At 69.5% G+C, this 42,759-nt stretch carries 31 protein-coding genes (1 of these 31 only partly in view); 12 read left to right on the top strand and 19 right to left on the bottom strand.

What is annotated here, in order from left to right; translation table 11 throughout:
• Positions 1-219: 219 nt before the first annotated feature.
• Positions 220-642, top strand: a complete 423-nt coding sequence (locus tag ADL25_RS24145; protein WP_147317824.1) for an SsgA family sporulation/cell division regulator — start codon at positions 220-222, stop codon at positions 640-642.
• A 1,168-nt stretch (positions 643-1,810) separates the two neighbouring features.
• Here ADL25_RS24145 and ADL25_RS24135 read toward each other — a convergent pair.
• On the bottom strand, positions 1,811-2,518 hold the full coding sequence (locus tag ADL25_RS24135) for a TetR/AcrR family transcriptional regulator (protein WP_059129895.1): 708 nt from the start codon (positions 2,516-2,518) through the stop codon (positions 1,811-1,813).
• A 134-nt stretch (positions 2,519-2,652) separates the two neighbouring features.
• Positions 2,653-3,243 (bottom strand): TetR/AcrR family transcriptional regulator, encoded by a 591-nt coding sequence (locus ADL25_RS24130; RefSeq protein ID WP_059129894.1) that lies wholly within the window; start codon positions 3,241-3,243, stop codon positions 2,653-2,655.
• A 170-nt stretch (positions 3,244-3,413) separates the two neighbouring features.
• Between ADL25_RS24130 and ADL25_RS24125 the strand changes: the two genes are divergently transcribed.
• From ADL25_RS24125 to ADL25_RS24110, 4 genes are all read left to right on the top strand, one after another.
• Positions 3,414-4,043 (top strand): isochorismatase family cysteine hydrolase, encoded by a 630-nt coding sequence (locus ADL25_RS24125; protein ID WP_059129893.1) that lies wholly within the window; start codon positions 3,414-3,416, stop codon positions 4,041-4,043.
• The gene (locus ADL25_RS24120) at positions 4,040-5,617 is read left to right on the top strand and encodes an aldehyde dehydrogenase (NADP(+)) (RefSeq protein WP_059129892.1); all 1,578 of its coding nucleotides are present in this window, start codon (positions 4,040-4,042) and stop codon (positions 5,615-5,617) included. Before ADL25_RS24125 ends, ADL25_RS24120 begins: the two co-directional genes overlap by 4 nt.
• A gap of 110 nt (positions 5,618-5,727) precedes the next feature.
• A complete protein-coding gene (locus ADL25_RS24115; RefSeq protein WP_063805732.1) occupies positions 5,728-6,996 on the top strand; it encodes an MFS transporter in 1,269 nt (422 codons plus the stop codon).
• Positions 6,997-7,031: 35 nt separating this feature from the next.
• Entirely contained in the window at positions 7,032-7,517 is a 486-nt protein-coding gene (locus ADL25_RS24110) for a lipocalin-like domain-containing protein (protein WP_059129891.1), read from the top strand.
• A 375-nt stretch (positions 7,518-7,892) separates the two neighbouring features.
• Here the strand turns inward: ADL25_RS24110 and ADL25_RS24105 are convergent, their stop codons facing one another.
• Together ADL25_RS24105 and ADL25_RS24100 are read right to left on the bottom strand one after the other, a co-directional pair.
• Complete coding sequence (locus tag ADL25_RS24105; protein ID WP_059129890.1) at positions 7,893-8,915, bottom strand: PP2C family protein-serine/threonine phosphatase; 1,023 nt, start codon at positions 8,913-8,915, stop codon at positions 7,893-7,895.
• Between the two features lie 168 nt (positions 8,916-9,083).
• The gene (locus ADL25_RS24100; protein ID WP_059129889.1) at positions 9,084-9,554 is read right to left on the bottom strand and encodes a winged helix-turn-helix transcriptional regulator; all 471 of its coding nucleotides are present in this window, start codon (positions 9,552-9,554) and stop codon (positions 9,084-9,086) included.
• Between the two features lie 89 nt (positions 9,555-9,643).
• Here ADL25_RS24100 and ADL25_RS24095 point away from each other — a divergent pair, with 89 nt between their 5' ends.
• Positions 9,644-10,138 carry a PaaI family thioesterase gene (locus ADL25_RS24095; protein WP_059129888.1) on the top strand — a complete coding sequence of 165 codons (495 nt, stop codon included), beginning with the start codon at positions 9,644-9,646 and terminating at the stop codon, positions 10,136-10,138.
• 365 nt (positions 10,139-10,503) lie between these two features.
• Positions 10,504-11,703: a L,D-transpeptidase gene (locus ADL25_RS24090; RefSeq protein ID WP_059129887.1), complete on the top strand. Its 1,200-nt coding sequence runs from the start codon at positions 10,504-10,506 to the stop codon at positions 11,701-11,703.
• Positions 11,704-11,820: 117 nt separating this feature from the next.
• On the opposite strand, the gene ADL25_RS24085 is transcribed toward ADL25_RS24090, so the two are convergent.
• Entirely contained in the window at positions 11,821-12,522 is a 702-nt protein-coding gene (locus tag ADL25_RS24085) for a response regulator transcription factor (RefSeq protein ID WP_382915620.1), read from the bottom strand.
• A 560-nt stretch (positions 12,523-13,082) separates the two neighbouring features.
• On the opposite strand from ADL25_RS24085, the gene ADL25_RS24080 reads away from it, so the two are divergent.
• Together ADL25_RS24080 and ADL25_RS24075 are read left to right on the top strand one after the other, a co-directional pair.
• Entirely contained in the window at positions 13,083-13,391 is a 309-nt protein-coding gene (locus ADL25_RS24080) for a hypothetical protein (protein WP_059129886.1), read from the top strand.
• Positions 13,392-13,814: 423 nt separating this feature from the next.
• A complete protein-coding gene (locus ADL25_RS24075) occupies positions 13,815-16,088 on the top strand; it encodes a SpoIIE family protein phosphatase (protein WP_159044985.1) in 2,274 nt (757 codons plus the stop codon).
• 36 nt (positions 16,089-16,124) lie between these two features.
• Here the strand turns inward: ADL25_RS24075 and ADL25_RS24070 are convergent, their stop codons facing one another.
• Entirely contained in the window at positions 16,125-17,330 is a 1,206-nt protein-coding gene (locus tag ADL25_RS24070) for an ROK family transcriptional regulator (RefSeq protein ID WP_059129885.1), read from the bottom strand.
• Positions 17,331-17,686: 356 nt separating this feature from the next.
• Between ADL25_RS24070 and ADL25_RS24065 the strand changes: the two genes are divergently transcribed.
• Together ADL25_RS24065 and ADL25_RS24060 are read left to right on the top strand one after the other, a co-directional pair.
• The gene (locus ADL25_RS24065; protein ID WP_063805730.1) at positions 17,687-18,820 is read left to right on the top strand and encodes a fibronectin type III domain-containing protein; all 1,134 of its coding nucleotides are present in this window, start codon (positions 17,687-17,689) and stop codon (positions 18,818-18,820) included.
• A 237-nt stretch (positions 18,821-19,057) separates the two neighbouring features.
• Positions 19,058-21,253 carry an alpha-galactosidase gene (locus tag ADL25_RS24060; protein ID WP_059129883.1) on the top strand — a complete coding sequence of 732 codons (2,196 nt, stop codon included), beginning with the start codon at positions 19,058-19,060 and terminating at the stop codon, positions 21,251-21,253.
• Between the two features lie 342 nt (positions 21,254-21,595).
• Here ADL25_RS24060 and ADL25_RS24055 read toward each other — a convergent pair whose 3' ends face one another.
• The 8 genes from ADL25_RS24055 to ADL25_RS24020 all read right to left on the bottom strand — a co-directional run bounded on the left by ADL25_RS24055 (position 21,596) and on the right by ADL25_RS24020 (position 36,003).
• Positions 21,596-25,309 (bottom strand): S8 family peptidase, encoded by a 3,714-nt coding sequence (locus ADL25_RS24055; RefSeq protein WP_059129882.1) that lies wholly within the window; start codon positions 25,307-25,309, stop codon positions 21,596-21,598.
• 228 nt (positions 25,310-25,537) lie between these two features.
• Positions 25,538-26,248, bottom strand: a complete 711-nt coding sequence (locus ADL25_RS24050) for a hypothetical protein (RefSeq protein WP_059129881.1) — start codon at positions 26,246-26,248, stop codon at positions 25,538-25,540.
• 80 nt (positions 26,249-26,328) lie between these two features.
• Positions 26,329-27,699 (bottom strand): vWA domain-containing protein, encoded by a 1,371-nt coding sequence (locus tag ADL25_RS24045; protein WP_059129880.1) that lies wholly within the window; start codon positions 27,697-27,699, stop codon positions 26,329-26,331.
• A complete protein-coding gene (locus ADL25_RS24040) occupies positions 27,696-28,553 on the bottom strand; it encodes an AAA family ATPase (RefSeq protein ID WP_059129879.1) in 858 nt (285 codons plus the stop codon). The genes ADL25_RS24045 and ADL25_RS24040 overlap by 4 nt, the downstream gene beginning before the upstream one ends.
• Positions 28,554-28,663: 110 nt before the next feature.
• Entirely contained in the window at positions 28,664-29,341 is a 678-nt protein-coding gene (locus ADL25_RS24035) for an NAD(P)-dependent oxidoreductase (RefSeq protein ID WP_059129878.1), read from the bottom strand.
• 527 nt (positions 29,342-29,868) lie between these two features.
• Positions 29,869-30,996, bottom strand: a complete 1,128-nt coding sequence (locus ADL25_RS24030) for a hypothetical protein (RefSeq protein WP_059129877.1) — start codon at positions 30,994-30,996, stop codon at positions 29,869-29,871.
• A 289-nt stretch (positions 30,997-31,285) separates the two neighbouring features.
• Positions 31,286-33,475, bottom strand: coding sequence for an OmpL47-type beta-barrel domain-containing protein (locus ADL25_RS24025; protein ID WP_059129876.1), 2,190 nt, complete (start codon positions 33,473-33,475; stop codon positions 31,286-31,288).
• 14 nt (positions 33,476-33,489) lie between these two features.
• A complete protein-coding gene (locus ADL25_RS24020) occupies positions 33,490-36,003 on the bottom strand; it encodes a ThuA domain-containing protein (RefSeq protein WP_079050548.1) in 2,514 nt (837 codons plus the stop codon).
• A gap of 197 nt (positions 36,004-36,200) precedes the next feature.
• Between ADL25_RS24020 and ADL25_RS24015 the strand changes: the two genes are divergently transcribed.
• A complete protein-coding gene (locus tag ADL25_RS24015; protein ID WP_059129875.1) occupies positions 36,201-37,163 on the top strand; it encodes a multicopper oxidase domain-containing protein in 963 nt (320 codons plus the stop codon).
• A 191-nt stretch (positions 37,164-37,354) separates the two neighbouring features.
• On the opposite strand, the gene ADL25_RS24010 is transcribed toward ADL25_RS24015, so the two are convergent.
• From ADL25_RS24010 to ADL25_RS23990, 5 genes are all read right to left on the bottom strand, one after another.
• The gene (locus ADL25_RS24010) at positions 37,355-38,188 is read right to left on the bottom strand and encodes a PIG-L family deacetylase (RefSeq protein WP_059129906.1); all 834 of its coding nucleotides are present in this window, start codon (positions 38,186-38,188) and stop codon (positions 37,355-37,357) included.
• 651 nt (positions 38,189-38,839) lie between these two features.
• Positions 38,840-39,727, bottom strand: a complete 888-nt coding sequence (locus ADL25_RS24005; RefSeq protein WP_059129874.1) for an NAD-dependent protein deacetylase — start codon at positions 39,725-39,727, stop codon at positions 38,840-38,842.
• Between the two features lie 180 nt (positions 39,728-39,907).
• Positions 39,908-40,591, bottom strand: a complete 684-nt coding sequence (locus ADL25_RS24000; protein WP_059129873.1) for a GNAT family N-acetyltransferase — start codon at positions 40,589-40,591, stop codon at positions 39,908-39,910.
• A gap of 374 nt (positions 40,592-40,965) precedes the next feature.
• On the bottom strand, positions 40,966-41,439 hold the full coding sequence (locus ADL25_RS23995) for an MEKHLA domain-containing protein (protein ID WP_059129872.1): 474 nt from the start codon (positions 41,437-41,439) through the stop codon (positions 40,966-40,968).
• 518 nt (positions 41,440-41,957) lie between these two features.
• Positions 41,958-42,759, bottom strand: partial view of a GH92 family glycosyl hydrolase gene (locus ADL25_RS23990; RefSeq protein ID WP_079050547.1) — the 3' portion only. The gene runs 1,559 nt beyond the window's last position; 802 of the gene's 2,361 nt are visible here — the last part of the coding sequence; its start codon lies off the right edge, out of view; it ends in the stop codon at positions 41,958-41,960.

Below are 42,759 nucleotides of genomic sequence, written 5' to 3'. Positions count from 1 at the left end.
CCGAGGGCGCGCGCCCTTGCCCCGTCGGCAGATCGCTCGCCGGACCTCAGTCGGCCCAGGGCTGATGGGATCGCTTCCGGCCGAACGGGGTACACGGAGGAGCCGTGTGCGCTGTCTTCGCCTTCCGACGCTTCAGGGCGCGCTGTGATGCCACCAGCCCCCCAAGCACCACGGGGCGATCGGGGCGCCGGACCGGCGGGCGTAAGGGAATGAGGAACAGTGAGATCAGTCAGAACCGTGGCACATGAGCTGCCCGTGCGACTCGTCGTGTCGCACGAGATGTCGATGGAGATGTTCGCAGGCCTTTGGTACGAGGCGGACGATCCGTATGCCGTGCGTGCCGCCTTCTATCCCGTGGACCGGAGCGGAAGGGTCGAGTGGTGCCTCAGCCGCGAGATGCTGGTCCAGGCCTTGAGCGAGCACACAGGGCATGGCGACGTCCGGATGTGGCCGGCCGGTGGCTCGGGTCGCGATGCGCTGTACATCTCTCTTCGTTCCCCGCGGGGCTCCGCTCTGCTCGAACTCCCCGCACAGGGCGTGGAATCCTTCCTGCGTGAGACGTGGTCCCTGGTACCGCTGGGGACGGAGTCGGAGCGGCTCGACCTGGACGGCGAGCTTGCGCAGCTGCTGGCAGGAAGCTGAATGTCGCTCCCTGGATGACGAGCTCCCCCGGAGCGTGTGGGTCCTGCGGCCGATCGTGCCACCCGGCCCTTTGTGTGGCCGGAGTCATCCGAAGTCCACACGATGTCGAAGCCTCCTTCGCCCCCCTCGACGAACTTTCCCCGCGCCGTGGACGTGCGTCCGGCGTCGGGCAATTGCGCCGCCTCGTGGACACCGGACGCATGGGATGCGCGGTCATGTCCGGTCGGCGTCACATCGTTTTCGACCGGAGTCCGGCGCTGAGGGCCGGGCCGACGGCGAGACCGGTGTGCGGAAGGCCGACGCCGGGCTCCTGGGCGAGGCGGTGCAGCGGACCTCGCGGACCCGCCCGGCCGTGGCTCCCGTACTCGGGCACGGCTTCTGGAACGCAATGTCGCATCGGTGCGCAGCGCCGGTGCCATGTCCTCACCAAGACGTCCCGGACCCGACGGGCGTCGTCGACACAAAGCCAACCGCCGTGTTCAAAACCCACTTCCCCCTTACCGATCCGCGCTGACGACGACGTACAAGCCATCGCCGTGACGGCAGAACTCGTCTTGGAAGTCCACTCGTCCGCACCCGCCGGACTGTCGCCGGAACCTGTCCGCTCGAGCAGTTCTCGCGGAGCCGGGTGACGTGCGAAGGTGAGGCTCGAGAGCGCAAGGTCCCGCCCGGCATTCAGCTCGGCACGGTCATTCGGATGCCTCCGCTGAGACGGGTCCCTCCCGGAGCACACCCGGGGCCGACGGCGTCTTTCGCGGGGTCGGGTCCCGGCCGGAAACGGGCTGCTCGTCCCCATCGGCAGTGGGGTCCGCCACGAAGAGGCCGAGACGGTAGGTGGTCGGCTGAGTCAGGCGCCCGCACAACTTTTCCATGCGTACGGCCGTCCAGTCGATCCGCTGGTCCGACTCACGCACCGGTGGATACGGGCGCGCCACTCCGACTCGTCCGGGTCTCGAAGAGAATGTCCCAGTGGCCCGCACCGGTCGCGAAACGAGCGGCGGCTGCTGCCTCGTGCTGTCGACGTTTCCCTTTGCGCTGCCCTGGCATCGGATCAGCATCGCCGGATCGCATGCAGGCAGCAAGGTGATGACTCGTACGGACCGACAGGACCGTACTGATCACATGTCACAAAGAGGTTGCCGCCCGCCCGATGTATCGGCGCGGACGGTCACGCCTCTTCGTGGCACTCGCCGCATTCCTCTTCGGGACACTCGACGGTGGTCAGCATCTGCTCGACCTGGCGGGCGGTCAGTGGGGGTTCCGGCAGTTCCTCGTGGGAGCAGTCGGCACGGAAGGCGTCGAGCATCAGGTGCAGATGGCGACGCCAAGCCTTGGGCGCCACGGTACGGGTGGCCTGGATGATCCCGGCCTGCGACCAGATCACGAAGGCGAGGTCTTCCGGGGTGACGTCTTCGCGGAGCACACCCTGCTCCTGGGCGTTACGGAAGATCTGGGCGCCCAGTTCCTTCGCGCGTGCGTCCATGTTCCGGCTGATCGCGTGGGTGGGCAGCCGGGCCGAGATCAGGTCGTTGAAGGCCCGGTCGCAGGCCTGGAGCTCACACAGCTTCTCCAGGTAGTGGCAGAACCCTCGCCAGGCGTCGTCCATGCCCGCGGCATCCTCGGCCGCGACGAGCAGGTCCGTGAACTTCGCTGTGAAGAGCTCTTCGATCAGATCGAGGCGGCTGGGGAAGTGTCGGTAAAGCGTTCCGATCGCGACGCCGGCCTCGCGGGCCACGCCCTCCAGAGAGGCGCCCAGGCCCTGTTCTGCGAAGGCCTTACGGGCGGCGCACACGATCGCGTCCCTGTTGCGCTGCGCGTCACGGCGCAGCGGCTTGGCCGACGCCTGGGACGCGGACAGGACGGTTCGCTGGCTCATGCACCGAGCGTAACATGAGGGACCCCTCGAAATAGGGGGACTGTGACCTTGTAGACACCGTGACCTGCAGCGCTCCGCCGGCACGACGACGGGGCGCGCACCTGTTGCGGCGCGCCCCGTCGCAGGGCGAAGCCTCAGGTCGCGGGAGCGGATGCCCGCGGCCCTCGCTGCTTGAGTTGTTCGGCGACGTTGGTGAGCAGTTCGTCGGACAGGTCGGCGTCTGCGACCGCCCGTGACATGAGGACCGCGCCCACCAGCGCGCTGAGGGTGAGCATCGCCTCGGCGCGGGTCTCCTCGGAGTCCTCGTCGAGCCCGGCGATCAGGTCCAAATAGGTGCGGACCTGGTGTTCGTAGGGCTCCTTGAAGTGCTCGTCACCGCGGCCGGCGGCGGCACCCAGGGTGACCAGGGCGCATCCGGTGGCGGGGGAGTCGCGGTGCTGCTGCCCGAGATAGGCGTCGATGAGACCGGTCCGTGGCTCCTGCTTGTTCTTGCGCGCGGCGCGCTCCATCTTCGCCGAGCCCTCGGCCAGGGCCAGGCTCGCGGCCTGGGCGATCAGATCCTCGCGCGAGGTGAAGTGTTTGTAGAAGCCGCCGTGGGTCAGTCCGGCTTCCTTCATGAGGTCCGCGATGCCCGGTCGGGTGACGCCCTCCGCGCGCACCTTGCGGGCCGCTATGCGGAGCACCCGCTCGCGGGACGCCGCCTTCTCCGCCTGTGAGTGCCCCATGCCGGGCCTCCCTCCGAGAAATGGCGCAGACGCCTGAAGAGATTTAGATGATGCACATCATACACATGGGTTTGAAGTTTGGACTGAGCTGCTGATATTTGACTTCCAGGATGATGGGAGTAATCCTCATTTCTGGATGCTACTCATCATCCAGATTTTGAGGAGAGACCATGTCCGAGACCTACGACCCGCGCCGCACGGCGGTTCTGCTCGTCGACCCCTTCAACGACTTCCTGTCCGAGGGAGGCAAGATCTGGCCGCGGTTGCAGGCCCAGGCCGAGGAGGTCGGTCTGCTGCACAATCTGCGCTCGGTCGTCGCCTCCGCCCGCGAGGCCGGTGTGCAGGTGCTGTTCGTCCCGCACCGCCGCTGGGAGCCGGGGGACTACGAGACCTGGGACCATCCCAACCCCACCCAGCGCAGCATCATGAAGACGCACAGCTTCGCTCGCGGGAGCTGGGGCGGGGAGTTCCACAGCGACTTCCAGCCGCAGCCGGGTGACGTCGTCGTCCAGGAGCACTGGGGGCAGAGCGGGTTCGCCAACACCGACCTGGACTTCCAGCTCAAGCAGCACGGCATCAGCCACGTGGTGCTTGTCGGCCTGCTGGCCAACACCTGCATCGAGTCCACGGGCCGCTTCGCGATGGAACTCGGCTACCACGTGACACTGGTCCGCGACGCCACGGCCGCCTTCCGGCCCGAGATGATGCAGGCCGCGCACGAACTGAACGGCCCCACGTTCGCCCACGCGATCCTCGGCACGGGAGAGCTCGTCGCCGCCATCGAGGGAGGCAAGGCGTGACGCTGACCGGAGAACTCCTGATAGGGGCAGCCGCCGTGCCCGCCTCGGCAGGCACGATGAAGGCGCTCAACCCGGCCACCGGAGAGCTGATCGAGCCCGAGTTCGCCTTCGGCGGTCACGCCGAGGTCGACCGCGCCGTTCGTCTCGCCGACGAGGCCTTCGACAGCTACAGCCACACCGGCCTGGCCGAACGGGCCGCGTTCCTCGACCTCGTCGCGGACAAGCTCGAGGCGGTCAAGGGTGAACTCGCCGCACGCACCTCGGTGGAGACCGGTCTGCCCGCGGCCCAGTTCGAGGGCGAGACCATTCGGACGGCCGCGGTGTTCCGCAAGTTCGCCACCGTGGTCCGCCAGGGGCGGTTCCTCCAGGCGACCATCGACCCCGCCCAGCCGGACCGGCAACCCGCACCACGCGTGGACCACCGGATGCAGAAGGTGGCCCTCGGTCCTGTGGCGATCTTCGGCGCGAGCAACTTCCCGATCTCCTACTCGGTGGCGGGCGGCGACACTGTCTCCGCCCTGGCCGCCGGCTGCCCCGTTGTCCTCAAGGCCCACAACGCCCATCCGGGCGCCTCCGAGATCGCCGGTCGCGCCATCCAGCAGGCCGTCGCGGAGGCGGGACTGCACGAAGGCGTCTTCTCGCTGGTCCGGGGTCCTGGCAACGAGATCGGTGAGGCCCTGGTGGATCACCCCCTGGTCCGTGCGGTCACCTTCACCGGTTCCGAGGCCGGCGGCATGGCTCTCTTCCGCCGCGCCCAGCAACGCCCCGACCCCATCCCCGTGTTCACCGAGATGACCAGCGTCAACCCGACCTTCGTCCTGCCGGCCGCAGCCGCGGCCCGCGGTGCGGAGATCGGCGCGGGCCTGGCCCAGCGCGCGCAGTACAACGTCGGGCAGGCCTGCCTGAAGCCGGCCGTCCTGCTGGGCGTCGACGGCCCCGGCTTCGAGGAGATGCGCGACGCGGCGCGGGCCGAGGTGGAGAAGGTGGCGGCGCGGACCATGCTCACACCCGGTATCCACGACGCCTACACGCGCAACGTCCAGCGGCTGGAGGACAGCGGTGCCACGCGTATCGGCGCAGGCCCGGATCCGATCCGCGCATGGGACGGTCAGTCCCTGTTGTACGAGGTGAGCGGTGATCAACTGCTGGCCGACCCCGCCCTTCGCGAGGAGGTCTTCGGCCCCGCCGTCCTGCTGGTCCGGCTGACCGGTCTCGAGCAGCTCTTCGAGGCTGCCCGCGCCTTCCGTGGGCAGCTCTCGGCCACCATGCACGCCGACCAGCCCGATCACGCCGCCGCGGCACGGCTCGTGCCCATCCTGGAGCGCCGTACCGGCCGCATCGTGGTCAACACCTTCTCCATCCCCCAGGAGGTGTCCTACGCCTCCGTCCACGGTGGGCCGTTCCCCGCGACGTCGGACAGCCGGTTCACCTCCGTCGGAATGAGCGCGATCGAGCGGTTCCTGCGCCCGGTCACCTACCAGGGATTCCCGGACGAACTGCTGCCGAGCCCGCTGCGCGAGGCCAACATGCTGCACCTGTGGCGGCTCGTCGACGGCGAACTCACCCGCGACTGACGCCGCTCCCCGTCCCGATCACCGAACAGGGCCCGTCCCGGCGCCGGCGTCCCCGCGCGCCGGTGCCGGGCGGTGCCCCCGCTCACCCCCGTGTCCCCGTGAAGGGCCCCATGACCCCGCCGTCCCCCGCCCCGGCCATGAAGCGCGGCACCATCCCCGTCTTCGCCGTCGCCACCGCCATCACCGTCGCCAACATCTACTTCACCCAGCCGCTCCTCGAGCGGATCGCCCTGGACCTCGGTGTCTCCTCCACGGCCGCTGGAGGTGTCGCCACGGCCGGCCAGATCGGCTACGCCCTGGGCATCGTCGCGATCGTCCCCCTCGCCGACCGTGCCCCGCTGCGCAGCGTCTCCCGAATCCTGCTTGCCGTCACCGCGATCGCCCTGCTCGCCGGAGCGCTGGCCCCCTCGATCGCGCTGTTGAGCCTTGCGACCCTCGTCCTGTCGACGACCACCGTGGTCCCGCAGATCATCATGCCCACCGTCGCCTCGCTGGCTGCCAAGGGCCAGGCGGGCCGAGCCCTGGGGGCCGTCGGCACCGGACTGACCCTGGGCGCTCTGCTCTCCCGCACCGTCTCGGGAGCCCTCTCCCAGGCGACCGGAACATGGCGCGCCGACTATTTCGCCGCCGCGCTCGTCACGGCCTGCCTCCTGTTCGTCCTGCCTCGATACATGCCGGAGCGCGGTGCGAACACCGGTAAGGACACGACCGGTTACCTGAAACTGCTCGCGTCCATGCCCCCGCTCGTCCTCCGCCACCCCTCCCTGCGCCTGTCCGCTCTCCTCGGCGCGGGGGTCTACGGCGCCTTCTCGTCGTTCTGGGCCACCCTTGCCTTCCACCTGTCCCAGAAGCCGCTGGAACTCGGACCGGCCGCGGCGGGGCTGTTCGGTCTCAGCAGCGTCCCGGGCGCCCTGGCGGCCCGTTACTCCGGAAGGCTCAGCGACCGCTACGGCCCCGACACCGTCAACGTCATCGCCCTGGCCTCCGCCACGACCGCCTTCCTCGTCTTCCTGCTCGACGGCGACTCGCTTGCGGCCCTCGTCATCGGATGCAATCTGCTGGGCTACGGCACCACAAGCGCTCAGATAGCCAACCAGACCCGGATCTTCGCAGGGCCCGTGGCGGTACGGGCCAGGCTGAACACCCTCTACATGTTCTCCCTGTTCGCGAGCGCCGCGGTCGGCTCCGCCCTCGCCGTCGCGCTCTTCGAGAGCCACGGCTGGACGGCGGTGGCCTTGGAGGGGATGGCCTTCCTCGCCATCGCGGCACTCATCCTCACGGTCCACGCCGTCAACCGGCACGGCCCCCCTGAGGGCCCGGGGACCCGACGTGCCTCCCCTGCCGCACACCCCGAGCCCGCCGTGAGCGAACACCGGTAGGCGACCCACGACCCGCGGAAGAAAGGAACACCCCCATGGCCACCCTCCGCCCGACACACACCGACGGCGAACGTCAGGCCTGCGAAGCGGTGCGCAGACGGCTGATCGGCGCATGGACACTCGTGTCCTACACCGCGACGAGCGCCGACGGACACGTCATCCACCCGCTCGGCCCCGCACCGCAGGGACTGATCGTCTATACCGCCGACGGTTACATGTCGGCCCAGTTGAGCCGTGGCGACCGTCCGGCCACAGGCTCCGAACGTCTCGAGGACACCCCGCCGGAGGAGTTGGCCCGGGCGGCGGTGACCTATATCGCCTACGGAGGCACCTTCGACGTCGTGGACCCGACCACCGTCGAACACCACGTCACCACCAGCCTGTTCCCCGATTGGGTGGGCCGGCCCCAGGTGCGGAAGCTGACGTTCGACGACACACGCCTGAAGCTCGGCCTGGCCACCCCCGTGCGCATGTGGGGCGGGTACCGCACGGCGGAACTGACATGGCGGAAGCCGTACTGAGTGTCCTGCCCCGACCGTCCCGGCCCACCGGCGACCTCGAGCACCGCAGCATCAGGTGCTCCGGTCTGCCGGGCGCCGGACCTCCCCCGGAGTGGCCGACGGGTCACTCCCGGTCCAGCGCTCCCGCCTTGCCTGTCCGGAGGGGACGTTGGCAGCCGTGGGGATGACGTACGGCCGGTTGCCGCGAGCCCAGGTCGTCGAGGGATCGGGGCACTGCGCCACTCCGGGATGCGGCGGCCGAGGCGTGGGGGCTGCCGGAGTTGAGCGGGCGAGGGCTCGGGGCGCGGGCGGAACACCGTCCGCGCCCGCCACATGTCGGATGCGATCCACGACCGCGGCGTCCTGGTCGTCACGTCGGCGGTCGGGGGGCAGGCGTCAGGTGCGCATGCACCGCAGCGCGAGGGCCGCGATGTCGTCGTCGAGCACTCCGTCGCTGTAGCGGAGCAGGTCCCGGTGCAGCCGGTCGAGCAACCCGCCGGGCGGCGTCGGCCGCTGCTGCCGCAGCCAGTCCGGCAGGGGGAAGAAGTCGCCGTCGCGGTTGCGGGTCTCCGTCACGCCGTCGGTGTAGAGCAGCAGTTGATCGCCCGGCACGAAGGCCAAGGTGTCGACGTAGTAGCGGTTCCCGACCAGCGGGCCCAGATTCAGGGGCGGTGAGACGCTGGTGGGCTCGGCGACGCGGACCTCTCCGCAGTGGACCAGCAGCGGCGGGGGATGGCCGCAGTTCAGGAGTCTGACGCAGTCGCCGTCGTAGGGGATCTCGGCGATGAGCGCGGTGGCGAAGTGCTCGGGCAGGTGCTGGGTGGGGAACGCCACGCCGTGGCGGGTGATACAGGTCTCGAGACGGTGGACGATGCTCGTCAAGTCGGGCTGGTCGTAGGCGTTCTCCCGGAAGCAGTTGATCAGCGCAGAGGCCGCGCCCACCGCGGACAGCCCCTTGCCGCGGACGTCGCCGATGAGCAGCCGGATCCCGTACGGCGTCTCGGCCGCCTCGTAGAAGTCGCCTCCGATCCGGGCCTGTTCCTGGGCTGCCAGATACAGCGACTCGATCGCGACGTCCCGGATGCGGTTCGGCAGCGGTCGCAGCAGGACCTGTTGGGCCGTGTCGGCGACGAGCCGGACCTGGACGAGTGTCTCCTCCCTCTGCAACCGAAGATGGCTCGCATAGGCGGCTGCCAAGGTGACCGCGACGATCGCCGCACCCGTGTAGGGCGTCCCGAGATCGGAGTAGAGGAAGCTGAGCCCGATCATGACCAGCAGACAGCAGACTCCCAGAAGCACCGTCGCGAACACGGACCACATCGAGGCGGCGAGCGCGGGCGCCGCGGGCAACAGGCGGCTGATGGCGATCTCCCTCGGCGTGGAGAACGCGAGGCTCGCGATGAGGACGGTGACGATCACCGGGGACAGCAGCGCGGATCCTCGCCGTCTCGCTCGCTGAGGACGACGATGTGGGAGCCTTCCTGTCCTGATCACAAAATGCACCCTATAGGGATGAACCAGGCATAGAGTGGCGATGTCCGGTGCCGTTGCCGTGATGCCGCGGCGAATGCGGCACCCCGCGGCCGCTCAGGTGGCGGAGTGTGCCGAGGCGCCGGCCTGTGTGTAGGCCTGCCACGGGGTGAGGGGCCCGTGACGGCCCACCCCGCAGACGACGACGGTCTCCAGCGGTTCACCGCAGTCGCGGTGCCGGACCTCGAGTGGTGGTCCTTCCGGGTCCGCGGTGTAGTGGTCGCCCCACTGCTTCAGCGCGATCATGACGGGCCACAGGTCCCAGCCCTTGCGGGTGAGCCGGTACTCGTGGCGCGTGCGGCGACCGGGCTCCCGGTAGGGGACGGTCTCCAGGATCCCGGCACCGACGAGGGTGCGCAGTCGGTCGGCGAGCACGGCCTCGGAGAGTCCCACATGCCGTCGGAAGTCGTCGAAGCGGCGCACGCCGTTCATGGCGTCGCGCAGCACCAGGAGGGACCACTTCTCCCCGATCAGGTCGAGGGTGCGCTGCACCGTGCAGTTCTCGGTGCTGGTCTCGAGCCACGTCATGGGGCCATCGTAAGCTGACTTCGACATTGACATCCAGGCGTGTGCATAGCTAGCTTCGAACATGGAAGTCAGCTGACGAGGAGACACATATGAGCAGGTCACGCACGTTCGAGTGGGAGGACCCGAGGGTCTCCGCAGCCGCCGTCGGGCAGCAGAGCGGTCTCGACTTCCTCCGCAGCGTGATCAGTGGACGCCTGCCCGCACCGCCCATCGCCGCGACACTCGGCTTCACCCTGGAGCAGGTGGAGTTGGGCAGTGCCGTCTTCGCACTCGAACCGGGGGAGGAGCACTACAACCCCATCGGCAGCGTCCACGGCGGCGTCTACGCCACCCTCCTCGACTCGGCCGCCGGCTGCGCCGTGCAGTCCGTCCTCCCGGCAGGCATGGGCTACACCTCGCTCGACCTGAACCTGAAGTTCCTGCGCCCCATCACCGTCGACACGGGCAAGGTCCGCGCCGTCGGCAGCGTCCTCAACCAGGGTCGGCGCACCGCTCTCGCCCAGGCCGAGCTCTTCGACTCCAACGACCGCCTGCTTGCGCACGCGACCAGCAGCTGCATGCTGTTCCCTGTCCCCGCCGCATAGGGCCGACAGGCCTGCGGGCCGTACAGGTTTTTTGAGGATTCCCGGACCGGATGTGTGCCGCGCAGCACGGTGAAGCAGTTCACAGGGACGAGCCCCAGCCATCGACGTTCGGGGTACGCGTACGCAAGTCCCGCCGCCCACCGTGCCCCGACCCGTCGACCCGTCGACCCAGGCTGCCGTGAACGGACCCGGCGGAGCCTGAGAAGCGGTCGGCGGTCCTGACAACTTCCTGAAGAGTGCCGCTCAGGGTGGTGATCGGCATCCTTCCGCCGGTGTGGCCGGGCGAGCGGAGACCCCGGGCCGCGCGCGCCGGGGCCGCGCGTCCGGCGGCGCGCGGCATCCCGACGTATCCCGGAGTCCCACCCATGCGCCACACCCGTGCCGTCCCGGCCGTCGCCGCCCTGTCCGTCACTGCCCTGCTGCTCACGGGCTGCAGCGCCGGAGGCCCCGAGGCGACCAAGGCATCGCCCTCGGCCGGCGGCGCGTCCCGACCTCCGGTGGCCCTCACATTGAATGCCTCGGACGGCCAGAAGCACGTGTCCGTCATGCGGGGCGGACGGGTCCGGGTCACCGGCGGCAGCATCACCCGGGTCTCGCTGACCACCGCGGACGGGGACCCGGTGCCCGGCGTCCCCTCCGCGGACGGGAGGAGTTGGGCACCCAGGTCCCCGCTTCGGCACGACACCTCCTACCGGTTGACCGCCACCGCCGCGGACGGCCACGGACACACGGTGAGTCGGCGGATCGCGTTCACCACACTCGCCGAGGGCGACCGCTACCTTGCGACGCACGTTCCGGAGAACGGGTCCACCGTCGGTGTGGGCATGCCCGTCTCCTTCACCTTCGACCGGCCTGTGAGGGACAGGAAGGCGGTGGAGTCGGCCTTTCGCATCACCACCGGCAGCGGACAGACGGTCGTCGGGCACTGGTTCGGGGACCGGCGCCTGGACTTCCGGCCCGAGCAGTACTGGGAGGCAGACTCGGACGTCACGGTCAAGATCGGCCTCGACGGGGTCAAGGCGGCGCCCGGAGCCTACGGCGAGCAGGAACAGACCATCCACTTCCACGTCGGCCGCCGACAGGTCTCGACCGTGGACGCGAGCGCGCACACGATGCGCGTGGAGCGCGACGGGGCGCTGCTGCGGACGATCCCGATCACGCCGGGCGCGCCCGGCAGGACCACATGGAACGGACAGATGGTCATATCCGAGAAGCTGCGTACGACCCGCATGAACGGTGCCACGGTGGGCTTTGCCGGGGAGTACGACATCCCCGACGTCCCGCACGCGATGCGGCTGTCCTCCTCCGGCACCTTCGTGCACGGCAGCTACTGGGGTCCCGACTCGGTGTTCGGGCACGAGAACATCAGCCATGGCTGTGTGGGGCTCAACGACATCAAGGGCGGCGGCGACCAGGGTCAGGACGCGGCCTGGTTCTACGACCACTCCCTGGTGGGCGATGTGGTCGTGGTCAGGAACTCGAACGACCGGACCATCGCCCCGGACAACGGTCTCAACGGCTGGAACATGTCGTGGAGTCAGTGGCAGGCCGGTTCGGCGCTCTGAGTGCGCGCTGGCCCGGGCGGGCCGCTCCGTCCGCCACGGGCTCGGTCCCGGCCGGGCGCACCGACCGGGACCTGTAGCCCTGCGAGCCGCGGTTCGCGCGCAGCGATACGACCGCTGTCAGCCGCGATCCCCGTTCACCTTGTAGCCCACTCCGAACACGGTGAGCAGACGTACGGGCCGGCGGGGGTCGGCCTCGAGTTTCTTGCGCAGGTTCATGATGTGCACGTCCACGGCCCGCTCCGTGGACTCCCGGTCGATGCCCCGGGTGTACTGCAGCAACTGGCGCCGCGAGAACACCCGCCCCGGTTCGGAGACCATGGCCAGGAGGATCTCGAACTCGTCCGGCGTGCATCTCACCGGTTCGCCGTCGCAGAGCACTTCGCGCCGCGCGGAATCGACGGTGATCCCGGCGGCACGCACGACCTGTTGCTCCGTGTGCTGCCGAGCGGTGCGCCGCAGCACGGTACGGATGCGCGCCATCAGTTCGCGAGGACTGTACGGCTTGGTCATGTAGTCGTCCGCGCCGAGGTCGAGGCCCTGCAGGACGTCTTCCTCGGTGGAGCGCGCGGTGAGCATGAGGACCGGGATGTCGCCCTCCTGCCGCAGTACCCGGCACACGCCGAACCCGTCGATCACCGGCAGCATCAGGTCCAGGACCACGAGGTCGGGGCGATTGCGCCGGACCGCTTCCAGGGCGGCCCCGCCGTCGTGGACCACGGTCGCGGTGTGACCCTCGCGAAGCAGCGAGCGGCGTATGAGTTCGGCCTGCTTTTCGTCGTCCTCAGCGACGAGTACATGTGCGTGCACGCTTGGGATCATAAGAAATGCATCGGGACTTGGACGAAGGCGGGGTTGACCCGGGCACCACCGTGCCGCCCTCGAGGCCGATGATCTGCGCACCGCCGACGCGCCCGATCGGACGGGCGCCGACGGTGATCGCGGGTGTCAGCCCTCGAGCGCGACCTCGCCGCGCAGCACGGAGTACAGGACCATGTCGCGCCAGGCACCGCCGCGGAAGCAGGCCCCGCGAAGGCGGGGTCCCCCGAACGGTGGCCCCGTGATCGTTACAAAACCCATTGCTCCGGTCGAGGGGGGCAGGGCGGCGTGCTCATGAGGAGCGCCGTGCGATGCCAACCGCTTTTCTGCTGATTAGAGCGCAGTTCGGGGCATGAGTGGATCAATGGTGCACGGTCCACCGGTATCGATGCCCCATACAAGGGAGTGTTACGGATATGTCGGTGTTTCGTAACACGTACCCTGTTGTTGATCTAGCGCCCCTGCGACCGGCCACAGTTGCGGACCTCGGCACCGAGCCGGGAAATCGGATGGCACGCCGGTCCTGAACAGGACGGGTGTGCACGATAGTGAGGGGACAGCGCATGTCTGTTTCTCGTACCACGGTCCGCCTGTTCGCCACGTTCGTGGCGTCGGGCGCCCTCGTTGCGGCGGCCGCCATGCCGGCCATGGCCGACAGCGGCAGCCACGGCCGTGACCACGGCCGGAGCTACTCGCAGGCCCACCGTCCGGGCGTCCTGCTGGGCGGCCACGACCGGGACCGCAACCGTAGCCGGTACGGCCACCACTTCAACCACGGTCGGTTTGGCAACTGGGGCCGGCAGCACAGCCGGAACGGATGGCAGCGCTGGCACAACGACCGTCACCACCACCACTTCCTCGGTCGCCGCTAGTCGGATTCGTCCGGAGGACCGTCCCGATCTGAGCAGGATTCCCGCGATGTGGTGTCCGTCCGCGTGGACGGCGGCGGCGTTGCCGTAGCGGGTGGCGACGCCGTACCACTGCACCGGGCGCTCACGATGTGACGGTGCCGCGACCGGGTGACGGTGTGATCGCTCGGGTAGTAGGCCGGGGCCCTCTCGGGGCCCCGGCCGTTTGCTGTCGTGCGCGCACGGACGTGCAGTCCACGTGCCCGCTTCCCCAGGGGTACGGTCGCGCGCGACGGGGAGTGCCGGTGGCCTGGAGGAGCGGGCGGCGGCCCGGGGAGCGGTCCGTGCTGCGCCGATCGGTGGCTGCTGACGGCGGGTGGTCCTGCCGACCGCGGACCGGGGCATGGATGCTGCGGAGGTGTTTCCATGCTCGGCGGTGGCGTGCTCATGCGAGTCGATGAGAGCGGGCGGGTGATCGAGTGGAGTCCGCAGGCCCAAGCGATGTTCGGGTGGTCCCCGGAGGAAGCCGTCGGCCGGTCGGTCGCCTTCCTCGTGCATGAGACCGCTGCCGATGCGGTGCGGCGCCGGGTCGGCTTCGACGGCATGGGGTCGCTGCTGGTGAAGCCGGTGCTGACGGGTTCGTCCGTGGACTGGGAGGTGCGCGGCGCGGGGCACGCGGTGTCGGACCAGGATCTGGCCATCCTGCAGGCGTTGTTCGCCCAGTCGCCGGTCGGGCTGCATGTGCTGGACGACCAGTTGCGCATCGTCCGGATGAATACGGCCACGCGCGCCTTGCGCGGTGCACCGGTCGGCCGTCTTGTCGGCCAGGTGTTCACCGAGGCCTATCGGCTTGCCGATCCGCAGGAGGAGGAGACGGTCGCCCGCCAGGTCCTGGAGAGCGGGGAGCCGGCCCTGAACCGGCTGGTGCGGGGGATGCGGGTGTACGGGGACGAGAGGCGGAGCATCTATTCGGTCTCCTACATCCGGTTGGAGAACGCGGACGGGGAGGTCCTCGGACTGGTCGCCTCGGCCGTCGACGTCACCGACCGGGAGCGGGCACAGCAGCGGCTGTGCGTGCTGGACGAGGTGCGCAAGAAGGTGGGGGAGCGGCTGGATGTGATCGCGGCCTGCCAGGATCTGGTGGACGCCGTGGTGCCGGCGTTCTCGGGGATCGCCGTGGTGGAGGTGATCGAGGACGTCGTCCGCGGTGAGGAGCCGCCGCTGGTGCCGGTGGACCGGGATGTGCCCCTGCGCCGAGCCGCGTTCCGGGGGCGGGTGACCGCGTATCCGGTGGGGGACGTACGCCATCTGCCGTACGGGACCCCCTTCTCACGGGTGCTGTCCGATCTGCGCCCGCGGCTGCTGCCGATCGACGAGGACACCTTGTGGCTGGCGGCGGATCCGCCCCGGGCCGACGCCATCAAGCGCTCGGGCGTCCACTCCCTGATCGTGGCCCCGCTGGCCCTGCGGGGCGAGGCGCTGGGCGTGGTCAGCTTCTACCGCCATGACCTCGAGGACCCGTTCGAGGAGGAGGACCTCGCGCTCGCCGCAGATGTGTGCGCACACGCGGCGCTGTGCATCGACAACGCCCGCCGCTTCGCCCGTGAGCGGACCATCGCCGCCACGGTGCAGCGCCGACTGCTTCCCCAAGCTCCCACGGGGTCGACCACGGTGGACTTCTGCCATCTGCACCTCCCCGGACCCGAGGGCGGGGGGGCCTGGTTCGACGTGATCACTCTTGCGGGGGCGCGGACGGCGCTGATCGTCGGTGACGTCGCCGGTCAGGGGATGGCCGCGGCCACCACGATGGGACAGCTGCGAACCGTCATCTACTCCCTGGCGGCCCTGGACCTGGAGCCGGACGAATTGCTCGCCCGACTGAACGACACGGCCGTGCGTCTGGCCGCGGAACGCGCGGCGCTGCCCACCGGTGACCCCCTGCATCGGGAGCCGCTCATCGCCGGTTGTCTGATCGCGGTGTGCGACCCGGTGGATCTGACGATCACCGTCGTCCGGGCAGGGTTGCCGCAACCCGTCGTCGTTCTCCCGGACGGCAGTTCGTCCACCCTCTGCGTGCCTGCGAGCCCGTTGCTCGCCAGTACGGGCAACGCGCCGTTTCCGGCGACCACCGTCGATCTGCCTGCCGGCAGCATGGTGGCCATCAGCACGGCAGGACTGGCCGAGAAGGTCCTCGCACCGTCGGCGGCGCTGCGATCGGTTCTGGACGACGGTGGAGACCGGCCGCTGGGCGAGTTGTGCGACACCATCGCGTACGCGCTCAAGGAGGGCGCGTGGCCGAGCGAGAAGCTGCTGCTGCTGGCCCGCACTAGAGCGCTCCCCGAGGACCGGATCCTCACCTGCCGACTGCCCGACGGTCCCGAGGCCGCACCCTTTGCGCGCCGGACCGTACGCCGTCGACTCGCCACCTGGGACGTCGAAGAGGAGACCGCTTTCACCACGGAACTCATCGTCAGCGAACTGGTCGGCAACGCGGTGCGCTACGGCAGTCCGCCCCTGACGCTGCGCCTGATCCACGACGCGATGCTGACCTGCGAGGTCAGCGACACCGCGCCCAGCGGGCCGCATATGAGGCACGCCCGTACGGTCGACGAGACGGGACGCGGCCTGTTCATCGTCGCCACACTTGCCACCCACTGGGGCACCCGATTCCAGGGGGAGGGGAAGACCGTCTGGGCGCAGCAGTCCACCGGACCGACATGAGCGGACGCAGAGTCACCGAGGGAGATGTGCGCCGGCTCACGCGTGGACGGATCCGTACGGGTCTGCGGGCCGGAACGGAGCGGTGGCCTGCTTGGCGGGCGCGAACACACGCTGGGCCGCCACCGCGGCTCCACCTCGGGCCCACTCCTCGAAGGGCAGCGGCCGGACCACGAGATCGCAGTCCGCGGCGGCACCGAACGCGTGATCGGCGAAGGTCTGCCGGATCTGATCGGCGAACAGGTCGTAGGAGGCCACGCCCTCCCCGGAGATGACGATCCGTTCCGGGCCGATGAGATTGGCCACCGAGGCGAGAGCCAGGCCCAGGGTGTGTCCGGCGTGGGTGAAGACCGCTCGGACGGCGGGGTCGCCGGCGTGGGCGAGCCGTACGGCCTCGGCCATGGTCAGTTCGGGATCACGGGTGGCCTGCCGCGCCTGTTCGGTGATCGCGTGGGTGGAGGCGACCGCCTCGACACACCCGGTGTTGCCACAGGTGCAGGTGCGGTCGGTGGCGCCGACGGGAAGGTGCCCGACCTCGCCCGCCACGCCGTGCGCCCCGGAGATCACCCGGCCGCCGACGGAGAGTCCCGCGCCGATGCCCGCGCCCACGGTGACCAGAGCGAAGGACGACAGGCCCGCTCCGGCGCCGAACCACTGCTCCGCCACCGTCAGGGCCCGTACGTCGTTCTCGATGACCGTGGGAACGCCGGTGCCCGACTCGACGAGCTGGGCGAGCGGCACCCGGCGCCAGTCCAGGAAGGGCGAGTACTGCACATGCCCGGTCCGCCCGTCCACGTCGCCCGCGATGGTGACGCCGATGCCGTGGATCGCGTCGGACTCGACGAGACCCGCGGCCTCACGTAGTTCGTCGACGAGCCGGCCGATCGCCAGCACCACCGTGCCCACATCGCGTGATCCGAGCGCCGCCCGTCGGGAGGCCAGCGGCTGTGCGGTCAGATCGGCGAGCACGCCGATGAGCTCGTCGCCGGTGACCTTAACCCCTACGAACCGGGCACGCGCCGCCCGCACGGCGATCAACGTCGCCGGACGTCCGGTGGTCCGCTCCACGCTGGGCCGGCCCGCTTCGGCGATCCAGCCGTCGGCGATCAGGGGAGTGGCCGCCTTGGTGACGGCACCAGGCGACAGTCCAGTGCGCCGACCGATCTCGGCGCGACTGAGTGGGCCGTGCTGGAGCAGGGTCTGGAAGACCAGAACGGCGGCGGGCGACTGGTCGGCGAGGCTCATGAAGCGACCATACATTTCCACTGGAAATTAATGCAAGGGCGATATGAGGGGATTTGCGCCGTGCTCAGGGTCGAATCTTGGGGGATTTATCGGGTACTCCGGACACGGGGGCGGGCGGTAGGTGGGCTCCTCGGACCGGACTATGTTGACGATGGAAGGAAATCCTGCCTACATTCGCCGCACTCGTCGTCGGGGCCGCCCAGGTGCCCCGGTGGGGAGCGTAGCCGCACACTCCTCGTCGATCTCTCTGGACGGTGCTCCGAGACCAACCTCGCCCACCGGTTCACCGGCCTCGATCCTGCTCGATTCCTCCAGGCGGAAGGCGGCTTGCAGTCGCGCCGAGATGGAGTACGTCCATGGCTCGTCCCGTTCGCCCCGCACGTCTTCGAACGCTCATCTGCGCCACTGCACTCGCGGTGGCCCTCACCGTGCTTGCCGCCGCCCGGGCCGCCGCTCCCGAGTGGGTCTCCGGTCTCGTCGCCCCTGCCGACTCCACCGCGCCGGTGGCCGCCAAGCCGTACATGGGGTACAGCACGTGGAGTCTGGAATCCACCAACTTCCCCGGCTACGGCGGGGAGAACTGGCTCACCGAGTCCCATGTCCTGGAGCAGGCCGGAGTCCTGGCGTCGAAGCTCAAGTCCCACGGCTACAACTACGTGAACCTGGACGCCGGCTGGAACGTCGACAACGGCACGAACGTCTCGGACGGCTACGCCCGGCCGACCGCGGACCCGAAGATGTTTCCGCACGGCATGAAGTACATCGGGGACCAACTGCACAAGAAGGGCCTGAAGTTCGGCCTCCATCTGGCAGTGGGCCTCTACCAGCACTACTACAACAACGGCAACACGCCGATCTATCGTGCGCCCTGCTGCACCACCAAGGACGTCGTCTCGCTGGCCTGGGACGCGGTGAACTCGGGCGGCGCCACCACGGGCTACGACGTCTACGCGAACGGGTCAAGGGCCGTCACCGTCACCGGCACCTCCGCCACGGTGAGCGGGGTCCGCCCGGGCACCGGGCACTCCTTCACCGTCGTCGCCCACGACGCCAATGGCCGGTCCTCCGCGCCAGGCAAGGCCGTGGCGATCACCACCCCCGCCGTCGGCGGACCGGTCGCGTACGAGGCGGAGGCCGCGACCAACACTCTCGGCGGCAACGCCTCCCTCGCTGACTGCGCCGCATGTTCGGGCGGCAAGAAGGTAGGCAGCGTCGGCTACAGCGGATCGGTGGCGATCCACAACGTCTCGGTGCCCGTGGACGGCACTTACCTGATGAAGATCGACTACACCGACGGCTCCTCGGGGCGCACGATGGTCGTCACCACGGGTGGAACGTCCTCCCAGGTGCCGCTGCCCGGGAGCAACGACAACAACTGGGGCCGCCCGAAGTCCATCACCGTGCCCGTGCACCTGAAGGCGGGCGCCAACACGATCACCTTCGGCAACGCCGACGACTACGCCTCCGACGCGGACCGGGTCACCCCGTGATCACCCACCCTCCGGAAACCGCACCCTTGTCGCATCGCTGCGCGGTCGACCGGCACCGTCAGCGACGTCGACCTGCTGAAATATGAGGGACACGAGCAGGAATCTGCTCACGAAGAGCTGAACAACCGACAGCGACCGGCGTCCGAAAGCCGGTCACCCGGTGTCCGGCCCGCCGCACACGGCCCCTGACCAGGTGCCGACCGGCGGGCCGGCACAAAGGAAAGGAAAGGACTCTGCATGTCTGACACCACCGCGCGGATCCTCGCCCTGCGCGCGGCAGGCACCTCACTCGTCGTGGAGCTCGCCGAGCCGGTGCCCAGAGTCCTGCACTGGGGGGCCGACCTGGGCGACCTGCCGGAGTCCGCCCTGGCCGCACTCGCCCTCACCGGTGAGCCCGCCGTGCTCAACAACTCCATCGACATCCCCCGCCGTTTCACGGTCTGGCCCACCGAGGCCGACGGATGGTCGGGGACCCCCGCCCACCAGGGCCATCTGGCCGGCGCCTCCACCGCACCCCGGCTGAGCCTGGCCGGGACCTCGTACCAGGCGCAGGACGAGGGCGGGGAACTGTCCCTGCGGCTCACCGAACCCGGGGCCGGGCTGGACGTCACGGTCACCTACCGGCTGGAGCCCTCCGGGGTGGTTGCCGTGGAGAGCCGGATCACCCGGCACGAGGACGCCGACCCTGCGCCGTACGACCTGGCGCAGGTCGCCACCCTGCTGCCGCTGCCCCGCAGGGCCCAGGAGATCCTCGACTTCACCGGCAAGTGGAGCCGGGAGCGTTCGCCTCAGCGCCGACCGCTGGGCTTCGGTACCTACGCGCGGCAGGTGCGGCGTGGAAAGCCGGGACTGGACTCGCCATATCTCGTGACGGTGGGGGTGCCCGGCTTCGGGTTCGCAGCGGGCGAGGTGTGGGGCGTGCACATCGCCTGGAGCGGCGACCAGCAGTACCTGGTCGAGCAGCTTCCGGAGGGCGCCGGCGCCCATGCAGCCGTGCTCGGCGGCGGCGAGCTGCTGCGGGCGGGAGAGATCCGCCTCGCCCCGGGGGAGTCCTACACCACCCCGGTGTGCCACTTCGCCTGGTCCGGCCGAGGGCTCGACGGACTCGCCGAACGCTTCCACACCCTGCTGCGGGACCGGCCCAACCATCCGCGCAGTCCGCGCCCGGTCATCCTCAACAGCTGGGAGGCGGTGTACTTCGACCACGACCTGGACCGGCTGCTGCGACTGGCGGACAAGGCCGCCGAGGTCGGTGTCGAGCGGTTCGTCCTGGACGACGGCTGGTTCCGCGGACGCCGCTCCGACAACGCCGGTCTGGGGGACTGGACGGTCGATCCGGTCGTGTGGCCCGAAGGACTCACGCCGCTGGTGGACCATGTGCGCTCGCTCGGCATGGAGTTCGGCCTCTGGGTCGAGCCGGAAATGGTGAATCTCGACTCCGATCTGGCCCGGGAACACCCCGACTGGGTGCTGGGTCCATCCCGCGGAGCAGGCCCGTCCTCACGGAACCAGTACGTCCTGGACCTTGCCAACCCCCAGGTGTGGGACTACCTCCTGGACGCGCTCAACGCCGTGGTGGACAAATACGGCATCGGCTACCTGAAGTGGGACCACAACCGTGAACTGCACGAGGCCGTTCACGGCGCCGGGGACCGTCCGGTCGCCCACGCCCAGGTGCTCGCGCTGTACCGGCTCATCGACGCCCTCAAGGAGCGCCACCCCGGCCTGGAGATCGAGAGCTGCGCCAGCGGCGGTGGTCGCGTGGACCTCGGCATCCTGGCCAGGACCGACCGGGTGTGGGCCTCGGACTGCATCGACCCGGTCGAGCGTCAGAGCATCCAGCGGTGGACCGCCCAGCTGCTGCCGCCCGAGCTGATGGGCGCCCATGTCGGCTCCGCCACCAGCCACACCACCGACCGGGTCACCTCCGACACCTTCCGGTTGATCACGGCCCTGTTCGGGCACGCCGGAATCGAGCAGGACATCACCCGCTGCACCCCCGAGGAGCTCGCCCGGCTCACCGCCTGGACCGCTCTCTACCGTGAACTGCGCCCGCTGCTGCACAGCGGCCGTACCGTCCGTGCGGACCTCGGCGGCGACGCGACCCTGCTGCACGGGGTCGTGTCGCAGGACCGGGCGTCCGCGGTCTACTGCTGGGCGCGGGTGGCCACATCGCCCGAGGGCCAGTACGGACGGGTACCCCTGCCCGGGCTGGCCGCCGAGGCGACCTACCAGGTCCGGGTCCGTACCGAACTGGGCCTGCCGTCTCTCCACCAGACCTCGGGCCCGGCCTGGCTGGCTTCTGCGCTTGACGGTTGGCTGACACTGCCGGGGGCCGTCCTCGCGATCGCCGGACTGCCCATGCCGAACCTCAACCCGGACCAGGCGCTGCTGCTCGAGGTGCGCCGGACCGAGGAGTCGGCCGTCGCCTGACGACCCCGGACGGGACCGGTCCGAAGCGGTGGCCGGGGTGTGACCTGTGCAACGGGTCCGCCCCGGCCACCACTCGTTCCTCTCCTGGCTTTGACGGGTCTCCCTACGGACGACCGCGCCGCCGTCGGTTACGCCCCGGCTTCCCGCTCGGTGTCGGTCGCCTCGAGGCTGGACCTGGGCCTTACGCAGCCCGGCCGGGCTCGGTGGACAGGGTCGCCAGGCTGCCGGTGCGTGCGCCGAGGATGACGGTCTCACCTCCGGGGCAATCGAAGGGCCGCCACATGCCGCCGGGCGGGACCGCTGTCGGCGGCCCCGCCCGGCGGGTCTGCGCATCGGGCGACGTCAGCGCAGGCCGAAGGCCCGAGTGATCGTTTGCGAGACGCTGTTGCCGTCACTGTCCCGGGCCGTGACCCGGAGGCTGACGAAGCGGGCGGACCTCGGTGCCCGCAGTGCCGTCCCCCATCCGTCGCCCTGGCCGCCGAGCGCGGCCCGCTGCCAGGTCGCGCCGTCGTCGTACGAGACGTCGAGCGTGGGCTTCCCGATCGAGGCCTTTGTACCGGGCAGGTGGGACGCGGCCACCGACAACCGGGCGTGCCGATCGGCCCGGCCGGCCTTGTCGGTGTCCACCCCGTAGTCGAGCTGGATGAGCGGCAGGGACACCGTCGAGTCACTGCCGGTGACCGCGGAGGTGAAGTCCCACTCGGTCAGCGTGTGCGTCGAGTACGGGTTGGCCCAGGCGCCCCGGTCGTTGTCGACCACGAGCCGGTAGGGCAGGCGTTCCGCCCCGAGTCCGGGGACCTGAAGCCACTCGGCATTGCCCCAGTCGAGTTGCTGGTCACCCTGGTAGAGGGACATCCAGTCCTTGACGTCGAAGTTCGCTCCGGCCTCGCCGACATGGCCGGAGCCCGAGTCGCCCCAGCCGGGAGCGGTGATGTACATCGTGTCGAGGTAGCGCACCGGTTGGTAGCCGATCGGACCCATGCGGGGCCGCTGGATCGGGCCGAACCAGTCGACCTCGGCGGTCTTCCGGGCCGGGTAGTGCAGGACGTCGATCGCGTGCTGTCCCGTCTCGCCCTGGATGAAGGCGTCGTCCAGCCAGGTCGCGCCGGAGGTGACCCAGTCGGTCCGCTCGCCCTGGGCGGGCGTAGTGAGCTGGTTGCCGACGGCCCAGCCCCGCCAGACGTCGGGACGGAACTCCATCGCCTTGCCCTGACGGTAGTTGCGGAACGAGACGTCCACCCGTCCCAGGTCCTTCGACTCCTCCTGCCAGGTCGGGTCCGCCGGGACGGCACCGGTCCAGTGGTGCACCACGTCGTAGACATAGTCGGTCGTGGGGTGGGAGGTGACCTTGAGCGCGACCGCGCTGTGCCGGAGCGAACCGATCAGTTCCGCGCCCTGGTCGGCGTCGAGGGTCGCCACCGTCAGCGGAGCCGGGCTCTCCGGGCTCCAGGGAGTCTCGTCCCAGGGCTGGAGCCGGCCGGTGCCGTCGTTGACCACCACGAGCACCTGCGCGCCCGCCGCCGCGGCGGCGTCCGCCTGTGCTTTGATCCCGGCTGTGCCGTCTCCCTGGACCACCACGGCCTTGCCCCGCACGTGCTGCCGCGCGAGCTCCTCGGCCGTGCCCGTACCCGCGTAGACCGCGGTGAGCGTCCGGGTCCCGGCGGGCAGCGGCCTGGCGGCACGCTTGACCAGCGGGTCGGCAAAGGTCTTCGACTTCGTGCCGAGGGTCAGCGCCGGCTGCTCCAGGCGGAAGCGGGCGCCGAACTCGAACTCGCCCGCGGTGACCTTCTTCCCGGTCGGAAGCGCCCAGATGCTGTCGTAGGACGGATCGGGCAGCATCGACGACTCGACCAGGCTGTCGGTGAACGACCTGTGGACGTCCAGGCGCGGTGCCACGGCGGTGGTCTGCTGCGGCACGCGTGCCAGAATCCGTCGCATCTTGCGGCCGTCCAGGCTGACGGTACGGTCCTGGTCCAACTGCACGTCGTTGAAGGCGAGCAGGGCCATGCCCCGCGAGTGCGGGCCGCCGGCACCCTGCACATCGGCGGTGAGCCAGCCGCTGTAGTTCCCGACAGGCAGTCGTGCCGTGCCGGTTCCGGACGCGTCGAGGTCCAGCACCGTGAAGAGGTGCTCGGCGCTGAGGAGGACCCTGCCGGCCAGCGGATTGCCCGAGCGGTCCTTCGCGACGACGGTCAGGTTCTGACGCCGGCCCTCCCGGGCCGCGCCGATCAGCGTACGGGCCCTGGCCGCACCGGAGTTGTCGGTGCCGGTGATCATGGCGCTGACCGACTGGTCGCCGCCCAGACGGTCCAGCTCCGCGGTCAGCGTGACCGAGGCGGTGCCGTGCGCGGGGACGGTGACCCGGTTCTCCGAGAGCGTGAACAACCCTGTCGGCACGGTGCCGTTGATCGCCAGGTCGAGATCGACCGGAGCGTCGCCGACGTTGGTGTACGTCACCTTCTGGACGTCGGTCTCACCAGGCTTCGGGGGCCAGGTGTGGAAGCCGGAGTAGGCGGTCGTGGTGGCGAAGAGCGTGGTGTGCACCGCGGCCCGCGCGTCGAGCCGGCCCGCGCCCGCCTCGTAGGGGGTGTACAACGGGGTCGCCTTGGCGCTGCTGACCAGTGCCTCCTTCAGCTGCGCGCCCGTCCAGTCGGGGTGCTCGGAGGCGAGCAGCGCGGCGGCGCCGGCGACGTGCGGCGTGGCCATCGAGGTGCCGCTCATCGTGGTGTAGTAGCCGGAGCCACGACGGTAGTGCGAACGTGCCGCGAGGATGTCGACCCCGGGTGCGGTGATCTCCGGCTTCAGCCCGGCGTCGCCGTCCCGCGGACCCTGGCTGGAGAAGTCGGCGAGCTGGTCGGCCGAGTCGACGGCGCCCACGGTCAGGGCCGCGTTTGCGGCACCGGGGCTGCTGATGGAGTGCGGGCCGCCGTTGCCCGCCGCGACGACGAACAGCGCGCCCGTGTCCTTGCTGAGATCGTCGACGGCCTGGCTCATCGGGTCGGTGTGGTCACCGCCGCCGCCCAGGCTCATGCTGATGATCCTGGCGTGCTGGTCCCGGGCCGCCCACTCCATGCCCGCGATGATCCACGACTCCTGGCCGCTGCCCTCGGAGTTGAGTACCTTGCCCACGGCCAGCCGGGCTCCGAAGGCGACACCTCGCTCCTGCCCGTCGGAGGCGCTGCCCGTGCCGGCGACGGTCGAGGCGACATGGGTGCCGTGACCGTTGTAGTCGGCGATGTCGTCCTCGCCCGGGACGAAGCTGGCACTGCCGTCCACCTGCCCGGCCAGGTCCGGGTGTTCGGTGTCCGCGCCGCTGTCGAGCACGGCGACCTTCACACCCTGACCGGTGTTACCCTCCGCCCAGACCTGCTGAGCGCCGATCTGGGCCGTGGAGTCGGCCAGGTCGGCGGTCACCTTGCCGTCGAGCCAGACCTTGGCGACGCCGCCGGCGAAGGCCGGCTTCGCGGACCGGGCCGTAGCCGCGGAACCACCGGTCAGCGAGGCCCAGAACTGCGTTGCCTGCTTGCGGTTCTGGGCGAGGGCCGCACCCTGGATGCTGTCCAGGCGGCGGACGACGGTCGAGCCGGCCACCTTGGGCTGGGTGCGGGATCTCGCGGCGGCGTCCGTGTACTTGACGATCAGCGGCAGCCGGGAGCTGTGCGCGTCGTCGTAGCCGTCGGCGATCATCCGGGTCACGTTGAAGAGCTGCTTGTCCAGCTTCCCGGCGCTGACGTACGGCAGGACCTCGTCGGGGTACACGTAGGTCGAGCCGTCGATGACCGCGCGGTGGAAGCCGGACGTGGCGCCGTCAGGGCTCTCGAAGGACCGGACGACACTGCCGTCGGCCGCGGTGCCGATCGTGACCTTGTCACCGGTGATCAGGGTGACGCTGTGGGTGTCACCGCGGCCCGCGGGCCGATGCACCGCGTCGACGGACGAGACCGCCCGGCCCGCATCACGGTGCGCCGCGGCGCCGGCCGGGATGGCCGTCGCCGCCAGCGCGGTGACGACGGCAACCACGAGCGGCCCTGGTCGGAGTCTGGGAACGATAGGCAAGGAGCACTCCTCAAGGGATGCGGAGATCGGAAAACCACCTGAGGATGTGCTCGGCCCGAGCCGTGGGCAATGTCGCGGGACTGGCGCAACTGGCCATTGCGCAGATGCGCCAAGCCCCGGGGCGTGCGACCCGCCGTGCCGCAACCGGCGCCGACCAGGGCGTATTTCGCGATTCCCGCGCGACTTCCCGTGGCGATCGGCCGTCGTTGGGCTATCGGAGGCCGACCTTCATGCCCGGAACGATCTCCACTCACGAATGCGGCACGCGACGCCCCACACGACGAGGGCGACCACTGCGACGGGGGGCCAAATGGTGATGTAGACCAGGGGATCGGGCTCGTGCAGGGCGGAGGTGACGAGACCTGCAAAACACGCGGCCGCGCCGGATACCGCGATCACCTTGCCGGTCGGCGTGAGGCTGTCGTCCGGCTCCCGCCCGGGCGGGAACCGCTCGTGTGTCAGGCGGCGCAGCCGGCCGACGGTGTGGAGGGCGAACACCCCGCCGTGCAGCAGAATCAGACCACCGGCCAGCCACAGGCCCGGTACCAGGGTCGGCGCCGTGACGGCTTCCTGGATCCGCCCGTCGAAGGTGATGCCGGTCCGGCGGCCGTGCCACAGGAGGATGCCGACGCGGTCACCCCTGCTGAGCCTGGACAGTACGGGATCCGGGTCGTCGAGTTCGATCCGGCCGGACACCGACGCCGGCCCCCGGACCTCCACCCAGTACTCGCCGCCCCGGCCGTTGGACATGTTCCGCAGATCCCGAACCTCCGCGGGGATGACGACCGAACCGGACGTCTCCTGGTATCCCCGTGCCGCCGAGAGGCTGTGCGGGTATGGCAGCGCCAGCAGGGTGAGACCTCCGAGAAGAAGCAACAGCCCCGAAACCGCCCACCCGGACGTCCGCCGGCGGACCAGCCACTCGGTGGCACCGGCCATGACGTCACCCCCTCAGGAAGACATGACTCGGGACGCCCTCGGACGGTTGTAACGCGGGCCCGGAGCCACGCCGGTGGTGGTCAGACCGGCAGCAGGCGAGTGATGAGAGCGCTGAGCTGCCGCACGTTGCGGCACTCGTACATCTCCAGGAGCCCGGCGTAGTCGGGCGCGGCGGAATCGCCCGTGCCCCACTGGGCGCGTGGTTCGGGATTGAGCCAGTAGACACGGCGGGCCCTCTCCGAGATCCGCCGTATCGCTGCGAGGTTCGGGTCGCTCATGTTCGTACGTGCGTCGCCGAGGACGAACACCGAGGTGCGGGAACCCACCGCGTCGGGGTACCGCTCGGCGAACTCGCCGAAGGCGGAACCGTAGTCACTGCTGTCGTGCCAGCCCGTCACCGTGGTCTCCGACCGGATGCGGGCGGCCAGTCCCCGGGGGTCGGTCCCGCCGTGCACCAGGAGCCCGGTCACCTCGTCCACGCGGTTGACGAAGGCGAACACCCGCACCTTGCTGAACTGGTCGTGCAGCGCCTGCACCAACAGCATCGTGAAGTCCGAGAATCCCGCCACCGAACCCGACACATCACACAGCAGCACCAGTTCGGGCCGGACGGGACGACGGCGACGCAACACCGGATGCATCGGCACGCCGCCCGTCGACAGCGATCCCCGCAGCGTCCGCCGCAGATCGATGGTCCCGCGGGCGGCGCGACGACGGCGGGCCGCCAGCCGGGTGGCCAGTTTGCGTGCGAGCGGGTGCACCGCCCTGCGCAGTTCGGCGAGTTGAGTCCGTCCCGCGAGCAGGAAGTCGACCCGGTCGGAGGTCGGCGCGACCGCACGTGTGGCGATCTCGTCCCTGCCGCGTCGCTCGGCCACCCGGCGCCGGGCCTCGGTGGCGACCTGCCTGCGGAAGACCTCGATGCGCCTGCGGATCTCGTCCTCCAGGAGCCGGTCGGTGAACCCGGACACCGCATTCTGCGCCCTGACGGTGTCCCGCACACGTGCCAGCAGGGTCTGTGGACGCAGCCGCTCGAGCGTCTGATACGACGACCAGCCGTCCGAACCGGGCGAGGAGCCGTAACCGCCGAAGCCGTTCACCGCGTCGACGGCCAACTGCGCCGTCATCGCCTCGTCGTTGGCGGCGAGTGCTGCCACGAGCCGGTCCCGCAGCGCGTCCCGGTCCGCGTCCGCGCGACCCTCCGGGCCTCCCACGCGACGCGGGAAGTACACGTCGAAGACCGGGTCGAACACCTGTCGTTGGGCCTCGCCGTGCAGCAGGGTGGCGGCCAGTCCCTCGCGCAGCCGCTCCCGGTCGGCGAGCCCGAGTGCCTCCAGCGCCTGTGCGGCGTCCACAGTCTCACCGGTGCCGATTCGGATGCCGTGCGCGCGGAGGGCGCCGACCAGACCCGTCAGCCGTTCCGCGATCCCCGTCTGCGCCGCCGGCGAGTTCACACGGCGCCCAGGTCGAGTTTGGCGGCCGCCTTGAGGACGTCGTCCTGATGCTTGAGCAGTACACCGAGGCTGTCCCGTACGACGGCCTCGTCGAGGGTGTCCGCCCCGAGCGCGAGCAGGGTGCGCGCCCAGTCGATGGTCTCGGCGACCGAGGGGACCTTGCGCAGATCCATCTCGCGCAGTGCCCCGACCACGCGCACCACGGACTCCGCCAGCGTCTCCTCGAGCCCCGGCACCTTGAGCCGGACGATGCGCCGCTCCAACTCCGCGTCGGGGAAGCCGATGTGGAGGAAGAGGCAGCGGCGGCGCAGCGCCTCCGACAGCTCCCGGCTCGCGTTGGAGGTGAGGACGACGAAGGGACGGGTGGTGGCGGTGATGGTGCCGAGTTCCGGGACGGTGATCTGGAAATCGCTGAGCACTTCGAGCAGCAGCCCCTCCACCTCGACGTCGGCCTTGTCGGTCTCGTCGATCAGCAGGACCTTCGGGTCCGTGCCGCGGATGGCGGTCAGCAGTGGACGTGCCAGCAGGAACTCCTCACCGAAGATGTCCGTACGCGTCGCGTCCCAGGTCTCGTCGCGTCCCGCGCTGATGCGCAGCAGTTGCTTGGCGTGGTTCCACTCGTACAGCGCACGTGCTTCATCGATGCCTTCGTAGCACTGCAGCCGGACGAGTCGGGCCCCCGCGACATCGGCCACCGCCTTGGCGAGTTCGGTCTTGCCGACCCCGGCCGGGCCTTCCACCAGCAGCGGCTTGCCCAGTCGATCGGCCAGGAAGACGGTCGTGGCCACCGCGGGCGATGCCAGATACCCGGTTGTGGCGAGGCGCGCGGAGACGTCGTCGACGGATGTGAACAACAACGTGGCCTCCGGGTCATGACGACGGACTCTGACGCTCAACCATCTAAGCGCTTGCTCACCCATCCTGTCACCTGTGACGGAGGCCACGTCGACACCGGGCGGACGTGTCAGTTGGCGATGCCGACCGTGCGCCTGACCGCCTCCGGCTGGTCGATGACCCGCAGCATGTGATGGGCGACGTCGGCGCGCGACACCAGCACGCCACCGCGAGGATTGCGCCCGATCGCCGTCCGGTAGGCGCCGCTGAGTGGTTTGTCGGTGAGCCGCGGTGGCCGTGAGACGGTCCACTCGAGATCGCTGCGGCGAAGAATGTCCTCCATCAACGCGAGGTCGGCGTAGTGCGCACGGAACATGGTGCGGGCGAGTGGGCTTCCCAGATGGCGCATGAAGAAGCCGTCGCCCGGATCATGCTTCGGCGGATGCGGCCGGTCGGGCGAGGGCACCGTCCCTATGGGTGACGCACTGACCACCACGAGACGCCTCGCGCCGGTCGCCTGCATAGCCGCCACGATGGCCCTCGTCCCGTGCGAAGTGATGCCCGCGTCGGCCTTCGGGCGTCGCGGCCCGAGTCCGGAAAGCACGGCGTCCCTGCCGTCGACGGCGGACGCGAGAAGGTCCGCGTCCGGCGCGGCCAGGTCGGCCGTGATCACGTCGAACCGGCCCGCCCTGCCGGTCAGGGGCCGAGGGTCGCGTACGACCGCGGTGACGTCGTGGCCGGATGCCACGGCTTGTTCGAGCAGGTGGCGGCCTATGCCGCCGGTGGCCGCGAAGATCGTCAGCTTCATGGGTCGTTGTCCTCTTTCGGCTGGTGCCGCTTCGGAGAGCGGCGGTGTGCCGACAGGCGCGGGGGCCTCCTGCCGTGTCTGCTTCCTGGGAGCAGACACGGTGCGGGACTGTGACATCCAAGCCGCGGATGTGACCCACCTCGCACGGAGCGCGATGGGACGGTCGTCCTATCGGGACCGAGCCCGAGAGCGTGTCCACGGGCCTGTGTACGGGCGCAGCGGAAAGCGCCCTCGGCTGACCGCGGCACGGCTGGGCGCTGCATAGATGCGACCCGCGATGTCGGCGTTGCCGGCGGGCTCGACGAGAGCGGGCACGCATCGTGCGCAAGGGGTTTGGACATGGGGCCGCACCCGGATCCCGGGTGCGGCCGGGACGCGTTCCGTTGGATCCACTTCTACCCCGTTGTTCTCAGGACGGGACAAAGCCGTCGTGAAACCTCCGACGGTGATGCGGAATGAGCCGGAGAGGATTCCGTCGGTGCATCGGCCGCCGACCTCGGGCCCTGACGGTTCGGCCGGCCCGTTCATCACCGGGAGACATCGTCGGTGTCACGGCCGCCGGCCCACCTCAGCGTCAGAAGGGCCGTCGCCCCCGCGGCGACGCCGAAGGTGAGTGCGGCCGGGACGCCGACGCCGAGCGTCGAGAAGAGGTACACAGGCCCCCACACGGTGGCCGTGTCGCCCGTCGCCATGCGCAGCACCTGGCTCACCAGCAGTCCGAGCACGGTCGCGCAGACCGCGCCGACCGCCATCGCCGGCAGCGAGGCCCGCGTGAGCAGGCCGGGCAGCAACCGCAGTGACCACCACACCACGGCGAGCAGGAGCGCGTCGGCGGCTCGCAGGAGCAGCCAGTCGCCGAGCGGCGCGGTTCCCGGCGTCGTCCAGCCACCGAGCAGCAGCCACTCGCGCAGCAGGTCGCCGGGTTCGGACAGCAGCCCTCCGCCGCCGAACGACGTCTGGATCCAGGCCGCCACCGATCCGTACGACAGGATCACCAGCGACAGCGCGATCACCGCGGTTCCGGTGCTCGCAGCGAGTCGGGCAGCGCGCGGCGGCACCTGTCGGATGGGCAGCGGGTCGGCATCCTTGGCGGTGATGCGCGCCACGGGCACCGTGAGCAGCGCGGTCAACAGCGCCGCGAAGACCGTGATCGGACCGCTCGACGCGATCACACCCGCCAGTTGTGGCAGGAACCGGTAGCTGCCGTGTCCGCGTGACGCGATCAGCCACGGCGCGGAGACGGTCACGGCCAGTGTTCCGGCCACCGGGCCCCAGGCCCACAGCGCGAGCAGCGTGACCGGCGTGCGGCCGTGAGTGGGCGGGATCCTGCGGATCAGGAGCAGCGCGCCGGCCAGGAAGAAGGCGAAGACCGCCACGAATCTGATCTGCATCGCGGTGTTGTACAGATCGGCGTACTGGGTGCCCGCGCTCAAGGCCGCGTCCCCGCCCGTGGGTTCGCCGGACATCGGCGCGCCCGGGGATCCGTAGGACCAGGGAGTGAGCCATCGCTGGAGTTCGGCCGCGGACTGAACGTCGAACACGTTGGTGGTGCCGCGCAGTTGGAGCGCCTGCGCACTGGCCCCCGCCCACCACAGCAACAGCGTGATCAGCAGGCCCCCGACCAGTGCCGGTATCACCGCGCGCCGATATGACATGACTCTTCCCCCGCCTCGGCCTGGAGCCGTCGATGTTTTGATCATCCGAAGGGTAGGGGGTGTTGATCACGTGTGGGCATGTGTTCGGTAGCACGTCGGACAAGCCGTCCTGAAACCGGCGTCGTCCCGGGCGTGGTGCGGCCCGTAGGTGCGGGTGTCGGCTCCTGTCCGAGGGCCGGGCCGGTTGACGCATGGGCGCTGTGATGAGCCGGGCGGCCCCGGCGAACCGCAGTACCCGCCCGCGACGTGCGCGGGCGGGTACAGGCGGGTCGGCCGCGTCAGGAGCGGTTCACAGCTCCTTGATCCGGATGTCCCGGTAGGAGATCACATCCGTGGTGCTGTGCACCTGCAGTCCGATGTACCCGGAGGCGAACCGCCGTCCGTCCGTGCCCGGGTCGTCCGAGCGCGGCGGGTAGAACTCCTGGCCTCCGGTGTTGTCGAACTCGTTGATGAGAACACCGTTGCGGTAGACCGAGTAGTGCTGGTCGACCACACGGATCTCGTAGTCGTTCCACGTCCCCTTCTGGGTGACCCCCGCCCCGGCGAGCCCCACCCGGTCGAAACCGTAGATCGAGCCCGTCTTGTACATGTCGCCGTCGGGCCGGTCGAACACCTGCACCTCGTGCCCGTACTCGATGGCGACCCATTCCGGTCGCGACTCGGCCGGGTGGTCGTGCACCCCCGGGAAGCGGACGAACACACCGGCGTTGGCGTTGCCGGTTCCGGGCGCGTCGTCACGCCATTGGAGCTTCAGCGAGAAGTCGCCGTACTTGCGCTGCGGGAACCAGAGCATGCCCAGGCCCGCCTTCGTGGTGCCGCTGGTGATCGACCCGTCGGTGTTCAGGGCGAACGAACCACCGCCCACCTGCTCCCACTTGGCGAGGGAACCCGGGCTTCCGTCGAAGATCTTGCGGTAGCCCTCGGTCTGTCCGGGCTTGCCGATCCCGGACTGACGGGCGGCCCGCTGGATCGCGTTGTACTCGCGCTTGTCGACGACACCTTCGTCGCGGAGGCCGTCCAGCACCTTCTGCACGTGCTTGAGGAACAGCGCGTGGGACGTCCACTCCTTCTCGTCCTCGATCAGCTCGTTGATCCGGCACCGGCTGTTCGTGACCCGGTTGGGGACACCCGAGTCGACCGTGCCCACGATCACCGTCAACCGCTCGTCGTACTCGGGACAGTTGGGCGCCGGGACGCCGCCTCCCGCCACGACCGTGAAGTTCACGGTGCCCGGTGTGGAGGTGTTGCCCGCCTTGTCGGTCGCCCGGTAGGCGAGGGAGTGGGCGCCGGCACGGTCGACCACCACGGGTGCGGTGTACGCCAGGTAGGGGCCTGCATCGAGGGAGTACTCGACGCTCGCCACACCGGAGCCGCCGTCGTCGGTCGCGCTCACCGTCACCTTGGCACTGCCGACGTATGCACCGTCGGAGTTCTTCGTGCCCTCCACGGCCACGCCCGTCACGGGCGCCGTCGTGTCCTGCGGCGGCGCCGCCACGACCGTGAACTGCACGCTCTTCTCGGCCGAGACGTTGCCCGCCTTGTCGGTGGCGCGGTAACGCACGGTCTGGGCGCCGACCTGGTGCACCATCACCGGCCCGCTGTACGCCTGCCATGCACCCGCGCCCACCGCGTACTCGATCGAGTTGACCCCGGAGCCGGTGTCGGAAGCTGTGACGGTGACCGTGGCCATGTCGATGTACGCCCCGTCGGCGTTCCGCTCGCCGCTCACCGTCGCCGAGGTCTCCGGCGGTGCGGTGTCGTCGGACGGCGGTGCGACGACGGTGAACTCGACGCTCTTCTCGGCCGAGACGTTGCCGGCCTTGTCCAGAGCCCGATGGCGGACCTTGTGGCTGCCTGTCCGGTCGACGACGACCGGTGCGGTGTACGGCTGCCAGGCGCCCGTGTCCCCGATCGCGTACTCGATCCGGTCCACGCCGCTGCCGCCCTCGTCGGTGGCCGCGATCGTCACGGTCGCCGCTCCGACGTAGTCGCCCTGGGCGTTCTGCGCGCCCGCCACCTGGGCGGACGTCTGGGGCGGTGTCGTGTCCGAGCCGCCGCCCTCGGTCACCACCAGCTCGCCCTGCATCTGCCCGTGTCCGGGGATGGTGCAGTGGTAGAAGTACCGGCCGGGGGTGAGCGTGACCTCGGCCGTGTGGCGACCGCCCATGTCGTCGTTCGGGTTGGCCAGGATGTTGAGCTGGACGTCGCTGTTGTATTCGGGGTCGCTGGTCACGAACGTCAACGTGTGTGGCATGCCGGTGGTGTTGCCCGTCGCCGCGCTGTTCTCGAAGACGATCGTCGCCGGACCCGCCACCGCCGTGGTGGGCGCTGACCCGTACTTGGTGATGTCGTCGCCCGCGGTCCAGGTGAGCACCTGTGCGGCGTCCGGTGCCTCGGCCCGCGCCGCATCCTGTCCGGCAGCGGACGTCGTCTGCAGGCCGAGCATCATGAGCAGGGCGGCCAGCAGCGCCGCCCACATTCTCCTGTGCCGTATCACTCGGTCCTCCTCGCCAGTTGGTCGGCGGCCGGCGTCGGCCCACCGCCCGTGTAGGTGACCCGCCACAGCGCCGACTTGGAGTCGCTGGTGAAGAATCCGCGGCCGTAGTCGAGGACGTACAGCGAACCGTCGGGACCGAACTTCCAGTCCATGAGGTTCTTGATGCCGTCGTTGCCGATCGGCACGATCTTCTTCAGGGACTCGGAGTGGACCGGCAGACCGCCGTCTCCTTGGGTGGCGGGGTCCATGAGCACGGCGTTGCGTGGTTGGTCGGCGTCGTAGAAGTCGCCGATGAACCACTTGCCGTCCCAGTAGGCGGGCCACTTCGTCGCGTTGGCGTTCGCCGCGTCGTATCGGTACACCGGCCCGTTCATCGCCGCCTGACCGCCGCCCTTGAGCCAGGGCAGCCGGTAGGTGGCCTCCTCCTGCTTGTAGGACGGGATGCCGTTGGCGTCGCGGGGGTAGTCCGGGCCGCCGCCCTGCGGCGAGTACCAGACGTTGTTGCCGGTGACCGGCGGCAGGTTGACCAGGCCGTCGTTGTTAGGCGACTCGTTCTTCGGGTGGTCGCAGTCGTACCAGCCCAGTGGCTGCGAGGGGTCGGGCAGGTTGCGGTCCCGGTAGGGCTGCTTGTTGCCCATGCAGTACGGCCAGCCCCGGTTGCTCGCCTTGGTGATCACCGCGAAGGTGTCGTACTTGGCGGGCCCCCAGATCGGCGACGGCTGGCCCGCGTCCGGACCGACCCACCCCGCGTAGAGGATGTCGGTCGACTTGTCGACGAAGATGCGTGCGGGGTTCCGTACACCCATCACATAGATCTCGCCGCGGGTCTTGCCGCCTCCCTCGGCGGTCTCCTTGCCGGTGAAGAGGTTGCCCTCGGGAAGGGTGTACGTGCCGTCGGGCTCGGGGTGGATGCGCAGGATCTTGCCGTTGAGGTTGTGGGTGTTGCCCGCGGTGCGGCGTGCGTCCGCGAAGGAGACACCCTTGTAGTTGGGCTCAGGGTTGTTGCCCGAGTAACCGCCGCTGAATCCGCTGGAGTTGTTGTCTCCGGTGGCGATGTACAGGTTGCCCTTGGAGTCCCAGGTCATCCCGCCGCCTGCGTGACAGCAACTGTGGATCTGCACGGGCCACTTGAGCAGGACCTTCTCGCTGCCGAGGTCGAGCTTGTCGGTGGCGAGGTCCAGCGTGAAGCGGGAGACGCGCCGTTCGGCCATGTGCGTGTCGCGGTTGATCTGCGAGTGGGGGGTGTAGTGCAGGTACACCCAGCCGTTCTGCTCGAACTTCGGGTCCAGCTCGATGCCGAGCAGCCCCTCCTCGACCTTGGTCAGCTCGTCTCCGCCGCCCTTGTTGCCGAAGACGGTCAACTCGCCCGCGAGGGTCGCTTTCCCGGTCTTCGGATCGTAGACGTGGATCTGGCCCTTGCCTTTGCCGACGTCCGGGTTGTTCCAGTCGGTGATCACGGGCTGGGAGCCGTCGGCACCGCCCCGGCCGATGTACAGCACGCGGCCGTCGGGTGCGGCCACCAGGCCGTGCGGTTCGCCGATCTGGTCGCTCCGACCCGGCTGGTTGGGCTGGGTGAGGCGCTCCGCCTTGTAGTTGCCGGTGATCGTCGCCTTGCAGTCGGCCTGCACCAGCCGTGTCGTCCACAGCAGGGCGCCGCGCAGATGGGCGCGGAAGTCCGTCTCGTCGTACGAGGAGACGGTGCCGCCCATGCCGGTGTAGAAGGAGCGTCCGCCGTCGTAGTCACGGCACCAGCTGACCGGATGGTCCGAGCCGTTGCCGTTCGCGCCCGGCTGGTACGTCGACTCGCGCACCCGTGCCACGGTGTGTACCTCGCCGGAGGGGTTCTTCGCCCAGTTCAGCCACTGGTCGGGGCGCTTCCACTGCACCGGCAGGTCCTTGGTGGCCGGGTGCAGGCGGTCGCCCACCTCGACGGTGGCACGCTGGACGTTCGCCGGGCTGTTCGCTGCCGGCCGGGCTCCCACGAGGCCGGTGAACCACTCCGAGTACGGCTCCGCGCGGGCCGCGTCATGGATGCCGACGAATCCGCCGCCGGCCTCCATGTAGGCCTCCAGGCCCGCCTCCTGGTCCGGGTCGAGGACATCGCCACCGCCGGTCAGGAACACGACGGAGTTGAAGCGGCCCAGCCTCTTCTCGTTGGTGAAGACCGAGGCGTCGTCGGTCGCCTCGACCTTGAAGCGCTGGTTCGCCGGGCCGGTCAGTCCGATCTTTTCGATGGTCTCGATCCCGGCGTTCACCACGGGGGACTCGTCCCCGGACGCGGCGGAACCGTAGAAGATCAGCACCCGAACGTTCGCGCCGCCTGGCGGCGACTTGATCGACATCGTTGTCAGGGACGGTTCCGGGACCGGACGCGCGCTGGCGGTGGGACCCGACAGCAGGCCGGCCGAGAGGACGCCGGCGGTCAGGGCCGCCGCCCAGAGACGTCTTGTTGTGCCTTTCTTGCTCAACCCGCGTAAGTGCGTGGGTTCTTGATGCGAGGTCAACCGCATGTGGTCACCCAACCCTCCTCGGTCGCAGCAGCAGCGCCAAGGAAGCTAGACCTCTTTGCTCGGTTCGCCAATAGGTATGACCGTGATACAACGAACTTTGTCCTGAGTGTGGATAAACGGAACGTCGGCCGGTACCGTCACACAGGTTCATCACAGCTACGTCTTTGCAAATCCCGTATCAGTGTGGGGAGTTCGCCATGGACAGACGCAGCTTCAACCGGCGGGTGCTGCTGGGTGGTGCGGCCGTCGCGACATCGTTGTCCCTGGGGCCGGAGTCCGCCGTCGCGGAGGGCCCGACGAAGACGGCCGCCGCCGGGGGCGAGGTGAAACACATCAAGATGTACGCCGAGCAACTCGCCGGCGGGCAGATGGGCTACGGCTTCGAGAAGGGCAAGGCGACGGTCCCCGGCCCGCTGATCGAGATCAACGAGGGCGACACGCTGCACATCGAGTTCGAGAACACGATGGACGTCCCCGCCAGCCTGCACGTGCACGGCCTGGACTACGAGATCTCAAGCGACGGCACAAAGCTGAACAAGAGCGACGTCGAGCCGGGTGGCACGCGCACCTACACCTGGCGCACCCACGTCCCCGGCCGCCGCAAGGACGGCACCTGGCGGGCGGGCAGCGCGGGCTACTGGCACTACCACGACCACGTCGTCGGTACCGAACACGGCACCGGCGGGATCCGAAAGGGCCTGTACGGTCCGGTGATCGTCCGCCGCAAGGGAGACGTCCTGCCGGACCGGACGTACACGATCGTCTTCAACGACATGACCATCAACAACCGCGCGCCGCACTCCGGACCCGACTTCGAGGCCACCGTGGGCGACCGGATCGAGTTTGTGATGATCACGCACGGCGAGTACTACCACACCTTCCACATGCACGGTCACCGCTGGGCGGACAACCGCACGGGCCTGCTCACCGGGCCCGACGACCCGAGCCGGATCATCGACAACAAGATCGTCGGACCGGCGGACTCCTTCGGGTTCCAGGTCATCGCGGGGGAGGGCGTCGGCGCGGGCGCATGGATGTACCACTGCCATGTGCAGAGCCACTCCGACATGGGGATGGTGGGGCTGTTCCTGGTGAAGAAGACCGACGGAACGATCCCCGGGTACGAACCGCACGACCACGAACCGGGTCACGAGCACTGACGGGCCGCGGCCCGCGCAGGCGCAAGCCTTCCGAGGCCCGGCCGGACGACGGCTTCCCCGTCATCGGCCATGGGCCTGGAGGCGACTGCCGGAGCGGAACACGCGTGGACATGCCGTACGCCTGCGGGCGTGTGGCCCCGTCCTTTCGCGCCGTACGGGGGCGTTGTGATTTCCCGGCCGGCCGGGACGGGTCAGCGCAGTCCGGCGAAGAGGTCGTTCTCCGGTATGGCGGCGCCGGTGGTGTCGTGGACACGTAGGAAGGTCTCCGTGCCCATGAACTCGCCGAACCTGTCCTTGCCCATGTTGAGGAAGAAGATGTTGTCGCCCTGGCTGGCGTGGGCGGCCAACGCGTCGAACTTCTGACCGCTGAACGCGGTGGTGTCCACCCAGGTGGTGATCTCGTCGTCGGGCAGGCCGATCTCGGCCATCGCTGCGGCCTCGGCAGGATCCGGTTCCGGCATGTCTTCATGGAATTCGCGCATGATCTGGCCGAACCGGTGCATCATCGAGTGGGGCATCGTGGTCCAGTACACCTTTGGTGTCGGCGCCGTCATCTCCAGCGCCGCCATCGTGATGCGGTGGGCCTGGATGTGGTCGGGGTGGCCGTAGAAGCCGTTCTCGTCATAGGTGACGACCACATCGGGCCGGTAGTGCCGCATGAGTTCCGCGAGTCGGGCGGCGCCCTCGTGTACGGGGGTCTGCCAGAAGGCTCCGGGGACGTTGTTGCTCGGCCAGCCCATCATCCCGGAGTCGGCATAGCCCAGCATCTCCAGATGGCTGACTTTCAGGATGTCGCAGCTCGCCTGAAGTTCTCGGCGGCGCATCAAGGCGACCGCTGCCGAATCGTGTTCGGGATCGCCGGGCTTGATGCCACCGGGTCCGTCACCGCAGCCGCCGTCGGTACACGTCACGAGAACCGTGCGAATGCCTTCCGCCGCGTACCGGGCGAGGACCCCTCCGGTTCCGGTGGCCTCATCGTCGGGGTGAGCGTGTACTGCCATGAGCGTCAAGGGGCGGTCGGGCATGAAACAGTCCTCCTGCAGAAATACGTCGTGGTCCGCCTGCACGGCGTATGTGCCGCGCCTGTTGGGACCCGGATCCCGGTGGGGTGGACGACCGTGTGGTCCCCTCGTTCCCCGCCCGCGCGGCGCCGGTCCCTCGGCCGGTGCAGCCGTGCCGGCCGGCACGGCTGTTCCCGGCCCGGCCGCTCGGCCTTCCAGGTGTCGCCGTGCAACGCCACCAAGGTACAGGCGCGACCTGCACGTCTCGGCGTCACGTCGGATCCGACGTCCATCGGCACCCGCCGGGACGGCACTTTCCAGCGCGAGTCGTGTTCAGGCCCGTCCTGGTCCGGTGGGCGGTGGCGAGTGCTGACTCATTCGTGCCTGGCACGTCCCTTGCCCCGCCCGGCTTTAGGCCTCGGATCCGGTGTGCCTGGGCGAGAGGCTTGTTCGGTCGAGCCTTTGAACCCGGGCCTGTGACGCTCGGGGCGAAGGGGGCTCGTACCAGGGACCTGTCGTTGTGGATGACCAGGATGGATGCCAGAAGGCGACGCCCGAGGGGGAGCCGGCGCGCAACGGCCGCGTTTCCGGCGGACTGGCTTGTTCGGGCGCCGCGCCGTTCCGTGGACACGGAGGTCCGATCGATAGGTGCGCTGCAGGAGTCGTGGGATGGGTTCAGGGAATGTCGAGGCGTTGGGTCAGTTCGGTGAGGGCCTTGCCGAGTGGGAGTGCTGCGTGTGCGTACGCGATGTCGTCGCCGCGTGTCGGGCCGAGGTTGATGATGGAGACGGGCTTGCCGTCCTTCGCGGCGCGACGCACGAACCGCAGTCCCGACAGGACGGCCAGCGACGAGCCGAGGACGAGTAGCGAATCGGCCGCGTCGATCAGGTCGAAGCATTTCTGGATGCGAGGCTTGGGCACGTTCTCGCCGAAGAACACGACATATGGCTTGAGTACACCGCCGCAGTGCTGGCACGGCACGACGCGGAAGGTGTCGACGAGGTCGTCCGGCAGTTCGATGTCGCCGTCAGGGTTGACGGGCAGTCGGGCGGCATCGTGCGCGGCGGGGAATTCCATGTTCGCGGCGAGCAGTCGGGCATCCAGTTCGTCGCGGGGACCGATCGTTCCGCAGTCGAGGCAGATGACACGGTCCAGGCTGCCGTGCAGTGGGACAGCGTCCGTCGTCCCGGCGGCGTGGTGCAGCCCGTCGACATTTTGTGTGATCACGGCGTCGACGTACCCGGAGGTGCGCAGTGCCTGCACGGCGTGGTGTCCGGCGTTGGGCCGGGCGGCCGCGATGGCGCGGCGCCCGATATAGCCGCGGGCCCAGTAGCGGCGGCGGTTCGCCTCGTTCGATACGAAGTCCTGGTAGGTCATGGGGGAGTGCCGTCGGTGCCGCCCGGTCGCGCCCCGGTAGTCGGGGATGCCGGACTCGGTGGATATGCCTGCTCCGGTCAGGACGGCCACCCCGCCGGCTGCGAGTTGCTCGGCGATCTCTTCCATCCCCCCGGCGGGACGCACACCGGTGTCGGGTACGGGGCCGACGATGGGACGCATGCGCATACATGCAGTCTAGGGCGCCTTCGGTGCATCCTGCCTGCACGCCGGCCACCCGCGCCGCCTCCCGGTTGGTCGGTGCCGGGTGGACGCCATGACTCAGTCGAAGCGGTTCGCCGCGAACGTCCACGACACCTTCGGCGGCAAGCTCCTGCTCGACGGGGCCTTCGTACAAGGCGACACGTCCTACCCGACGGCGGGAACCGTCGGTCCCCGGGCGATCAGGACATCGGCTTTGTGGTGCCAGCCGAGGGAGGAGTAGAGCCGCCGGCCTTCCTCGCTGGCAATGAGAAGACCGGTACGGGCACCCTGGGACACGGCGGCCTCCGCCAGAGCGCTCATCACGGCGCGGCCCAGGCCGCGTCGGCGGTGTGCGGGGTCCGTCTCGATGCGATCGGCGATCGCATCACCGCCGACCACGGCGATGGTGCCGCGCGCCGCCACCTCTCCGGAGGGGGCATGGAGGGAGACGAGCGTGACTGGTCCCTCCGTGCGCACCTCGCGCTTGTACGGCGCGGCAGGCGCGTGCTGCGGGTGCTCGGTCAGATCCGTGGTCATGAACCACTCTGAGCGGTGGAGCACCTCCAGTCCGGCGGCGTCGACGACGGACTCGACTGTGCCTGGGTGCAACGTGGGCACCGTGAGCCAGGTGATCTGTTGCGCGGCGGCGACGGCTGCCGCCAGCCGTGCCAAGGACTCGGGGTCCTCGTCCGCGCGCAGTGCGAACACCTCGACCTCCCGGCCGGGTTGGTCGCACTTGGACCGCAGGCCGTCCCCGGCGGGCTCGACCTGCTCGGCCTCGGGCAGCGAGCGGGCGACGGTCCAGCCGTCCAGCCAACGTCGTATGAGCCCTGATTCGATCTTCGTCATCCGGCGATTAGAGCATGACCGCAACCGGTGGGCCGGTGAATATTCGCCCGTTGTCCGTTGCCGCCGACCGACGCCGCCCTCCATGTGCCGGTCGGTCCTGTCAAGAGGGCCTCCGCGGCCGACCAGAGGCGATCTGCCGCCAACCCTGGGTGAGCGCGCTGTCACGTTGTCCGATGGGCGTTGCGCAGAAGGCTGGGGACGGGGCGGTACCTGGAGGACGGGCCAGTGCTGGTGACAGCCAAGGTGTCGGTGTTGCCGGCGGTCACGTCCTGTACGGCACGTCCGAAACGTAGGGCCGTGCGGGAGTGCCGCGTGGCGGCCGCCCCGGGGTGCCAGGGCCGGACAGCCGTGGTGGCGGAGGTCGTAACGGAGCTCTACGCGTCCGACCAGGAGTGGAAGACGGCGGCCTGGCCGTGGTGGACACCGTCGGCGTCCGTCACGTTCCACATGGTGACGTCCTCTATCCAGAAGCGTCCGCCCGTCCTGGTCCGGCGCAGACCTCGGTATCCCGAGGCGTGGCCGTTGGCGGCCACTGATGCGATGAACGAGTCGCGACCGGGCTGGTCATGGGGTGCTGCGGACAGGCGCGAGGGCAGCGCGGTGAACTCCTGCCAGGTGTAGTCGAAGCGCTGCTGCGCGGTGCGATTGGCGTAGACGAACACCGGATCGTCGGCCGTGTCATGGACGAGCAACCCGAACGGTGCCTGCCGGTACAGCCACTCGGCCGCCCCCTCGTCCGAGGACCAGGCGGCCGGGCACAACGGCCGACCCGTCTGGCGTTCGTAGCTGGACAGCAGGAGCCGGGAGAAGGTCGGATTCGCTCCGTCCGGCAGATTCGCGTGGTGCATTGATCCTCCGTGCGCGGCCCACCCGTCCCGGGCGCCTGACCGAGAAATCGAACAAGTCCATAAACATGATGCATGTGCGAAGTGGGGCGTCCTCGAGCGGGGTGCGCTGTTCCGGCCGGTCGTCGACTCGCCATGACGTTCGGACCGCCGGGTGTCACGTTCGCAAAGGGGCATCGAGGCCGACGAGGACCGTTCTGCCGGGCGAGTGCAGCGCTGCAAGGTTGTCCGGCCGGTCGCTGGGGCTGATGTGCGCGGGGTCGGCCGGATCCGGCTGGAGCCGGTTGAGAAGACGATCACCTTTCGGCCAGGTGCGCGCCGTTCAAGGCGCTGCACTGCCGAAAGCCGACGGGCCGACCCCGCCACGACCCATGCTGGTGCATTATTGTTGTTGTTGCAAGTCATGTGCAATAGAGCTGTGGCGTGTCCTCGGTCCGAAGCGCGGGGTCTCACGAAGAGGTGATCAGCAGAGGGTGAAGCCCGGGTGCGGCCCCTCTGGGGGAGGGGCCGCACCAGAAACCTCAGTTCCGGGCCATGGCGGGCGGGGCGGCGTCGGCGCCCCAACTCGTGGGCTTGTCGGAGAGCTTGATCTTGATCGTGCCGGAGCGCAGCAGATCCTTGTGGGAGAGCCAGCTCTGGCGCAACTTGCCCTTGCCCGTGTCTACGGAGGACACGTACTGGAGCTTGGATGCGTCGGCACCCGGTGCCTCGATGGTGATCGTGCGTCCGTGTTCCGGCCGGATCTGGACCTTTTCGAACATGGGTGCGGTGATCACGTAGTTGGCTGCGCCGGGCTGGGCCTCGAAGACGCCGGCCATGGCGAAGACGAGCAACGACGAGGTGGCGCCGAGGTCGTCATTGCCGGGCATGCCGTACACGCTGTCGGTGAAAAGCGTTCGCATCGCGCGCAGCACGGCCGAGGTCTTCCACGGCGCGCCGGTCCACGTGTACATCCACGGAGCGTGGAAGTCGGGCTCGTTGTTGGGGTTGAAGGCGAAGTTGTTGTGGTAGTCGTAGGCGCCGGTCACCCAGGAGTCCGAAGCGGCCTTCGCCGGGTCGGTGAGCACGGTCGGCATGTCGAAGAACTTGTCGAGTCGCTGCTCGGCCTGCGCCTGACCGCCCATGAGCCCGAAGAGGGTCTGCGGATCCTGCTGGGCGAGCCACTGGTACTGCCACGCGGTGCCCTCGTGGAACGGGGCGGTCTGGGTGGGGTCGGGGTTGCCCGCGACGGTGCCGTCCGCGTTCCTGGCGACCGGGAACCCGGAGAAGCCCTGTGATGTGACGCCGGGGGCCCAGAGCTTGGCGAAGTTGTCGCAGCGCGAG

This window comes from Streptomyces sp. NRRL F-5122 (genome assembly GCF_001507435.1).
GTDB classification, from domain to species: domain Bacteria; phylum Actinomycetota; class Actinomycetes; order Streptomycetales; family Streptomycetaceae; genus Streptomyces; species Streptomyces lannensis.
This window is presented reverse-complemented; position numbering and strand designations above follow the sequence as displayed.

Bases quoted from the DNA above. Each gene is read 5' to 3' on its own strand.
- ADL25_RS24135 (WP_059129895.1), bottom strand. From the start codon at position 2,518: ATGAGCCAGCGAACCGTCCTGTCCGCGTCCCAGGCGTCGGCCAAGCCG.
- ADL25_RS24130 (WP_059129894.1), bottom strand. From the start codon at position 3,243: ATGGGGCACTCACAGGCGGAGAAGGCGGCGTCCCGCGAGCGGGTGCTC.
- ADL25_RS24125 (WP_059129893.1), top strand. From the start codon at position 3,414: ATGTCCGAGACCTACGACCCGCGCCGCACGGCGGTTCTGCTCGTCGAC.
- ADL25_RS24115 (WP_063805732.1), top strand. From the start codon at position 5,728: ATGACCCCGCCGTCCCCCGCCCCGGCCATGAAGCGCGGCACCATCCCC.
- ADL25_RS24110 (WP_059129891.1), top strand. From the start codon at position 7,032: ATGGCCACCCTCCGCCCGACACACACCGACGGCGAACGTCAGGCCTGC.
- ADL25_RS24100 (WP_059129889.1), bottom strand. From the start codon at position 9,554: ATGACGTGGCTCGAGACCAGCACCGAGAACTGCACGGTGCAGCGCACC.
- ADL25_RS24095 (WP_059129888.1), top strand. From the start codon at position 9,644: ATGAGCAGGTCACGCACGTTCGAGTGGGAGGACCCGAGGGTCTCCGCA.
- ADL25_RS24090 (WP_059129887.1), top strand. From the start codon at position 10,504: ATGCGCCACACCCGTGCCGTCCCGGCCGTCGCCGCCCTGTCCGTCACT.
- ADL25_RS24085 (WP_382915620.1), bottom strand. From the start codon at position 12,522: ATGATCCCAAGCGTGCACGCACATGTACTCGTCGCTGAGGACGACGAA.
- ADL25_RS24080 (WP_059129886.1), top strand. From the start codon at position 13,083: ATGTCTGTTTCTCGTACCACGGTCCGCCTGTTCGCCACGTTCGTGGCG.
- ADL25_RS24075 (WP_159044985.1), top strand. From the start codon at position 13,815: ATGCGAGTCGATGAGAGCGGGCGGGTGATCGAGTGGAGTCCGCAGGCC.
- ADL25_RS24070 (WP_059129885.1), bottom strand. From the start codon at position 17,330: ATGAGCCTCGCCGACCAGTCGCCCGCCGCCGTTCTGGTCTTCCAGACC.
- ADL25_RS24065 (WP_063805730.1), top strand. From the start codon at position 17,687: ATGGCTCGTCCCGTTCGCCCCGCACGTCTTCGAACGCTCATCTGCGCC.
- ADL25_RS24060 (WP_059129883.1), top strand. From the start codon at position 19,058: ATGTCTGACACCACCGCGCGGATCCTCGCCCTGCGCGCGGCAGGCACC.
- ADL25_RS24050 (WP_059129881.1), bottom strand. From the start codon at position 26,248: ATGGCCGGTGCCACCGAGTGGCTGGTCCGCCGGCGGACGTCCGGGTGG.
- ADL25_RS24035 (WP_059129878.1), bottom strand. From the start codon at position 29,341: ATGAAGCTGACGATCTTCGCGGCCACCGGCGGCATAGGCCGCCACCTG.
- ADL25_RS24030 (WP_059129877.1), bottom strand. From the start codon at position 30,996: ATGTCATATCGGCGCGCGGTGATACCGGCACTGGTCGGGGGCCTGCTG.
- ADL25_RS24025 (WP_059129876.1), bottom strand. From the start codon at position 33,475: ATGTGGGCGGCGCTGCTGGCCGCCCTGCTCATGATGCTCGGCCTGCAG.
- ADL25_RS24020 (WP_079050548.1), bottom strand. From the start codon at position 36,003: ATGCGGTTGACCTCGCATCAAGAACCCACGCACTTACGCGGGTTGAGC.
- ADL25_RS24015 (WP_059129875.1), top strand. From the start codon at position 36,201: ATGGACAGACGCAGCTTCAACCGGCGGGTGCTGCTGGGTGGTGCGGCC.
- ADL25_RS24010 (WP_059129906.1), bottom strand. From the start codon at position 38,188: ATGCCCGACCGCCCCTTGACGCTCATGGCAGTACACGCTCACCCCGAC.
- ADL25_RS24005 (WP_059129874.1), bottom strand. From the start codon at position 39,727: ATGCGCATGCGTCCCATCGTCGGCCCCGTACCCGACACCGGTGTGCGT.
- ADL25_RS24000 (WP_059129873.1), bottom strand. From the start codon at position 40,591: ATGACGAAGATCGAATCAGGGCTCATACGACGTTGGCTGGACGGCTGG.
- ADL25_RS23995 (WP_059129872.1), bottom strand. From the start codon at position 41,439: ATGCACCACGCGAATCTGCCGGACGGAGCGAATCCGACCTTCTCCCGG.